Source organism: Pseudomonas violetae, from assembly GCF_023072615.1.
In the GTDB taxonomy this organism is placed as follows: Bacteria; Pseudomonadota; Gammaproteobacteria; order Pseudomonadales; family Pseudomonadaceae; genus Aquipseudomonas; species Aquipseudomonas violetae.
In genome coordinates this window covers 1-55,559 of record NZ_JAKNRW010000002.1, presented here as the reverse complement: position 1 = coordinate 55,559, position 55,559 = coordinate 1, and the positions used below count along the sequence as shown (strand labels likewise).

The 55,559-nt window shown below is 55.2% G+C and carries 56 protein-coding genes and 7 pseudogenes; 36 read left to right on the top strand and 27 right to left on the bottom strand.

Annotated elements, in window-relative coordinates; translation table 11 throughout:
• Nucleotides 1-61 precede the first annotated feature (61 nt).
• Nucleotides 62-223: a hypothetical protein gene (locus L9059_RS30815; RefSeq protein WP_428480243.1), complete on the top strand. Its 162-nt coding sequence runs from the start codon at nt 62-64 to the stop codon at nt 221-223.
• 48 nt (nt 224-271) lie between these two features.
• Here L9059_RS30815 and L9059_RS02560 read toward each other — a convergent pair whose 3' ends face one another.
• A complete protein-coding gene (locus tag L9059_RS02560) occupies nt 272-1,150 on the bottom strand; it encodes a LysR family transcriptional regulator (RefSeq protein ID WP_247287020.1) in 879 nt (292 codons plus the stop codon).
• Nucleotides 1,151-1,354: 204 nt separating this feature from the next.
• Between L9059_RS02560 and L9059_RS02555 the strand changes: the two genes are divergently transcribed.
• From L9059_RS02555 to L9059_RS02545, 3 genes and pseudogenes are all read left to right on the top strand, one after another.
• Entirely contained in the window at nt 1,355-1,780 is a 426-nt protein-coding gene (locus L9059_RS02555) for a VOC family protein (protein ID WP_205893639.1), read from the top strand.
• Between the two features lie 113 nt (nt 1,781-1,893).
• Nucleotides 1,894-3,153, top strand: coding sequence for a cation:dicarboxylate symporter family transporter (locus L9059_RS02550; RefSeq protein WP_247287018.1), 1,260 nt, complete (start codon nt 1,894-1,896; stop codon nt 3,151-3,153).
• A 17-nt stretch (nt 3,154-3,170) separates the two neighbouring features.
• Nucleotides 3,171-3,439, top strand: a pseudogene (locus tag L9059_RS02545) (nuclear transport factor 2 family protein); the annotation flags it as partial.
• A gap of 105 nt (nt 3,440-3,544) precedes the next feature.
• Here L9059_RS02545 and L9059_RS02540 read toward each other — a convergent pair.
• From L9059_RS02540 to L9059_RS02530, 3 genes are all read right to left on the bottom strand, one after another.
• Nucleotides 3,545-4,960: an amino acid permease gene (locus L9059_RS02540; protein ID WP_247287016.1), complete on the bottom strand. Its 1,416-nt coding sequence runs from the start codon at nt 4,958-4,960 to the stop codon at nt 3,545-3,547.
• Nucleotides 4,961-5,109: 149 nt separating this feature from the next.
• The gene (locus L9059_RS02535) at nt 5,110-6,162 is read right to left on the bottom strand and encodes an ornithine cyclodeaminase (protein ID WP_247287014.1); all 1,053 of its coding nucleotides are present in this window, start codon (nt 6,160-6,162) and stop codon (nt 5,110-5,112) included.
• Between the two features lie 50 nt (nt 6,163-6,212).
• Nucleotides 6,213-7,247: a histone deacetylase family protein gene (locus L9059_RS02530; RefSeq protein ID WP_247287004.1), complete on the bottom strand. Its 1,035-nt coding sequence runs from the start codon at nt 7,245-7,247 to the stop codon at nt 6,213-6,215.
• Between the two features lie 119 nt (nt 7,248-7,366).
• Here L9059_RS02530 and L9059_RS02525 point away from each other — a divergent pair, with 119 nt between their 5' ends.
• Nucleotides 7,367-7,867, top strand: a complete 501-nt coding sequence (locus L9059_RS02525; RefSeq protein WP_247287002.1) for an Lrp/AsnC family transcriptional regulator — start codon at nt 7,367-7,369, stop codon at nt 7,865-7,867.
• 63 nt (nt 7,868-7,930) lie between these two features.
• On the top strand, nt 7,931-8,335 hold the full coding sequence (locus tag L9059_RS02520; RefSeq protein WP_247286975.1) for an acyl-CoA thioesterase: 405 nt from the start codon (nt 7,931-7,933) through the stop codon (nt 8,333-8,335).
• Nucleotides 8,336-8,590: 255 nt separating this feature from the next.
• Here L9059_RS02520 and L9059_RS02515 read toward each other — a convergent pair whose 3' ends face one another.
• The 6 genes from L9059_RS02515 to L9059_RS02490 all read right to left on the bottom strand — a co-directional run bounded on the left by L9059_RS02515 (nt 8,591) and on the right by L9059_RS02490 (nt 15,428).
• On the bottom strand, nt 8,591-9,583 hold the full coding sequence (locus L9059_RS02515; RefSeq protein ID WP_247286964.1) for a LacI family DNA-binding transcriptional regulator: 993 nt from the start codon (nt 9,581-9,583) through the stop codon (nt 8,591-8,593).
• A gap of 75 nt (nt 9,584-9,658) precedes the next feature.
• Nucleotides 9,659-11,161 (bottom strand): glycoside hydrolase family 32 protein, encoded by a 1,503-nt coding sequence (locus L9059_RS02510; protein ID WP_247286954.1) that lies wholly within the window; start codon nt 11,159-11,161, stop codon nt 9,659-9,661.
• The gene (locus L9059_RS02505) at nt 11,158-12,303 is read right to left on the bottom strand and encodes an ABC transporter ATP-binding protein (RefSeq protein ID WP_247286952.1); all 1,146 of its coding nucleotides are present in this window, start codon (nt 12,301-12,303) and stop codon (nt 11,158-11,160) included. Before L9059_RS02505 ends, L9059_RS02510 begins: the two co-directional genes overlap by 4 nt.
• A gap of 27 nt (nt 12,304-12,330) precedes the next feature.
• Nucleotides 12,331-13,173 (bottom strand): carbohydrate ABC transporter permease, encoded by an 843-nt coding sequence (locus L9059_RS02500; RefSeq protein WP_247286950.1) that lies wholly within the window; start codon nt 13,171-13,173, stop codon nt 12,331-12,333.
• A complete protein-coding gene (locus L9059_RS02495; protein ID WP_247286948.1) occupies nt 13,170-14,132 on the bottom strand; it encodes a carbohydrate ABC transporter permease in 963 nt (320 codons plus the stop codon). Before L9059_RS02495 ends, L9059_RS02500 begins: the two co-directional genes overlap by 4 nt.
• A gap of 21 nt (nt 14,133-14,153) precedes the next feature.
• Nucleotides 14,154-15,428 (bottom strand): ABC transporter substrate-binding protein, encoded by a 1,275-nt coding sequence (locus tag L9059_RS02490; protein WP_247288256.1) that lies wholly within the window; start codon nt 15,426-15,428, stop codon nt 14,154-14,156.
• A gap of 168 nt (nt 15,429-15,596) precedes the next feature.
• Between L9059_RS02490 and L9059_RS02485 the strand changes: the two genes are divergently transcribed.
• From L9059_RS02485 to L9059_RS02480, 3 genes are all read left to right on the top strand, one after another.
• Nucleotides 15,597-17,162, top strand: coding sequence for a carbohydrate porin (locus L9059_RS02485; protein WP_247286946.1), 1,566 nt, complete (start codon nt 15,597-15,599; stop codon nt 17,160-17,162).
• A complete protein-coding gene (locus L9059_RS30810; protein WP_428480242.1) occupies nt 17,126-17,338 on the top strand; it encodes a helix-turn-helix domain-containing protein in 213 nt (70 codons plus the stop codon). The genes L9059_RS02485 and L9059_RS30810 overlap by 37 nt, the downstream gene beginning before the upstream one ends.
• Nucleotides 17,339-17,463: 125 nt before the next feature.
• Entirely contained in the window at nt 17,464-18,366 is a 903-nt protein-coding gene (locus tag L9059_RS02480) for a carbohydrate kinase family protein (RefSeq protein ID WP_247288254.1), read from the top strand.
• A gap of 200 nt (nt 18,367-18,566) precedes the next feature.
• On the opposite strand, the pseudogene L9059_RS02475 reads toward L9059_RS02480, so the two are convergent.
• Nucleotides 18,567-18,848, bottom strand: a pseudogene (locus L9059_RS02475) (transposase); the annotation flags it as partial.
• Nucleotides 18,849-18,966: 118 nt separating this feature from the next.
• On the opposite strand from L9059_RS02475, the gene L9059_RS02470 reads away from it, so the two are divergent.
• Nucleotides 18,967-19,221 carry an Lpp/OprI family alanine-zipper lipoprotein gene (locus L9059_RS02470; RefSeq protein ID WP_247286944.1) on the top strand — a complete coding sequence of 85 codons (255 nt, stop codon included), beginning with the start codon at nt 18,967-18,969 and terminating at the stop codon, nt 19,219-19,221.
• Entirely contained in the window at nt 19,211-19,654 is a 444-nt protein-coding gene (locus L9059_RS02465; RefSeq protein ID WP_247286942.1) for a hypothetical protein, read from the top strand. The genes L9059_RS02470 and L9059_RS02465 overlap by 11 nt, the downstream gene beginning before the upstream one ends.
• Before the next feature lie 189 nt (nt 19,655-19,843).
• On the opposite strand, the gene L9059_RS02460 is transcribed toward L9059_RS02465, so the two are convergent.
• A complete protein-coding gene (locus L9059_RS02460) occupies nt 19,844-20,227 on the bottom strand; it encodes a hypothetical protein (protein ID WP_247286940.1) in 384 nt (127 codons plus the stop codon).
• On the opposite strand from L9059_RS02460, the gene L9059_RS02455 reads away from it, so the two are divergent.
• Together L9059_RS02455 and L9059_RS02450 are read left to right on the top strand one after the other, a co-directional pair.
• The gene (locus tag L9059_RS02455; protein ID WP_247286931.1) at nt 20,226-20,807 is read left to right on the top strand and encodes a GNAT family N-acetyltransferase; all 582 of its coding nucleotides are present in this window, start codon (nt 20,226-20,228) and stop codon (nt 20,805-20,807) included. The genes L9059_RS02460 and L9059_RS02455 overlap by 2 nt on opposite strands.
• Nucleotides 20,808-20,864: 57 nt before the next feature.
• On the top strand, nt 20,865-21,620 hold the full coding sequence (locus L9059_RS02450; protein ID WP_247286929.1) for a helix-turn-helix domain-containing protein: 756 nt from the start codon (nt 20,865-20,867) through the stop codon (nt 21,618-21,620).
• Nucleotides 21,621-21,720: 100 nt separating this feature from the next.
• Here the strand turns inward: L9059_RS02450 and L9059_RS02445 are convergent.
• Together L9059_RS02445 and pdxR are read right to left on the bottom strand one after the other, a co-directional pair.
• Nucleotides 21,721-22,272, bottom strand: a pseudogene (locus L9059_RS02445) (hypothetical protein); the annotation flags it as partial.
• Between the two features lie 29 nt (nt 22,273-22,301).
• Entirely contained in the window at nt 22,302-23,798 is a 1,497-nt protein-coding gene (pdxR, locus tag L9059_RS02440; RefSeq protein WP_247286927.1) for a MocR-like pyridoxine biosynthesis transcription factor PdxR, read from the bottom strand.
• Nucleotides 23,799-23,933: 135 nt separating this feature from the next.
• Between pdxR and serC the strand changes: the two genes are divergently transcribed.
• The 6 genes and pseudogenes from serC to L9059_RS02410 all read left to right on the top strand — a co-directional run.
• The gene (serC, locus tag L9059_RS02435; protein WP_247286925.1) at nt 23,934-25,016 is read left to right on the top strand and encodes a 3-phosphoserine/phosphohydroxythreonine transaminase; all 1,083 of its coding nucleotides are present in this window, start codon (nt 23,934-23,936) and stop codon (nt 25,014-25,016) included.
• Between the two features lie 123 nt (nt 25,017-25,139).
• Nucleotides 25,140-26,393, top strand: coding sequence for a benzoate/H(+) symporter BenE family transporter (locus L9059_RS02430; RefSeq protein ID WP_247286922.1), 1,254 nt, complete (start codon nt 25,140-25,142; stop codon nt 26,391-26,393).
• Complete coding sequence (locus L9059_RS02425; protein WP_247286919.1) at nt 26,393-27,238, top strand: YggS family pyridoxal phosphate-dependent enzyme; 846 nt, start codon at nt 26,393-26,395, stop codon at nt 27,236-27,238. Before L9059_RS02430 ends, L9059_RS02425 begins: the two co-directional genes overlap by 1 nt.
• Before the next feature lie 24 nt (nt 27,239-27,262).
• Nucleotides 27,263-27,496, top strand: coding sequence for an aminotransferase class III-fold pyridoxal phosphate-dependent enzyme (locus tag L9059_RS02420; RefSeq protein WP_428480241.1), 234 nt, complete (start codon nt 27,263-27,265; stop codon nt 27,494-27,496).
• An 83-nt stretch (nt 27,497-27,579) separates the two neighbouring features.
• On the top strand, nt 27,580-28,845 hold the full coding sequence (gene glyA, locus L9059_RS02415; RefSeq protein WP_247286910.1) for a serine hydroxymethyltransferase: 1,266 nt from the start codon (nt 27,580-27,582) through the stop codon (nt 28,843-28,845).
• A gap of 392 nt (nt 28,846-29,237) precedes the next feature.
• Nucleotides 29,238-29,464, top strand: a pseudogene (locus L9059_RS02410) (transposase domain-containing protein); the annotation flags it as partial.
• On the opposite strand, the gene L9059_RS02405 reads toward L9059_RS02410, so the two are convergent.
• From L9059_RS02405 to L9059_RS02390, 4 genes are all read right to left on the bottom strand, one after another.
• On the bottom strand, nt 29,454-29,822 hold the full coding sequence (locus L9059_RS02405) for an isochorismatase family protein (RefSeq protein ID WP_345894256.1): 369 nt from the start codon (nt 29,820-29,822) through the stop codon (nt 29,454-29,456). The pseudogene L9059_RS02410 and the gene L9059_RS02405 sit on opposite strands and share 11 nt — an antisense overlap.
• 159 nt (nt 29,823-29,981) lie before the next feature.
• On the bottom strand, nt 29,982-30,815 hold the full coding sequence (locus L9059_RS02400; protein ID WP_247286905.1) for a BON domain-containing protein: 834 nt from the start codon (nt 30,813-30,815) through the stop codon (nt 29,982-29,984).
• 105 nt (nt 30,816-30,920) lie between these two features.
• On the bottom strand, nt 30,921-31,133 hold the full coding sequence (locus tag L9059_RS02395) for a CsbD family protein (RefSeq protein WP_247286897.1): 213 nt from the start codon (nt 31,131-31,133) through the stop codon (nt 30,921-30,923).
• Nucleotides 31,130-31,345, bottom strand: a complete 216-nt coding sequence (locus tag L9059_RS02390; protein ID WP_247286895.1) for a hypothetical protein — start codon at nt 31,343-31,345, stop codon at nt 31,130-31,132. Before L9059_RS02390 ends, L9059_RS02395 begins: the two co-directional genes overlap by 4 nt.
• Before the next feature lie 405 nt (nt 31,346-31,750).
• Here L9059_RS02390 and L9059_RS02385 point away from each other — a divergent pair.
• From L9059_RS02385 to tnpC, 6 genes and pseudogenes are all read left to right on the top strand, one after another.
• A pseudogene (locus L9059_RS02385) lies at nt 31,751-31,972 on the top strand (carbohydrate porin); the annotation flags it as partial.
• A gap of 334 nt (nt 31,973-32,306) precedes the next feature.
• Nucleotides 32,307-32,771, top strand: coding sequence for a DUF3429 domain-containing protein (locus L9059_RS02380; protein WP_247286893.1), 465 nt, complete (start codon nt 32,307-32,309; stop codon nt 32,769-32,771).
• Nucleotides 32,768-34,087 (top strand): ABC1 kinase family protein, encoded by a 1,320-nt coding sequence (locus L9059_RS02375; RefSeq protein WP_247286891.1) that lies wholly within the window; start codon nt 32,768-32,770, stop codon nt 34,085-34,087. The genes L9059_RS02380 and L9059_RS02375 overlap by 4 nt, the downstream gene beginning before the upstream one ends.
• Before the next feature lie 212 nt (nt 34,088-34,299).
• Complete coding sequence (gene tnpA / locus L9059_RS02370) at nt 34,300-34,620, top strand: IS66-like element accessory protein TnpA (protein ID WP_247286881.1); 321 nt, start codon at nt 34,300-34,302, stop codon at nt 34,618-34,620.
• The gene (gene tnpB, locus L9059_RS02365; protein ID WP_247286879.1) at nt 34,617-34,952 is read left to right on the top strand and encodes an IS66 family insertion sequence element accessory protein TnpB; all 336 of its coding nucleotides are present in this window, start codon (nt 34,617-34,619) and stop codon (nt 34,950-34,952) included. The genes tnpA and tnpB overlap by 4 nt, the downstream gene beginning before the upstream one ends.
• A 63-nt stretch (nt 34,953-35,015) precedes the next feature.
• A pseudogene (gene tnpC / locus L9059_RS02360) lies at nt 35,016-36,551 on the top strand (IS66 family transposase).
• Between the two features lie 54 nt (nt 36,552-36,605).
• Here the strand turns inward: tnpC and L9059_RS02355 are convergent.
• The 3 genes and pseudogenes from L9059_RS02355 to L9059_RS02345 all read right to left on the bottom strand — a co-directional run bounded on the left by L9059_RS02355 (nt 36,606) and on the right by L9059_RS02345 (nt 40,110).
• Nucleotides 36,606-37,043 carry an acetyltransferase gene (locus L9059_RS02355; RefSeq protein ID WP_014717580.1) on the bottom strand — a complete coding sequence of 146 codons (438 nt, stop codon included), beginning with the start codon at nt 37,041-37,043 and terminating at the stop codon, nt 36,606-36,608.
• Between the two features lie 560 nt (nt 37,044-37,603).
• Nucleotides 37,604-38,758, bottom strand: a complete 1,155-nt coding sequence (locus L9059_RS02350; RefSeq protein ID WP_247286877.1) for a lysozyme inhibitor LprI family protein — start codon at nt 38,756-38,758, stop codon at nt 37,604-37,606.
• A 1,031-nt stretch (nt 38,759-39,789) separates the two neighbouring features.
• A pseudogene (locus L9059_RS02345) lies at nt 39,790-40,110 on the bottom strand (hypothetical protein).
• A 237-nt stretch (nt 40,111-40,347) separates the two neighbouring features.
• Between L9059_RS02345 and L9059_RS02340 the strand changes: the two are divergent.
• The 8 genes from L9059_RS02340 (at nt 40,348) to L9059_RS02305 (ending at nt 49,074) form a co-directional block, all read left to right on the top strand.
• Complete coding sequence (locus L9059_RS02340; protein ID WP_247286875.1) at nt 40,348-41,616, top strand: cystathionine gamma-synthase family protein; 1,269 nt, start codon at nt 40,348-40,350, stop codon at nt 41,614-41,616.
• A 136-nt stretch (nt 41,617-41,752) separates the two neighbouring features.
• Nucleotides 41,753-43,189: an amino acid permease gene (locus L9059_RS02335; RefSeq protein ID WP_247286873.1), complete on the top strand. Its 1,437-nt coding sequence runs from the start codon at nt 41,753-41,755 to the stop codon at nt 43,187-43,189.
• A 51-nt stretch (nt 43,190-43,240) separates the two neighbouring features.
• Nucleotides 43,241-44,131: a LysR substrate-binding domain-containing protein gene (locus L9059_RS02330; RefSeq protein ID WP_064679922.1), complete on the top strand. Its 891-nt coding sequence runs from the start codon at nt 43,241-43,243 to the stop codon at nt 44,129-44,131.
• 19 nt (nt 44,132-44,150) lie between these two features.
• Nucleotides 44,151-45,539 (top strand): threonine synthase, encoded by a 1,389-nt coding sequence (gene thrC, locus L9059_RS02325; protein WP_247286871.1) that lies wholly within the window; start codon nt 44,151-44,153, stop codon nt 45,537-45,539.
• Complete coding sequence (locus L9059_RS02320) at nt 45,536-45,973, top strand: Lrp/AsnC family transcriptional regulator (protein WP_020797502.1); 438 nt, start codon at nt 45,536-45,538, stop codon at nt 45,971-45,973. The genes thrC and L9059_RS02320 overlap by 4 nt, the downstream gene beginning before the upstream one ends.
• Before the next feature lie 114 nt (nt 45,974-46,087).
• Complete coding sequence (locus L9059_RS02315) at nt 46,088-47,128, top strand: homoserine dehydrogenase (RefSeq protein WP_247286869.1); 1,041 nt, start codon at nt 46,088-46,090, stop codon at nt 47,126-47,128.
• A gap of 12 nt (nt 47,129-47,140) precedes the next feature.
• Complete coding sequence (locus L9059_RS02310; protein WP_247286867.1) at nt 47,141-48,559, top strand: aldehyde dehydrogenase family protein; 1,419 nt, start codon at nt 47,141-47,143, stop codon at nt 48,557-48,559.
• Nucleotides 48,560-48,708: 149 nt separating this feature from the next.
• Nucleotides 48,709-49,074, top strand: a complete 366-nt coding sequence (locus tag L9059_RS02305) for a histone-like nucleoid-structuring protein, MvaT/MvaU family (RefSeq protein ID WP_247286865.1) — start codon at nt 48,709-48,711, stop codon at nt 49,072-49,074.
• 162 nt (nt 49,075-49,236) lie between these two features.
• On the opposite strand, the gene L9059_RS02300 is transcribed toward L9059_RS02305, so the two are convergent.
• The 3 genes from L9059_RS02300 to L9059_RS02290 are packed head-to-tail and all read right to left on the bottom strand — an operon-like array spanning nt 49,237 to nt 50,788.
• Nucleotides 49,237-50,127 (bottom strand): DMT family transporter, encoded by an 891-nt coding sequence (locus L9059_RS02300; protein WP_247286863.1) that lies wholly within the window; start codon nt 50,125-50,127, stop codon nt 49,237-49,239.
• Between the two features lie 14 nt (nt 50,128-50,141).
• On the bottom strand, nt 50,142-50,543 hold the full coding sequence (locus L9059_RS02295) for a hypothetical protein (RefSeq protein WP_247286862.1): 402 nt from the start codon (nt 50,541-50,543) through the stop codon (nt 50,142-50,144).
• On the bottom strand, nt 50,540-50,788 hold the full coding sequence (locus L9059_RS02290; protein WP_247286859.1) for a hypothetical protein: 249 nt from the start codon (nt 50,786-50,788) through the stop codon (nt 50,540-50,542). Before L9059_RS02290 ends, L9059_RS02295 begins: the two co-directional genes overlap by 4 nt.
• A 121-nt stretch (nt 50,789-50,909) precedes the next feature.
• Here L9059_RS02290 and L9059_RS02285 point away from each other — a divergent pair, with 121 nt between their 5' ends.
• The 3 genes from L9059_RS02285 to L9059_RS02275 all read left to right on the top strand — a co-directional run bounded on the left by L9059_RS02285 (nt 50,910) and on the right by L9059_RS02275 (nt 52,397).
• Nucleotides 50,910-51,794: a LysR substrate-binding domain-containing protein gene (locus tag L9059_RS02285; protein WP_247286856.1), complete on the top strand. Its 885-nt coding sequence runs from the start codon at nt 50,910-50,912 to the stop codon at nt 51,792-51,794.
• Between the two features lie 152 nt (nt 51,795-51,946).
• Nucleotides 51,947-52,090, top strand: a complete 144-nt coding sequence (locus L9059_RS02280; RefSeq protein ID WP_247286854.1) for a hypothetical protein — start codon at nt 51,947-51,949, stop codon at nt 52,088-52,090.
• Between the two features lie 37 nt (nt 52,091-52,127).
• Nucleotides 52,128-52,397: a hypothetical protein gene (locus L9059_RS02275; RefSeq protein WP_247286853.1), complete on the top strand. Its 270-nt coding sequence runs from the start codon at nt 52,128-52,130 to the stop codon at nt 52,395-52,397.
• A 513-nt stretch (nt 52,398-52,910) separates the two neighbouring features.
• On the opposite strand, the gene L9059_RS02270 is transcribed toward L9059_RS02275, so the two are convergent.
• From L9059_RS02270 to L9059_RS02260, 3 genes are all read right to left on the bottom strand, one after another.
• Nucleotides 52,911-53,138 carry an AbrB/MazE/SpoVT family DNA-binding domain-containing protein gene (locus L9059_RS02270; RefSeq protein ID WP_247288252.1) on the bottom strand — a complete coding sequence of 76 codons (228 nt, stop codon included), beginning with the start codon at nt 53,136-53,138 and terminating at the stop codon, nt 52,911-52,913.
• 209 nt (nt 53,139-53,347) lie between these two features.
• A complete protein-coding gene (locus tag L9059_RS02265) occupies nt 53,348-54,580 on the bottom strand; it encodes a diaminopropionate ammonia-lyase (RefSeq protein ID WP_247286851.1) in 1,233 nt (410 codons plus the stop codon).
• Between the two features lie 549 nt (nt 54,581-55,129).
• Nucleotides 55,130-55,438, bottom strand: a complete 309-nt coding sequence (locus L9059_RS02260) for a M20/M25/M40 family metallo-hydrolase (protein ID WP_345894255.1) — start codon at nt 55,436-55,438, stop codon at nt 55,130-55,132.
• Nucleotides 55,439-55,559: the final 121 nt, after the last annotated feature.

Below are 55,559 nucleotides of genomic sequence, written 5' to 3'. Positions count from 1 at the left end.
GAAGCCAAATGCCATCATTCAATTTGATTCGACATGGTATCAATAGGCAGCACCAAAATGCGTGCTCTGTACAGCGTATCGGCCACACAGGAAAAACCTGAATAGCTTTGCATTTGAAACCACCTACCACTACATCGAAACTAGCGGTGGTAATCACACTAGGTTGAAGGAATGGAACGCAGAACACGGCTCCGCGACCGTTGAGTCCCGGCTGACCAAGTGATTTTGGTTTGAGTACAAACGGCACGAGAGGCCTTTTTTCTTTGTGGATTTATTCAGAGCCGGTCTTAACGTGCTCACTAATAAGTTGGGCCAGTATCCGCACCGGTTCGGTAAAGCTTTGTCGAGACCTGTGTACGAGCCCGATATCACGGTGGAAGGTGTGCTGCCCGAGATCGAGCGCTCGCACACCTACGGGCCATTGCTGATGGGTGGCTGTCTGCGGCACCAGCGCTACACCAACGCCATTCGCCACTAACTTGATGATCGCCTCCAGCTCATCCAGTTCGCAAACTTCACGCAAGGTGAAATGCATCTGGCGCAGGAAGCGATCTACCTGCCTTCCCCCGAAGGAGGATCGGTCATACCGAATAAACGGTTGGCTGGAAAGTAGTTCTGACCAATCTTTTCCTGGCAATTCACGCGGCACAATCAGACGGTAGGGCTCAAGTGCCAGCGTTGTCCAGCGCAGATCGCTCTGGAGCGAGAAGGGGGGGCGAATGATTGCGGCCATGTCGATCTCACCGGCATCCACGAGGTTCACCAACTCCATCGATAGCCCCGGGATTACGCGGGTTCGGCATTGCGGGCATTGTTGGTGGAACTTGGCTAGTGCATCCGGAAGATAGGAGCGCTGTACGGAAGCAATAGCACCGATGTTCACCAGCACGCTAGCAGGAAGTCCGACTGTGGTGGAGCCCAGATTGTCGTAAAGCCGAAGCAGCTCTTGCGCTTGCAGGAGTATTTGATGACCCATCCTGTTGAGGTGGGCTGAGCGTCCCTTCCTGTCGAATATCTCAAAGCCAAGCTCGGCCTCCAGGCGTTGAATCTGGGCGCTCACCGCTGCCTGGGTGAGGCCTATTTTGTTCCCCGCAGCGGCAAACGTACCTTCCCGTGCTACGGCGATGAGTGTCTTGAGTTCTTTGATCATTCACAAATATTAATTGTGTTTCTAAGAAAATTATATTGATTTTTTTGTTTTTGTGGGCGGACTACGATGAGCCTATTCCTCGGCAACTGCCTGAACCTATGAGCCGATGTCGCTGGGACGACGGAAAGTGAAGCGTCGCGAAAAACCAACGACCAGCGTTGATACGCTGCGTCCTTAACCAACAAAAACTGTATTGGAGTTCTGATGAGCCTCTCGCCTTTCCACCTCGCAATCCCCGTTTACGATCTCGCTGGCGCACGCACCTTTTACGGCGAAGTGTTCGGCCTGGAAGAAGGTCGCTCCAGCAACCAGTGGGTCGACTTCAACTTTTATGGTCATCAACTGGTTATCCACGAACACCCAAAAACCGCTTCCCAGGAAAGCGTCCATAGCAACCCGGTTGACGGCCACGACGTTCCTGTCCCGCACTTCGGCATCATCCTGGGCTGGGCAGAGTGGGAAGCGCTGGCCGAGCGCCTGAAGTCTTTTGGCACGGAGTTTGTGATCGAACCCTACATTCGTTTCAAAGGTCAGGTCGGCGAGCAAGCCACCATGTTTTTGTTTGACCCTTGCGGTAATGCATTGGAATTCAAGGCGTTCAAGGATATGAGCCAGCTCTTCGCAAAATAAGAAAGGTGTTGGCACAACAGCGTTGTGCCATTTGAACTCAAGTGAGCTGGAAGCTCATGAATCTAGCAACTGCTCTGTAACGCAGTCCTTTCATTCCAACAAGAAGACTAGACATGAAACGTATTCCCTTGGTGTGGCAAATCATTGCCGGGCTGTTGCTTGGCGTGCTCGTCGGTTGGTATTTCAATAGTCATCCGCAGTATCAATCGTGGGTTAGCGCGGAAATCCTGAAACCGCTTGGCGATATCTTCATCAAGATGATGAAGATGGTCGTTGTCCCCATCGTGTTTTGTTGCATGATTCTGGGCATTGCAGGCGGCGCAGATAACAAGTCCTTTGGCCGCATGGGCTTAAAATCCCTGGGGTATTTTTTTGCGATAACCGGCCTGGCCATCGTAATCGGGCTGTGTTTCGCGAACATCTTCGAGCCTGGTGCGGGCACTGATATTTCGGGCATTACGCATAGTACTGCGGCGATCACCATGGAGCCTGCCAAAGGAGCCCTCGTCATCGTGCAGAACATTGTCCCGGACAACGTCTTCGTTGCAATGTCGGAAGCGAAGCTGCTGTCGGTGTTGTTCTTCGCGGTGTTATTCGGCATGGCCTTGAACTCGCTACCCAGGGAGAAAAGCGCACCCGTGGTTGCGGTGGTGCAGGGCATTTCCGATGCGATGTTCAAAGTCGTCTCAATCGTCATGGCTTACGCACCAATAGGCGTGTTTGGCATGATCGGCGCTACCGTCGCGACCTTTGGTTTTGCCTCGCTATTGCCCTTGCTCAAGCTGATTGGCGTGGTTTACCTGGCGCTGATCATCTTTGCATTGGTGGTACTAGGCGGTATCTGCTATCTGATCGGCGAGAACATTTTCAAGCTAATCAAGTACTTTCGAAATGAGTTGATTCTTGCGTTTTCGAGTGCCGCATCGGCAGCGGTGATGCCGCAACTGATGAGCAAGCTGGAGAGCTACGGTGTCCCTCGTCGCATCGTCAGTTTTGTGGTGCCGGTGGGGTATGCGTTCAATCTGGATGGTGCGTCGATTTTCCTGGGAGTGGCGACGATTTTTGTCGCCCAACTCTATGGTATCGATCTGTCGCTTTCCCAGCAGATTCTGCTGGTGGTCACGATGGTGCTGACCTCCAAAGGTGCTGCAGGGGTCCCTGGATTTGCCATCATTATTCTGTCTGCGACATTGGCTTCTGCCGGTCTTCCCTTGGAAGGGGTGGCATTGATCGCGGGTATTTTCAGAATCATCGATAGCGGTACCACCACCTTGAATGTGTTGGGGAATGCCATCGCTCCCTTGGTCATTGCCAAGTGGGAGAGGGCGGCCCTTGAGCCTTCACGAGTCAAATCGTTAGCGCAAAAAACATAGTGATTCTCGAGTAGCCGTTGGACAGGAAACAAAACGCCTGCAGGCATAACCACTACAACGAAGGTGGTGCCAAGGCTGACAGCGCTTTGATGAAGCCGTGTTCAATGAGCAGCCCACCCTGTTGGGGGGCGACGGCGACAAGCTGGTGGGCGGCGCGATCCAGAACCTGTACGACGTCATCGACAACTCTTGCCGCCCGTCTCCCGAAGCCAAAGCCGCGATCGTCCGCATCGACACCGTGGGCACTGCGGCCAGTGCCCGGGTCTATACCGACAACGTTTCGGGATAGCGCTTCACCGACTTCTTCAACCTGCTGGAGGTAGAAGGGAAGTGGACGATCGTCTAACGATGGGTAGTCCTTGTTCGCTCGGTAGGTCGTCACCCAAGGACACTAGTTGCATTGACTCGCCGACGCAGTCGCAGACTTGGGTTTCCAGGAGCGGGTCAACTGGTAAGCAATGGCCAGCCATATGAACCATCCCGGCATGACCATCAAGGCAATACGGGTGTCAGGTCTCAATGCCAGCAGGCAAAGAACGAAGCCCAGAAACGCCAGGGAGAACCACGCCATTGGCACGCCGCCAGGCATTTTGTAGGCTGATTTCGCATGCAGTTCAGGTCGCTTTTTGCGATAGGCAATATACGACGCCAGGATGGTCGACCAAGTGAAAATCACCAGGATGGCCGATACGGTAGAAACGATGGTGAATGCTGTCATGACTTCTGGAACGATAAACAGCACCAGCACACCTACCAGCATTAACAGCGTGGTGAACGCCAGGCTGAGCAGGGGCACGCTGTTACCCGATAGCCGCCGAAAAATTCCCGGTGCGTTGTCTTGGTTGGCCAGTCCAAACAGCATGCGGCTGGATGAAAACACGCCACTGTTGGCCGAGGAAGCCGCAGACGTTAAAACCACGAAGTTGACAATGCCGGCTGCCGCGGGAAAACCTGCCACCAGGAAAAGTTCTACGAATGGGCTTTTGACGGGTGAAACCTGTTGCCAGGACGTCACCGCAATAATGCAGGTCAGTGCCAGTACGTAAAACAGGATGATTCGCACCGGGATGGAGTTGATAGCTTTAGGCAACGTCTTCTCCGGGGAGCGGGTTTCGGCGGCGGCGGTGCCGATCAGCTCGGTGCCGGCAAACGAGAAAATCGCCATCTGAAACCCGGCGAAAAAACCGAACAGACCGTTAGGAAAGGCAGCCTGTTTATCCACCAAGTGATTCAAGGATGCAGTGACGCCACTGGGGGAGACGAAGGAGCTGGCAATCATCACCATGCTGACCCCAATCAGGGTGACGACGGCAATGATCTTGATAATGGCGAACCAGAATTCCACTTCACCGAACAGCCTGACCGTCAGCACATTCAAGGCGAACAGTGTCCCTAGCATCCCTACAGCCGGTATCCAGGCGGGCACATCGGGAAACCAATACTGAAAAAATCCGCCGACCACGACTGCATCGCCTATCACCGCAACACTCCAGCTCAGCCAGTATGACCAGCCGAGAAAGAATGCCGCACGCGGCCCGAGATAGGCACCGGCAAAATCCGCGAAAGTTTTGAAATTCAAGTTGGAGAGCAGCATCTCGCCCATGGCTCGCATGACGAAAAAAACGAACAGGCCGATGATCATATAGATGAGGATGATCGACGTGCCGGAAAGGGCGATTATCTTCCCCGAGCCCATGAACAGACCGGTACCGATAGCCCCTCCCATGGCCATTAACTGGATGTGCCGATTGCTGAGCGTGCGCTGAAGCGCGGGCTGTTCAACCAGCCCCGATGGGTTTGATTTCATTTCAAAACCTCTTGATTTTATGTTTTTGAGTTTTGGCAGGAAGTTGGGGTCTAGATTCTTGTTAGAGATGAAACGGCTACTGACGGCGGAGTCAGGCGTTACTGGGTGGGGAATGCCCCTGGCTAGTTGGCCGGGGCGCTTCCTGGAGATCAGCTTGCTGTGCGCAGATGCGATGCTGGAGCCGCCGTCTGATCAAGCATTTGGTAAAGGTTTTTGATGTTTTGAGGTGTCGGCACGAGATGGATGTGCTTGCCGATTTGATGCTCTTGTGCCATGGCGTGCATGTAGCGCAGGGAAGAAAAATCTTCCAGGGCAAAGCCCACCGAATCGAACACCGTGACCTGTGCATCGTTCTCACGCCCCAGAACTTCGCCTAGCACAATCCGGAAAAATTCGATGACGGGAAAGTCGGCTTCCAACTGCTGAATATCGCCTTCAATTCGTGTTTGCGGCTCAAACTCCACAATGACCCGGGCGTTACGCAGGATGTCGGCGTGCAGTTCGGTTTTACCCGGGCAGTCACCACCGACGGCATTGATATGCATGCCGGGCTCGATCATTTCGGGCCTCAGAATCGTCGCGTAAGCCTTGTCTGCGGTGACCGTGGTGACAATGTGTGCACCCTTGACCGCTTCCTGTGCGGTGCTGGCCAGAATCACGTCGATATTCGGGAATTGCGCCAGGTTGTGCTTCAATTTCAGTGAAGCGTCGCGATCGATATCGAAAATGCGGATTTCGCTGATGCCCAGCATTTCATGGAACGCGAGAGCCTGAAACTCGCTCTGCGCACCATTGCCGATAAGCGCCATGATGCTTGCACCCGGCCGGGCCAGGGACTGCGCGACCAGGGCGGAGGTCGCCGCGGTGCGCACAGCAGTGGTCAGCGTCAGTTCACTGAGCAAGGTTGGATAGCCACTGTGGACATCCGCCAGGACACCGAAGGCCATGACCGTCAGCAAGTTGCTTTGACCATTGTCCGGGTGGCCATTCACGTATTTGAATGAGTACTGCTGGCCATCGTCCGTGGGCATCAACTCGATCACGCCGTTGGCCGAATGATTGGCTGTGCGAGGCGACTTATCAAACTGCGCCCAACGTGAATAGTCAGCTTCGATATAAGTCGCCATTTCGCGGATTACCCGTCGGATGCCCACCTTGGCGAACAGGCGTGCGGCCTCATCGACATCTATAAAAAGAGTCATGTTTTTATTCTCCGATTCAGTATTTAAAGCCCTGCGGTTCAGGGGATGACTCAGGCGCGTTTACTCTCGTAGCCATGCAGTACGTTCACCGCATTGATCCCTATTTCATCGACCATGTAGCCGCCTTCCATCACGAACAGAGCGGGGCAGCTAACGTCTGCGATCAGCTCGCCGATGCCGATGAAGTCTTCGCTTTCCAGCAGGAAGTGGCTGATTGGGTCGTCCTTGAACGTGTCGACGCCAAGTGAAACAACCAGAAGTTCAGGGGCAAACTGCTGGAGTTTCTTGCAGGCGTGGAGGAGGGCGTTGCGATAGCTTTCCCACGTAGTGTTCTTCAAAAGTGGGTAGTTGAAGTTGTAACCTTGGCCGAGGCCTGCGCCGACTTCGTGGCTGAAACCTGAGTAATACGGATAGGAGACCGCCGGTTCGCCGTGCAGCGAGACAAACATGACATCACTGCGGTCGTAGAAAATGTTCTGGGTGCCGTTGCCATGATGAAAGTCGACATCCAGTACGGCGACACGCCTGGCGCCCTGGGTAATGGCCTGCTGTGCTGCGATGGCGGCGTTGTTCAGATAGCAGTAGCCGCCCATGTATTCCCGCGCGGCGTGATGGCCGGGCGGGCGACACAGGGCAAAGGCACTGTCGTGGCCTTCGTCGATTAGCGCGAGGCCGGTGAGGGCAATATCTGCACTGGTTTTGACCGCTTGCCATGTGGTGGCGGTGATCGGGGAGCCGGCGTCCATGGCGTAGAAACCAAGCTTGCCGTCGATAAAGCTCGGCACTTGCCCATTGGACAGATCGCGCACTGGCCATACCAGCGGCAGGGCATCGTGGCTGCGTCCAGTTGCGCGCCACTCAGACCAGGCGTGCTCAAGGAAGGAGACGTAACGCTCGGTGTGCGCATTGACATAGCACGACCTGTCGAATGCTCGCGGTTCGATGACCTGGCCAAGCCCTACCTGTTTGACTCGATGATGAACAGTATCGGCCCGACTGGGCTGTTCGAAAGAGGGTTTGAGCACGCCGTCTTTCAATTCGGTGCCGTGGTGTAAACGGTGGGAATCACTGAAAACTGTAAACATTGTGCGCATCCGTTGATGTGAGCCAGTACAAATATTCTGTTCTGGTGCGCAGGGGATTTCTTTGCTTTGTTTTCGATATTTAGTACATATTGTGGGTGAATCTACTTAGGAATGGCGTAATGCAGAAAAAAACATCCAAGCGCATCAGCCTCGACGACACCGATCTGGCGATTCTCGCGTTGCTGCAGGAGGATGCGAGCATCTCCAACGCGGAACTCAGTGAGCGCCTGTCGTTAAGCCTGACGCCTTGCTGGCGGCGGCGTAAGAGAATGGAGGAGGCGGGGGTGATCAAGGGCTACCAGGCGAACCTCGATCGACGAATGCTGGGGTTGAATATCATGGCGTTCGTGCATATCCGTTTTTCCACCCACGCCGACCACGCTCCCGACGACTTCGAGGCAGTGATTGCGCAATTGCCCGAAGTGTTGTCCTGTCACAAGATCACTGGGGATGCCGATTACGTGCTACAGGTATTAGCAGAGGATCTTGATAGCTACAGCGACTTTATCGAGCAGGTGCTCAGGCGTCAGGTGGGTATTGCCTCCATCCAGTCCAGCCTGGCTCTGCGTGAGGTCAAGGCCAGTAGCCGGATTGCGATACCAAAATCGAATCAGGGCTGAACAGGCAGGAGCCGTAATGCTACGTTTGACTCGGGCATCTAATAACGACGGGGAGATAAATCAATGCCTAATGCGGTTTTTGTCAGCAGAACCATTTTGTTTGGAGACTGTGATCCTGCGGGAGTGGTTTACACTCCGCGATTTTCATATTTTGCAGTAGAAGCTATTTATGTAGCGCTTGATAAGTGGTTGGGAGTGCCCGGGCTTAGAACGTTGATGGGGTTTGATATATTGCCGCCCGTACGTGCCATGTCATTTGAGTTGCTGGCGCCTGTGACATGGGATGATGAACTGAATATTAAAGTCGGTGTGGCCAAGTTGGGTGTTCACTCTTTCTCCTTTTTGGTTGAGGGGTTTCTAGGTAATGGAACACTATCCTTCGTAGCGAATATCACGCATGTATGTGTCTCGCCAAAAACCAAAGAAGTTGTTGCCGTGCCAGTCCAGTTGAGGGCGCTTCTTTCATAAAAGCGTCGGGAGCAACTGACAGAAATGATCAGCGACCATCAAATAAAATCTCGTTGATGCCCTCTTATTGCCGTCGGTGGAAACCCAACTTAGCTCGAAATAGGACAGCAAATTGAGACGGTGGCTGATCACCAACGGAAAGTGCAATCTGCATTGTTGGCGCTGATTGAAAACTGCCCCAACAGGCGGAACACTTCTGGTGCGTGACAGGCTAATGGCACATCGAAAGCAAGCGGGTGTGCAATCACCTAATTCTTATAGTGATGCCCTGACCACCAATGGACAATCAACTGGCTGGGCTCCCGACTCCTCGAGGGCCTCGATCAGGTGCTGGGCAGCCTTGCGACCGATCTCGTAGTACGGCAGTTGCACTGTGGTCAGCGGCGGGATGAACAGCTCAGCAATACCGATCATGTTGTCGTAGCCGAGAACGGCGACATCATCGGGAATTTTCAGGCCACGGCCCAATAACAGCTGATAGGCACAAAAGGCAATGCGGTCGTTGCCACAGATCAGAATGTCGAATTGGGGACGACCATTAATGATGTGCCGGTCTAGGATGGCTGCGGTTTCACCATAGGCATCATGATCGGAAAGGTCGTATTGCAGGAGTGCGTCAGGCGCAAGGCCAAATGCCTGAAAGGCCTGCTGCAAGCCTTTTTGTCGCAGGTCCCAGGCCAGGCTCTGTTTTGGCAAATTGATACACAGAGGGCGCCGATAGCCTTGGCTCAATGCGTGATGTGCAGCTCGATACTGCCCCGTTTCGTCGTCGGGCACATAACTGACCAGCCGACTGTCATCCGCCAGGCAATTGGCGAGTACCAGAGGTTTGCTCTTCAAGCGCTCGGGAATGCACACCTGGCGAAATCCCATGGCGCTGAAGATCAGCCCGTCGGGACGGTGCGACAACATCAGGTCGATGTTTTGGTCGGTGGGTGGGTTGCTCAACAGGTTGAGGATGAACACATTCCAGCCTGCTTGCTGCGCGGTCTGTTCGATGGACAGCAGCAACTCGACCGCGAACGGTGTGGTCGCGGTGTCCAGCGCGAACACACCAATGGTTCGGCTCTGGAGGTTGTCGCCGCGCATCTTGCGCGCCGACAGGCTCGGTACGAATTGCAGTTCATCAATGGCGCGACGCACCCGCAGAAGGGTTTCTGGACTCAGTTTTTCCGGATTATTGAGCGCTCGAGAAACCGTCATCAGGGACACGCCGGCCAGCTGTGCAACGTCTTTCACTGAAGTCATGCGAGGCGAGGCCGGTCAGGTTGACGCTGAATCATGACACATGGCCTGCGCTTCTCGCGACTCGTATGACGCTGCTCATAGCCATCCCGAGGCGAGAGGCCATGCTCTGGGAATGGAGACACGCCCGCCATTCCCGCTCGCAATGAGCTTCACACCCAGACTGCCAGGCTGGGGGTAGAGGCGACTGCTGAGGCTGAATCGCCCGTTTTCGTCGAACACCTCGATGGACGACCGATCGAGGAACACCCGCAGTTCCAGTCGCTCTTGTGTCGGGTCTATCGACACGCTGCGTTGACCTGTGACTTGCGCACCCGAGCGGCTGCGGTCAAGCACCAGGCGCTGGAGTGACGCATCGTAGTAGAGCAGCGTTTCTTCCTGGCCATCGACGCTGCAGCGCAAGGCTATTCCCAAGTGGCCGTCGGTACAGCCAAGCACATCCAGATGCACATGGATTTCTAGCATATCGCCATACACTTGCGACTCCCACCGGGTTCCCGATTCATCCCACCAAGGCGTGCTCGGCAATGGCGCCATGCGCAGAGCCGTGAGCTCCCGTGCCGGATATACGCAAAGGCGATCGGCGTGCAGTTCAATCTCGCGCGGCAAACCGAGCATGCCGCACCAGTGATGGGCCTGGCTCGGCATCGGGCTTTCCCACATGTCGAGCCACGCCCACACAAGGCGCCGACCATCGGCGGCCAGGAGTGTTTGCGCGGCATAGAAATCGTGGCCGTTATCCAGCTCGATAAAAGGCCCGCCGGTGAAGTGCCACTTGCTGTCGAGTCGGCCCACTCGATAACCGGTCTGGTACTTGTTGAGCCGTTCGTAACGCTCGGGTTGCATGCCTTGGGGGGAGTAGAGCAGCACATCGCGTCCGTTCAGTCGAAAAAGATCCGGACACTCCCACATATAACCATCGCCCTCGCTGCCGCTGGACACATAGTCAAGGAACTCCCAAGCGTGCAGATCCGTGGAACGGTACAGCGGGAGCAGCGGCCTATCGCCCAGACGTGCTCCGGCAATCAGGTACCAATAGTCATCCTCCTTCCATACCTTGGGGTCACGAAAGTGCATGATCGTGTCTTGCGGAGCGGTCTCGATGACTGCGCCATGCTTGACGAACCGGATGCCGTCGATGCTGGTGGCCAGGCACTGGACTTGACGGATTAAGCGTTCGTCACCCACTTCCCCCAGCCAGGTGTGTCCGGTGTAGATCAGTGCCAGGGTATCTCCACACACCACAGCGCTACCGGAAAAGCATCCGTCACGGTCGAAGTCATCGCCGGGTGCCAGCGCTATGGGTAGGTGCTGCCAATGAACAAGATCGGCACTCTTGGCGTGCCCCCAATACATAGGGCCCCATTTCGCTTCGAAGGGGTAATGTTGATAGAAAACGTGATATTCGCCACGAAAGTACACGACCCCGTTAGGGTCGTTCATCCAGCCTGCCGGGGGGGCAATGTGATAACCGGGGCGATAATCCTGGATGACGCGAGACAGGCCGTCACTCAAAGCGCGCTGCGCAAGGTCAAGGGTGGAAGACATTGAATCGCTCATTTTATTCGAAGACAAGGTCATAGGGCCCGTGCTCGGACTGAGCGCAGAGAAACATCATGCGGCAGGTTTTCAATGGCTTGTGGGTGGCGCTCCAAGGCCGTGCCTTCGTCGTCGAACAGGTGCAGGTTGTCGATGTCCAACTGCAGTTCGACCCGATCGCCCACCTGCCATCCGGCGCTGACCTCACAACGACAGATCAGTGGCTCGTCCTGACCTGTTTCGAGGTGCACATACGTTTCGCTGCCCAGGTATTCGACCCCTGTCACGACGATGCCGACGGCTCCCTCAGCCACTTTGAGCGAAATGTGCTCCGGGCGAACCCCCAGGCTCAGCAGCGTGCCAGCTGCCAGGTTCGAGCTGTCGAAGGGCAGGGAGGTCATACCCAAAACGGGGGTGTCGACCAGGCTGGTTTCGCCCGGGGCATGCAGGCGCGCTGCAAGGAAGTTCATTTTGGGCGAACCGAGAAAACTGGCGACAAAGCGGCTCGCTGGGCGCTCATAGAGTTCGCGCGGTGAGCCGACCTGTTCTACGCGACCGCCATTGAGCACCACAATTTTGTCAGCCAGGGTCATCGCTTCCACTTGGTCGTGGGTGACGTAGATCATGGTCGAGCCCAATCGATCATGCAGCCGGGCGATTTCGTTGCGCATCTGCACCCGCAAGGATGCATCCAGATTCGAGAGCGGCTCATCGAACAACAAAATGTCCGGTTCACGCGCCATGGCTCTGCCCATTGCCACACGCTGGCGCTGCCCTCCAGACAGTTCTTTTGGCTTGCGTTGCAGCAGTTTGTCCAATTGCAGGATTTGGGCTGTTTTCAGCACGCGCTCGCGCAGGCTGCTCTTTTCAGTCTTGGCCAGTTTGAGACCAAAGCTGATGTTGTCGTAGACGCTCATGTGCGGGTACAGCGCATAAGACTGAAACACCATGCCGACGCCACGCTCGCGCGGTTCCAGGTCGTTGACCCGTCGGCCATCGATCAGCAGGTCGCCGCCGCAGATCGAATCCAGTCCGGCGATCAGTCGCAGCAGGGTCGACTTTCCGCAGCCCGAAGGGCCAACGAACACCACGAATTCACCCGCAGCGATCTCCAGGCTAACGTCGCGAAGAATCCGTACGCCGCCCAGTTGTTTGTTCACTTTGTCTAATTTCAATTTGATCACGATGCTGTTCCTTGTCTTTGTTGGGCATCAACCCTTTAACGCGCCGGTAGTGAGACCGGATACGATTCGGCGCTGGAAGATCAGCACCAGAATCACCAGTGGGACGGTGACCACCACCGAGGCGGCCATCAACAACCCCCAAGGCAACTCATGGGGGCTGCCGCCGGAAATCAAGGCGATGGCGACCGGAACGGTGCGTTGGGTGTCGGTGAGGGTGAAGGTCAGGGCAAACAGGAACTCGTTCCACGCGGCGATGAAGGCCAATAAGCCAGTGGTGACCAGTGCGGGCCATAGCAGCGGCAGTAGCACTCGGGTAAGCGTGACCCAAGGCGAAGCGCCATCCATGATTGCCGCTTCTTCCAGTTCGTGTGGCAGTTGGCCCATGAACGTGGTGAGCACCCAGACGGTGAAGGGGAGGGTGAAAATCGTGTAGCTTAGGATCAACGCCAAAGACGTGTTGTACAGACCCAGGGCGCGGATCACTTCGAACAGCCCCGACAGTACAGCGACTTGGGGAAACATCGACACGCCGAGAACCATCATCAAGACCGTGCCACGCCCACGGAACTTTACCCTTCCCAAGGCATAGGCGGCGGTTACACTGAGGAACAGCGCCAGCGTCACCACGCTCAGCGCAACCACCAGCGAGTTACCGATAGCCCGCAGGAAAGAGGCTTGGTGGAGTACCGTTGCGTAATTGGAGAAATCGGGGGTTTCGATCCAGTAACTCACTTCGAACAAGGCACTGGACGGCTTTAGCGAAGTCACGATGGCGTAGTAGAAAGGGAAGACCGCATACAGCAGCAAAACCCCGATCAGACACCAGAACCCGAGGCGCAACAGCGCTTTTTTCAGTACGCGCTGGCTCATGACCGAACCTCCAGTTGACGGCGTCCGAGGTAGAGATAAAGCATGGCGATTACCGCAACGACCAGAAACAGCAGAGTCGAGGCCGCGCTGCCATAGCCAACATCCTGGAACTCCACCAGGTGCTGGCGGGCATAGACCGACATACTCATGGTGCTCGATGAGTTCGAGGTCAGCACATAGATGACGTCGAAAACCCGCAGCGAGTCGAGGATGCGGAAGATCGCCGCCACCAGCAGTGCGGGCATCAACAGTGGCAGCGTGACACGCCAGAACACTTTCAGCGGATGAATGCCATCGACCCTGGCGGCTTCGTAGCAATCGCTCGGCAACATCTGCAAGGCCGCGAGCATCAGCAGCGTGACAAAAGGGACGGTCTTCCAGACGTCGACGATGATCACCGCCCACATTGACAGATCCGCATCTGCCGTCCAGGCCAGGGGAGCGTCAATCAGGCCGAGGCTCAGCATCATATGATTGATGATGCCGAACTGGTCGTTAAGCATCCATGACCAGATCTTCGCCGAGACAATGGTAGGAATCGCCCACGGAATCAGAATCAACGCACGTACCAAGGAACGGCCGGTGAACTTGATGTTCAACAGCAACGCCACCAGCAGCCCCAGTACCACTTCCAGCCCCACCGATACCACGGTGAAATGCAAGGTGTTGCGCACCGCGTTCCACCATTGCGGATCGACCAAAATGCCCGACCAGCTGGAACCGTTGTGAAACAGATAATTGCTCAAGCCAATGAAGGTTCCGCCACCCGTGTCCGCCAGGTTGGCGTCGGTCAGGCTGAACCAGAATGTGCGCAGTAGCGGCCAGGCAGCCACCAGGGCCAGACACAACAACATCGGCGTCAGAAACAGCCAGGCAGCGCGTACTCGGCGACGTTGCACGGGCGTTTCCCTGGTGACCAGCAGCTCGTCACAAGGGGCATGGGTAGTAGAGACAGACATGGTGATTTCCTTCCTTGTGGCTTACCAGTTCCGGCGTTTGATACGCGTGAGTTCGCTTTCCAGTTCTGCCAGCGCCTGATCGACAGGCAACTCGCCCGCCAGCACGCCATGCACTCGATCGAAGAACGCATTGGAGACCCGAGGATAGCGATCGGCAGTGATGGAGGCGGGGCGCATCACCCCATCGTTGAGAATGCTGTGCAACTGAGCGTAATAAGGCATTGCCGCGAGCAGTTCGGGATCTTGATAGAGCGACTCGATAACTGGGTTATAGGCGCCTATCAGGGCACGATGTTTTTGCTCTTGGGCACTGGTCAGATAGCTCACCAGCTCTGCGGCAAGTTTTGGATGGGCGCTGTAACGCGATACCGCCAAACCCCAGCCACCGAGGGTGGATGCATGGCTGCCGGTCTTGCCGCCACGGGGCAGGGGAGCAACCCCAACCTTGTCTTTTACGGCACTGTCCTGGCTTTGCACCAAGGCCCAGACGTAAGGCCAGTTACGCATAAACAGCGCATTTCCCGATTGGAATACCCCACGTCCTTCTTCCTCGGTGTAATTGAGTACGCCAGGCGGGGAGATGTCTCCTACCCAGCTTTTCGCCAGGGTCAAAGCCGTAATTGAGGCCTGACTGTTGACCACGATGTCGCCTCGTGGATTGACAAGCCCGCCTTCCGGTTGGCTGCTGATCCACTCCAGCGCATTACACGTCAGGCCCTCGTAGGCGCGCCCCTGAAAGATGTAACCCCACGCATTGGGGTTCCCGGCAGTGCGCTCGGCCTGTTGAATATTCCTGGCGGTAACGGTCATTTCCTCCCACGTTTGGGGAACCTGCTGGTTGTACTTCTCGAGCAAGTCCTTGCGGTAATACAGCAGGCCCGAGTCAGTGAACCACGGCATCGTCACCAGCCGTCCGTTCACCGTGGCGTTATCCACCTGTGCCTGGAAATAACCTTGGGTCGCGTTGGCGGGAAGCACCTCGCGTAGATCCATCAGATGTTTGGCCAGCATTCCCGGCCACACCATATCGATTTGAATGATGTCGATGTCGGCGGACTGCGCACTGAGGATCTGCTGGTAGAACGACAACCGCTCGGTCGCCGAGTTAGGTGTGGAAACCACCTCGACGTTATTGCCGGTCTGTTTGGACCACGCCTCGGTAGCCTCCTTGCAGAGTTGTAACTCCGCACCTACCGCACCGCACGATATCGTCAAATTGGCTGCGCTCGAGAGGGATGGAAGCCCTGCACAGAGGGTAAGCAGTGCTGCAGGAAGGAGAGATTTCAACTGTTTCATAAAGCCCTCTTTATTTTTGTTTTTAGAAAAGTTAACGTTAACATCGCTGAATGTAGCAGCGTATTTGCGATTAGGCATCCTTTTTTTCGTCGATTGCGACAATTTACAACTCACGAAAAATGGCCGCTCGCAGGAACAAAACAATAAAAACAAAACAGGGAAATCCACATGCAGAAAGCACCAGGCTGGCTACTCTTAGGCGTGCTCGGCACATCGGCGGCAACCTCTCAGGCCGCGACTCTGGAGGAGCGCATGGCCGCGTTTGAAGCCCGTACCAGCGCAGCGGAAAAGCGTGCAGTCGCAGCCGAACAGCAAACCCAGGCGCTTGCCAGGGAGTTACAGCAAATCAAACTCGCAGCTCCCGCCTTGCAGCCCGTTACGTCTGCGGCCACAGTCATTTCGGGGCCTGCTTTGGACACCCGATTGGCAAAACTCGAAGCCCGTCAGCAAAGCATGGAAAAGCAGGGCAGCAGCGGCCACCTCACGGACGGCTTCAGCTTCAAGGGTTATGCCCGTTCCGGATTGCTGATCAACGATGGGCTGGGTGGTGGTCGTGGCGGCCCTTATGCAACCCCTGCCGGTTCAGTCGGTGGTGCAGTCGGGCGACTCGGCAACGAAGATGACACCTACATGCGCATAGACTTGTCGAAAGAAACCTATGCGCAGAACGGCACCCGCTCCAAATTCACGGTGTCCATCGCCGATGGTGTTGAAAGCACAAATGACTGGACGGCCGACGAGAGCAACCTGAACGTGCGTCAGGTCTTTACCGAACTCGATCATCTCGCCGCCTTCAAGGGCAACTCAGTGTTCGAGAACTCCACTTTGTGGGCAGGCAAACGATTCGACAGAGATAACTTCGATATCCATTGGCTGGACTCCGACGTGGTCTATCTGGCTGGCACCGGAGGTGGTATCTACGATGTGCAGATGAACAAGAACTGGCGCTCGAATTACTCTTTGATCGGGCGTAACTACGGTGACTTCAGTGAGGGCGGTATCAACGCCGATGTGGAAAGCTACATCCTGACCTCAAACCAGTTCTTCGACAGTGGTCAGTGGCAGTGGATGTTCAACGCCATTGGCTCAAAGAAAAACGACATTGGCACTCGCAGCAATGAAGCAGGGCTGACGCCTGCGGATTCCGGCTTGCACAGCATGTTGGCCAATCACCAGAAAAACTTCTTCGGCCGGGAAGGCTTCTTCAAAACAGCACTGCTCTATGGGCAAGGTCTGGGGGCAGAGGTCAAGAACGTCGGCTCGGATGGTGAGCTGATTGACGATGCCCGCGCTCTGCGTCTGGCACTTTACGGCGAGACTCCCATTGCGCCTGGTTGGCGCATCGGTCCCAGCTTGTTGGCCGAACAAAGCAAGGATAGATACGTCAAGGGTGATAATTACCGCTGGATGACCCTGAACATGCGTTTGGCCAATGCAATCAACAGCAATTTCGAGATGGCCTACGAAATGAGCTGGCAAACCATGAACCTCGACCCGAAGGGCTATCTACAGCGTAATGCGGTCGACGGTAACTTTTGGAAATTCACTGTCGCCCCAACATTCAAGCCTGACGTTGGAGACCTTCTCACACGTCCCGAATTGCGAGTGTTCGCAAGCTTCATGAATTGGTCTTCGGATCTGGATAGATACAGCACCTCAGACTCCTTCGGCAAGACGGATTTCAACGCCGGCGGTGTGTGGCAATACGGGATACAAATGGAAACCTGGTTTTAATACTTGAACGCGTCCGGCCGGCCCGCCTTCAGCGCGCCTGCCGGCGGTTGTTGCAAACAGAGATATCGGTTGGAGAGATCAGCTTCGAGATTGGCTATGAAAACCTCTCTAGCTTCAACAATCACTTTCGCATCGGAATGGAAGAGATAGCTAATGTCGTCGCGGAACAGCGATGACGATTATTCAATCGAAGCGGTGCTCATCAATCCCTGCCTTCATCAAAGCTAATTGAGTAAGTGATTACCGGTCGAAGCTGATCAGGCGGCAGTTATCCCGACGACAAAAAATTGAGGAAATGATGATGGTATTACCCCGCGCAGTAGTATTTGGCGAAGCCCTGACTGACCTTGTCCAGAGTGTCCCTGGACAGTGGAAAGGCTATCCAGGCGGCGCGCCCTGGAACGTGGCACGAGCGCTAAGTCGCTTGGGCGTCAGCAGCGCCTTTGCGGGTTCTATCAGTACCGACTCTTTGGGTGACGAGATAGCCTGGCAATCAGAGGCGGCAGGCCTGGATATGCGATTTATCCAACGGGTAGACCGAGATCCTTTGGTCGCCATTGTTCCATCGAGCCATCCGCCAAGATACTTTTTTGCTGGAGAGGCCGATCTGTTTTTTGATCCAGATCTGATGCCCGAAGGATGGAGCAACCACGCAGAGCTGTGTCATTTCAGCTGCATCAGTTTGGCTCGACAGCCACTCGCAGGCAGGCTGGTTAAAATTGCTCAGCAGGCCAAAGAAGTCGGTAAACGGATTAGCTATGATCCGAACTGGCGCAATTTAATGGATAGCCATTATCGGGAGCAGACCTTCCCTACGATGGCAACTCTTGCCGATATGATTAAGCTTTCCGACGAAGATCTTCGGAAAATTTATCCAGGTCTGACCGAGCACCAGGCAATGGATGAACTTCGCGCACTTAATCCTCAGGCACAGATCCTTTTTACCCGAGGGGAACACGGGATGGTTCTCCATACTCCGGACAGCCAACTCGAGCAGCCAGCTATTGCCGTGAAAGTGGAAGACACGGTTGGAGCAGGAGACGCTTGTATGGCGGGTTGGTTGGCTGCAGAGTTGCTGGGTATCGCAGACTTGAGAGCACGCCTACGATTTTCAGCGGCTTGCGCATCCATATCTTGCCGCCATGCCGGAGCCCATGCTCCAGCGCTCGCTGATGTGGAAGTGTTGTCGCTGATTGAAAACTGACTCAACAGCCTCTACTGGGTCAGCTTTCGGTCAGCGGCAACACTCTAAGCCTTAGGGAAGGTCTGAAGTACCCACTGATTTTTGAGGCCCTCGTTGCTTGAGGTTCAAAAAATTCGAAGTCCGCCGAAAAACAGACCCTTCCTGTCGTTAATGCACGGCTCTTGCCTCTGATCGTGCTGTTTCAAGGCGATCAGCCCGCATCACAGACGCACCTCTCCCGCATTCAACAACCGTTTTCGCACCTTCCACAGGTTCGACAATGCGAACAAGATTGTCTGTTGAGCGATGTTTTTCGACAAGCCACGAAAGCGTACTTTCTTGTAGCCAAACTGGCGCTTGATCACGCGAAAGGGATGTTCAACCTTGGCCCGCACCTGCGCTTTGGCGTATTCGATCTTGCGTCGCATACGCCCGACCAAACTCTTTTTTCCGTGCTTTCTATAGCTGCTGGGACGCGCGGCAATCGACCAAATTGTCGTGCGGTTCTGATTCCTGGCCTAAGTAGTTTCCGAGCCTTCTTTCAACGCCAACAACCGAATAGGGTGATAGCTCTGCAACGGCGAGCTAACGAGGCCTAATGAGGCAACTAGGAGTGGCACCATGAGAAAACTCCCCCTGACCTTGTCATTGATCGTGGTTCTGGCTATGACTGCCGGCTGCAGTCATCGGCGACAGGAGGTTGATGCACGGATAAGCGACGCGGAGGATATGGCGACAGCAGCCAGAGTGCATGCGGATGAGTCGGTGGCCAAAGCAGATCAGGCACTGCGGGCGGCACTGGATGCAAAGAAAGCGGCGGACGACGCCAATGCACGAGCGCAACTTATGCTCAAAAAGGCCGAACGTGCCAACTAACGAGCAGCGAATCTCAATTAACTGGAATGGCTCAACCATAAGAAAAATCATGGTGCTCGGGCTGATGTCTGCGTGCCTTGTGGGCTGTGGAAATGCGCCGACTGAAAAAACAGTGTCCACGCCGGACTCGATCGAAAATCATAATCACCCCCGCATCAAGGTGCCAGTTACAGCCGATGACGAGAACGTTGCCAAGACCAAGGCACGGTCCGGGCTGGAGGGGGACGGATGGGTGTTCGACCCGCTCTACGCGACCGCCGTGAATACCGACCGCCGTGACCTTGCCGTGTGTGGCTTTGCGCGCCAGCGAGGAACGACGAACTCTGTTTACTTTGCCTATTACAGCGGCGAGCTGATCCTTTCTGATGATAAAGCGCCCTCTGGCGTCAGCGTCGAAAATGAATTCCTGACAATGATTTGCTCCCAATCCTGAACCGTGGCACTCCCGGCTCCAGCGCTAGACAATCGCCTCGAATATTGGCCAGTCATGGCGGCAATGGTTTCAGCCGTGAGCGTAGGTAGTTTCCGAGGCTACTCATGAGCACATCAGGCGCCTAACTTGATTGACTCTGCCACTGCGTAGCTGCAACGACTGCTTTAACGGCGTAGCCACGAGGTCTGATCAAACGGCCTTGTCGCCAGCGCCGCGGCGGCAAACACATAACTGGGGGTTGAATTGATTAAAATCGATATGAAACTCAAAGACGACATTGTGCGGGCCAGGTAACAACGGTGGTGATGGTTTCGTCACGATGTATCGGTCTTCACCGGAGGGATTGACAAAAACGATGCCGAGGTAAGCACCCGGATTTGTGAGGGACTTACTTGGACCGGTTTGTCCGTGGTTAGCGCGCAAAACCAGTCGGGTAGTGGCGTGATAAGTACTCCTGAATCCACCTGCGAGGTGCGCGTTTTTGCTTCTCAGGAAGATGAAGAAATTGCCCGCTATACCTGGCAACTCAGTCACCGAAGCCATTTTCCATTCCTTGATTAAGGCGCTCATCATGTTGACTAACCATGCGGTAGAGAAAATTCTTGCGGAGCTGGGTGAAGCGTCACCTGATGAACACTGGATCGAAGCCTTGAACAACGGCACCCACGTACTCATCCGTCCGCTGCATCAGCAAGATCGCCAGCTAGAGTTCGAGTTCATTAACCGGATGTCTGCCGAGTCGTTTCGAACCCGATTTTTCGGGGCGATGGGGCACGAGAATGTGTCGCTCCTGGATCAGATGATGGACGTGGATTATCGCAATCGAATGGCTTACATCGCGAGGGTTCATGACAATGGGCATCTTACTGAGGTCGGGATCAGCCGTTATGGCGACTCCGCCGATGTCCAGCAATGTGAGTGCGCAGTAGTTGTCGCGGATCGCTGGCAACGTCAAGGCATCGGGACGCTATTGATGAAACACTTAATCGTTGCGGCGCAACGCAATGGCTTCAAAAAGATGATGTCGATTCATGAGACTAACAACTTCGCAATGCATCGCCTCGCGCGCAGCCTTGGGTTTCATAGCCGATACCCGGCGACTGGCGATAACGAAATCATTCACGAACTCGACTTGACGCCAACCTTTGGGTAACGCCGCTTCTGTTGGGGCTACTGAAATTGTCTCGCGATAAAAGCTGGAGTGTGAACGATGCTGATCAATTCCGAACAAACGAGGCCGTTGACGCCATTTTTTGCGCGTCCTTACCCTTCGATAAAAGCCCTTGAACAATCCGCAATTCATGACCTTTTTTTGTCGTCAAAATGCTCCGATGAAGACCGCGAGCGTTTTGACGAATTAGTCATTCACAAAGTGCGTATCGGCAAGGGGACTGACCTTTATCACGCAGGAGGCTCTTCGCAATATTTGTATTTTGTCCGGGTCGGAAGTTTTAAAACCATTCTTGTCAGCGAGCAAGGGCATAGCCTGGTTACGGGTTTCGCAATGTCTGGCGAACCGATAGGGTTAGAAGCAATCACTGGAGAGCGTCATGTATGCACGGCGTCGGCGCTGGAAGACAGTGAGGTCAATCTGATTTCCTATCATCGGTTGGAACGACTCGCTCGGGATGTACCCCTGTTGCAGTTGAGCTTGAACAAAATGCTCAGCCGGGAAATTAGCCGCAGCCAGAACATGCTGATCACTCTGGGGCATCGCAATGCGGAAGAACGCTTGGCGATCTTCGTACTCGGTCTCTCCAGGCGATTTGCACTGAGGGGGTACTCCGCGCACTGCTTCCACCTGTGTATGTCACGCGAGGATATTGCATCCTCCATTGGCGTCAGATCCGAAACGATATGCCGAGCCATTGCGCGGCTGCGCGATCTACGGCTTATGACTTTCGAAGGCCGTAGCGTCGAAATCATGGATTTACCGCTGCTTGAAGCGTTTTGTCAGAGCGGCTGACACCAGCAGGTTGCAACGATGGAATAGAGACTTTAAAGGCAGGAGTCAGCAGATTTGATCTCGACTTCTTTTACTCCGCCAGTTATTCCGGTGAAACCACTCAGACGCTGCACGGCATTCTGTACCGCAGATGTTCCACCGTACCACCTACCAAGCGGCCCAGGCCCCGATTGCCAACTCGGCCCGTGACAATCACCTCGACATCGATCACATCGAACTCGGTATTACAGGTGCTCGCCAGTATTGAGGCCTCGCGCAGAATCCTGTCGTTGAAGCCTTCATATTGACCATCGCTATGGAACGGGTCGACTGCAGCGACAATTTTACGCGGCCACGTGTGCTGCACATGGCTGACGAAATGCAGGAGGACCTGGCACTTGCGCAGCAGATGGATATCGAGGGGTGTGAACCATCAGGCGCGATAGCAGCGTTGGATGCTCCAGTGCTTTGATCAGTACCGCCATTGGCTGTTCTTTGAGGTGAATGAGGATTTCTCGCAAGGGGTTTTCCACCCAGCCCACTCCAGTGGTGACATGCAACCCGATTTTTCGCAAAGGACGGGCCTGTTCTTCAAGCCATGGTGATGGCGCTCGACATAGCCGAGACGCATGTGCTCCAGGGCTTGTCCGTTAACCATGCCGGCAAGGCCCAGCAGCCGCCGATGAACTATGCGCTGGGCCATTAGATTTTCAGGGCGTTGGCCAGGCGCAACATGGCGGCTTCGATTTCATACGCGGTCAGGGAGGAGTAGCCCAGCAGCCAGCCCTGTTGCTTCGGGTCGCCCGCGTACAAGCCGCTGAGCCCGGACAGTTGCACGCCGGCAGTGGCGGCCTGGCGGATGGTTTTTTCCTCGGACCAGCCGGCTTTCAGCAAGCAGGGGATTTGCAATCCGCCCGGTGGTAGTTCGGCGGTGACCACCGTGCTCAAGTACTTGCCGATGGCATCGTGCATGATCGACCGGCGTCCGGCATACAGCTTGCGCATGGCTCGGACATGCGCGTTGTAATGGCCGTCTTCCATAAAGCGCGCCAGCGTTAGTTGCAGCGTTTGCGGAGTGTGGCCGTCCATCATGCTGCGCGCATAGGCAAAGGGCTTGACCAGCTCGGAGGGCATCACCATATATCCCATGCGCAGGCCGGGGTAGAGGGTCTTGCTGAACGTGCCGATGTAGAGCGTGCGCTGATACTTGTCCAGGCCCTGCACGCACGCCGTGGGTTGCCCGTCGTAATGGAACTCGCTGTCGTAGTCATCCTCGATGATCCACTTGCGTTTTTGCGCCGCCCAATTGATCAACTCAAGACGCCGCTCCAGCGGCAACGTCGCGCCGGTGGGGTATTGGTGCGAGGGCGTGACATACACGCAATTGGCGCCGCTGCGGTCGGCGTATAGCAGGTCGGTGCGGATGCCCCGTTCATCGACATCAATGGGCAGCACCTTGGTTTCGGCGATTTCGAAGGCCTTGCGGGCGCCGTAATAGCCGGGGTTTTCCAGCAGAATGGGCTTGCCGGCGTCCACCAGCAACTGCGCGCACAGATACAACGCCTGACGCGTACTGCTCAATACCAGCACCTGGTCGGGGGAGCATTTGGCGCCGCGTTCGAGGTTCAGGTAGGTGGCAATCGCTTTGCGCAGGGGCTCGGCCCCTTGTGGATCGCCATGCAGCAGCACGTTCGCGCGATAGTCTTTCATGACCTGGCGCTGCAAACGCTCCCAGACATCCGTCGGGAAGCTGCGGGTTTCCGGCAGGCCGGTGGCGAATGCCTTGATGACTTGCTGATCGCGCACACCGCCGGTGTCGAAGATCATCCGCCCGCGTTGGCTGAGTTCGGCGCCGGGTGCGGCGACGCTGCTCCTGACTTCCTGAGCCCTGAGGCGTCGGCGGCCGGCACCGCGCAATTCGACGCCCACCGTGTCGCAGACGTAACTGCCGGCGCCTTCGCGGCGCACGATAAACCCGTCCCGATGCAACTGCACATAGGCGTTCTCAACGGTGTCGCGGGCGCAGCCCAGTGACTTGGACAGCACCCGCGTGGCGGGCAGTTTCAAGCCGGGGCTGAGGGCGCCGTCGAGTATCAGCGCACGCAATGCACGCTGGATCCGCTGGTGCAAATCCAGCAGCTGAAACTCAGCGTCGTTGAGGCGCATCTTCAGGGTTTCCAGCTCGAAGGTCTTTGCCATGTGGTCTGCTCTCTCTCCATGAACTGGCAGGTAAGGGCAGGCCAGTTTATCCGTAGACTCTGGCCCTAGCCACCCCAGGCTTTACCTCGGTGATTACGCACAGGGCAAGCGTTCTTGAACAGGAGTTACTCAACCATGGCTCGGTCACACAACTTCAGCGCAGGCCCGACCGCCGTGCCGTTGGACGTCCTCACTCAGGCGCACGAGGAGTTTTTCGATTTTGCCGGCACCGGCATGTCCGTGATGGAAATCAGCCATCGTTCGCAGGTGTTCATGGCGGTGGCCCGCGAGGCCGAACGGGACCTGCGCGATATCCTCGGGGTGCCGCCCGCCTACAAAGTGTTGTTCCTGCAAGGGGGCGCCTCGTTGCAGTTTGCTCAAGTGCCGATGAACCTGATAGGCGATAAAGGCACGGCGGATTACCTGCACACCGGCCTATGGTCGGGCAAGGCGATCGAGGCTGCCCGGCGCTACTGCGATGTGCGCGTGGTTGCCAGTGCCCACGCGTCCGGTTTCGACCGTATCCCCCACGCCTCGGACTGGCGCCTTAACGCCGACGCCGCCTACTTGCACTACACCGAGAATGAGACGGTGCACGGCGTGCAGTTCATCGACACGCCCGCGAGCGACGCGCCGCTGGTGTGCGATGCCTGTTCAAGCCTGCTGTCCAAACCGATCGACATCGCCAGGCATGGATTGGTGTATGCCGCCGCGCAGAAAAACATGGGCGTGGCCGGGTTGACGGTGTTCATCGTGGACCCGGCGCTGCTTGAGCGATGCCATGCATTTACCCCGGACATTCTCAACTACGCGTGCATCAGCGATGCGCAGTCGATGCTCAATACCCCGGCGACCTTCCCCTGGTACGTCACCGGCCTGACGCTCAAGTGGATCAAGCACAGCGGCGGTCTGCAGGCCCTGCATCAGCGTAATCAGGCCAAGGCGCGAATGCTTTACCGCGCCATCGATGGAAGTGACGGGTTTTATCGCAACCCGGTGCAGGGACCGTATCGCTCCATCAACAACGTGCCCTTCCGGCTGGCCGAGGTGGCGCTGGAGAAGAGCTTTTTGCGGCGCGCGGAGCAGGCCGGCCTCAATGGCCTCAAAGGCCACGCCAGCGTCGGCGGCCTGCGCGCCAGCCTCTACAACGCCGTTTCAGTGCCGGCGGTCGAGGCGCTGTGCGATTTCATGAACGCGTTTGCGCACGAGCATGGCTGAGCCGACCACGCAAAGTGGTCTGGTCTGCTGCGTTAAAGCGTAGGGGTAGAACCTGCCAATCAACCGTTATAAATAACCGCTTACCAGCGGCCGGCTACATCGTCCAGCAAGGAGCCAAGACCTATGTCATCTACTCAATCCCTCTCGTCCCTGCGTCTGCGGGACCTGCTGCACCCGGCGGTTGCCGGATTGATTTCGGTGATCGTCAACTACGGCGGCACCTTCATCCTGGTGTTTCAGGCCGCCAAGGTCGCAGGGCTCAGCCCTGAGTTGACGGCGTCGTGGGTGTGGTCTGTGTCGATCGGGGTAGGGGTGACCGGGCTGTTCCTTAGTTGGGTGAGCCGCGAGCCGATCATCACCGCCTGGTCGACCCCAGCGGCGGCGTTTTTGATCGTCGCCTTGGCGACCACACCCTACGCCGAGGCCATTGGGGCGTACATGATTTCGGCTGCAGCGTTCGTGCTGCTGGGCGTGTCCGGTTACTTTGAAAAAGCCGTTCGCCTGATCCCACCGGGTGTGGCCGCGGGCTTGTTGGGCGGCATCCTGCTGCAGTTCGGCATCGGTGCGTTCGCCAGCATGAGCGTCGATCCGTTATTGGCCGGGGTGTTGATCGGCGCCTACCTCCTGTTCAAGCGCCTGAGTGCGCGCTACGCGGTGGTCGGCATTCTGGTGCTTGGGCTTGGCTTTCTGCTGATGCAGGGGCGCTTGGATTTCACGGGGCTGGCGCTGGAGTTTGCGACACCGGTGTTCACACGTCCTGAGTTCTCGGTCAATGCGTTGTTGAGCGTGGCGTTGCCGCTGTTTCTGATCACCCTCACGGGGCAGTACATGCCGGGCATGCTGGTGCTGCGCAGTGACGGCTTCAGCACCAGCGCCAACCCGATCCTCAGCGTGACCGGGCTGGGTTCTTTGCTGATGGCGCCGTTCGGCTCCCATGCCTTCAACATTGCGGCCATCACGGCCGCCATCTGCACGGGCAAGGAAGCGTCTGAAGACCCGTCCAAGCGCTGGATCGCAGGCGTGGCCGCGGGCATCTTCTACATCCTGGTGGGGATCTTCGGCGTGACCCTGGCGGCGGTGTTCATGGCCTTCCCGGCGACCTTCATCACCACCCTGGCCGGGCTGGCCCTGTTGGGCACACTCGGCGCGAGCCTGGCCAATGCCATGGCGGACGTGAAATCGCGGGAAGCGTCGCTGATCACTTTCCTGGCCTGCGCGGCCAATATCACCCTGCTGGGCATTGGCGGCGCGTTCTGGGGCCTGGTCATCGGCCTGGCCGCCTACGCCGTGCTCAATGGGCAGTTGCCGCATCGTGAAAAGACTGCAGTCCCACAGGCCGGGCCGGTTGCAGTGCCCACCAAAGGAGCGGCCAACTGATGCCTGATCAAACTGAAGACCTCAACACCCTGCATGCGCGCCATGGTCGTTACCCTCAGGCCGGCAGTGTCGAAGACTTTCGCCGCAACCTTGCCGCCGTGCAGCAACGCATTGTCGAGGCGTGCCGTCGGGTAGGGCGCGCCCCGGCGGGTGTGCGCTTGCTGCCGGTCAGCAAAACCTTTGATGAAGCTCATCTGCGTCTGGCTTATGCCGCCGGTTGCCGCCTGCTGGGCGAGAACAAGGTGCAGGAAGCACAGCGCAAGTGGGAAGCCATGACCGACCTGCAAGACCTGCAATGGTCGGTGATCGGCCACTTGCAGACCAACAAGGCTAAGCAGGTTGCACGCTTCGCCAGCGAGTTCCAGGCCCTGGACAACCTGCGGGTGGCCGAGGCGCTGGACCGTCGCCTGCGCATTGAAGGTCGGCAGATGGACGTGTTCGTCCAGGTCAATACCTCCGGCGAAGCCAGCAAGTACGGGCTGGCGCCCGATGACGTGGCAGCTTTCCTGGAGACAATGCCAGCGTTCCCGACGCTGCGGGTTCGCGGGTTGATGACGCTGGCGCTGTTCTCGGCCGACGCGGTGCGGGTGCGTCCGTGCTTCGTCCGGCTGCGTGAATTGCGCGACCGCTTGCGTCATTGCGCCCCTGATGGGGTGTCGCTGCAAGAGTTGTCGATGGGTATGTCGGGTGACTTTGAAATCGCCATTGAAGAGGGCGCGACCGTGGTGCGCGTCGGACAGGCGATCTTCGGGGCCCGAGCCATGCCGGATGCGTACTACTGGCCGACCGCCGATGCCCGCCCCCTCAGTGAAGACACGTTGTTGTCGATCACGCCCACCCGTTGATCCCCCTCTACAGGAAGGCCCGCAATGTCCGCTGCACCCGCTTACCTCATGCGCACCTCAGCCCGACAACCGGTTTCGTTCAGCCGAGGCCAGGGCGCCTCGTTGTGGGACACCGAGGGCGTTGAATACCTGGATGCCATCGCCGGTGTGGCGGTGACGAGCCTGGGGCATGCCAACCCCGAAATTGCCGCGGCCATCGCCGAACAGACCACGGTGTTACTGCACACGACCAACCTGTTCGCCGCTGATCTGCAGTGACGCACAGATCGACGACATCGCCGCGCGCTTCACGCGCCTGCTGTCACCCGCCGCTTGAATTCTTGGCCAAGGACACTTTGCACATGTACGACTCGACACTGACCCTCAACGCTTTCGACCCTGAGCTGTATGAATCGATTCACAACGAAGAGCATCGCCAGGAAGACCATATCGAGCTGATCGCCTCGGAGAACTATGCCAGCCCGCTGGTGATGAAAACCCAGAGCACGGTGCTCACCAACAAGTACGCCGAAGGCTACCCCGGCAAGCGCTATTACAGCGGCTGCGAATACGTCGATGTGGCCGAGCGGCTGGCCATCAAGCGGGTCAAGGCCCTGTTCGACTGCGACTACGCCAACGTGCAACCCCATGCGGGCGCCCAGGCCAACGCGGCGGTCTTCCTGGCACTGATCAACCCCGGTGATACGGTGATGGGCATGAACCTGGCCCAGGGCGGTCACCTGACCCACGGCAATCCGGCCAACTTTTCGGGGCGTCACTACACCATCGTGCCTTACGGGCTGGACCCGAAAACCGGCTTTCTTGACTATGACGAGATGGAGCGAATCGCACTGCAGACACGCCCCAAAATGTTGATCGGTGGTTTTTCCGCGTATTCGCGGTACAAGGACTGGGCGCGCATGCGCAGCATTGCCGACAAGGTCGGAGCTATCTTCTGGGTCGATATGGCCCACGTCGCCGGGCTGGTCGCCGCGGGCGAATACCCGGACCCGCTTCCCCATGCGCATGTGGTCACCAGCACCACGCACAAAACCCTGCGCGGGCCACGTGGCGGTTTGATTTTGTCCAAGGGACAGGATGAAGCCTTCTACAAAAAGCTCGATTCCGCTGTGTTTCCCGGCGTGCAGGGCGGGCCGCTGATGCACCAGATCGCGGCCAAGGCCGTGGCGTTCAAGGAAGCGCTTGCGCCGGAGTTCAGCCTCTACCAGACCCAAGTGGTCATCAACGCCCGGGCCATGGCCGGGGTGTTGCAAAAGCGCGGGTACAAGATCGTCTCGGGCGGCACCGACAACCACATGATGCTGATCGACCTGTCCGACAAGCCCTACACCGGCAAGGAGGCCGACGCGGCCCTGAGCAGTGCCTATATTACCGCCAACAAAAACTCGGTGCCGAATGACCCGCGCTCACCGTTTGTGACATCCGGCCTTCGTATCGGTACCCCGGCGGTGACCACCCGCGGGTTTGGTGTGGAGACCTGCGAGCAAGTGGCCGGCTGGTTGTGCGACGTACTGGACGCCCTGGAAAACGGAGACAGCGACAAGGTCGGCCACCACGTGCGCGAACAGGTTGTCGCGCTGTGCCGTCGTTTTCCGGTCTATCGCTGAGTCTGGCCCGGCCATTACCTGATCGGGTGGTGGCCGGGTGTTCAACTGTTTTATCCGGCGATCCCCTTGGCGACACCCACGCGCCATTGACCAGGTAATTGCCCACAATCTGCGACTTGTACACTCGCGGATTGGGGTTCGCCAACGTGCGCGCATTTCGCCACAACCGATCCGGCTGGATCGAGCCGGTGGGTGTTCTCAACCGTTGAAAAATACGCAGACGGTAAGGCGAGGGACTACACCTTACTGAAGGAGTCGGATAAGCCGATTGTTCGGCACATCAAGATCAAGGTCGCTGCCAACCCGCATGACCCCAGTTGGGATGAGTTGCTGGGAAACTCGCATGCACGGTTCTTAGGAGGTTGGACGAGGGTAACCGCGTCTGACTACCCGACAACCGTATACGGCCGTGGGCTCTTGGACGCAAGAACTGGCTCTTTGCAGGGTCGCTGCGCAGCGGAAAACGGGCTGCGGCAATCATGAGTTTGATCCAGTCTGCACGCATGAATGGGCATGATCCCTATGCGTATCTCAAAGACGTACTGATGCGGCTGCCAACACAGCGGGCTAGTGAAATTGGCTACCGCATCTTTGGGTACCACATAACTTCATAGGGTGAGCTGTGCGACCACTTCATCCGATGACATGACATCGGCATACTCATCACCCAGTATAGGCAAGGTCAATTCATGAACGGTTGTGGCGTCCCATGACTGTCCATGCGGCGCGATGACGGGCACGGCTGTCGTGGCGTCTGATGGAAGGACGATGCTGTATCCGAGTGCTTTTCCCGCACGGACTGTGGCATCTATGCTGTTGTGAATGACAACAACCGTCAGCACCAACCGCTTTACCTGCATCCGTTTAAGAACGGTGTCTAATTCAGTGCCAATGAACGCGCAGTTTTCCTGTTGGGTGATGACGATTTCGCCCTTCATCGGGGCAACGTTCTTCTTAATGTCATTCCAGCAGGTAATTGGCGAACTTCAGCCTTTACTCTCGGCTATTAAACGTTGCAACTGAGCATCGGCATCAACACGCGAGAACGCGGAACCAGCCTGAAGCAACCCTGCCAATCAAACGGTTTATCTGTAGTCAGCGCACACAGAACGACTTTTTCTAGTCACCCACGCAGCTTAGAAAATCAGCTCTTTGGACTGCACGCTTTTGACCCCGCGCACGTTCTGCGCAAGTTCGATGGCCAGGGCCTGTTCAGTACCATTATTGACTTTACCACTGAGACTGACGACGCCCTTATTGGTGGTCACGTCGATGAATGATCCGGCCACGTTGCTGGTGTACAGCAGGGTTGACTTGACCTTGGTCGTGATCCAACTGTCGCTAATGTCGCTACCTGCCTCGTCGACCACCTGCTTGCTACTCTCGACCACGCTGGGTTTCATCGCATTGACTTTGATCTGGTTATCGACCGCGATCACTCCATGGGTATTGCGCGCCAGACGACCGGCCAATTCACGCTCAGCCGCGCTTTGTGCAGTACCACTCAAGATCACCCGAGCAAACTTGGTGTCGACGTTTGTGCTCAACCCGGCGGCGCTCTTACTCCACAGCAGCTTCGATTTGACCGCTGTGGTGATGCTGGCGTCCTCAATCACATCACTGAAACCGCGCTCAGTGCCGGGCTTTGGCGCAAGGTAGTTGGCGTCTACGATGATCTGGTTATCCACCGCTGTAATGCCTTTAACGCCCAGGGCAATTTCCTTGGCCAGATCCTTGTTGACCTCTTCCGTGACATCGCCTTGCAGCGTGGCCTTGCCGTTCTCCACCGTGACATCAATTTTATTGCTGCGCAGATAAGGGCTTAACGCGAAGGTGGTCCAGATCTGAGTTTCCTGACGGGCATTGGTGACCGCTTGCGAATCGCCAGCGGCGTAAGCACTGACACTGGCGCAGGCGATTGAAAGTGCGAGGAATGTGCTGAGAAATAAGCTATGGGGCTGATTGTTCATGATGGTTCTCAATATCAAGAAAGACCTGATGGATCGAGATGCCGTCAAATAACGACCCTCGATACCCAGCGCTGCCTCTGGCTAAAGCAAGCAATGGGGCCAGACTCAGCGTTTAGAGGGATGGATAAAATCGTTGACCTGCTTCTCTGCTTCTTCACGCGCGATGTCGTAGTGATCTTGCAGCAAGCCCGCCAGTTTTTGCTGATGGTCTTCGGACTGCAGCAACTCATCCTCGGTCAATGTTCCCCAAGCGACCTTGGCGGCGCCGACCTGCTGTTTCCATTTGCCTTTGAATACATCGCGGCTGGTCATGCTCATGATTTTTTGGGTTCCTGCTGCGACTTTTCTTCATCGTTGCTGGCACTGGGCTGTTGCTCTTGACGAGCCGTCTTTCTCAGTTCCTGGGTGTCGCCCTGCGGGAAAATCGTTATGGCTTTGTAATACGGCTGAGTCGTGCTCATGCCGCCAGGCTCTTGTGCGCGGCTTTTGCTGGACGCACTGAGGTGGCGCTGCTCGCTGGGTTTGTTCATGTAAACCTCTGGCAAATACCTAGAACGCTGCGAAGTTGCGGCTCTCGGGATTAGGACAATGACAGGGGTATGCATGCGCGTCGGTGCGCTAGCGCTCTTAAAAATAGCCCACGGTCGCGATTTAAAAGAGTCTCAAAACCTGAGCTGGCGGCATCAGCGCATTGAAGCGAAGCCCGAAGTACCGTGCACGTGCGCAGGGCATAATAAGGCTATGTGCGCTAACAGGCAGACCCACCGCGCTGTCTGGCCAGGCTGGTGCTCCGTAGAATCCGAGCCGCACGCCTGCCAATTCTAATTTTGTAAGGTTGAGGCATTACGTAGACTTGTCTTCCTGATTGGACTTGACCTGTTTTGCAAGGAATAGGCAATTGGAACCGCTCTGCGGACCGGGGGCGTCAATACTGAAGCCTCAAGGCCAGCTACCTTCGGTTGGGGGATAAACAGGTTCGGTTTCAGCATGATCAGCGGCTGATTGCCACAGGAGTTGACCAGGGAATGTCGAAAGGAGAGTCGCGAGTAGAGCTCAATATGGTGTGGCAGGTGACACCTTATCTAGCGCTCCAGCCAAGCGTGCAGTACGTGTTCAACCCCAGCAACTTCTACAATCCCCAGGCCGAGGTTAGTGGCAAATGCTCGAAGGCAATTGTCAGATTACGCAACGCCGTTTCTCGATCCGGCTTGGGCGTGTGTGCCACGTAGTCACGCTTGATTGTCTTCACGAAGCTCTCGGCCACAGTTTGCGATGAGCAGCCATCTTGAAATGCAGGCACTGAGCATGATCTCAAGGATGCGAAGCTCCTCATATGCAGTCGCCTGCTTGCCCCAAAAGGAATGGGGCAATGACCTAATCCTACGAAGCGACTCACTACGCTGATCCCAGCTTCGGATCGCCATCAATATCTCGCCCAAGCGGGGCTTTTGGGCCTACAGTCTTGAGTGTCGCTCACTGCAAGGAATACAAATGAACGTGTTGCCTTCAAGCTCTCTGCCAAGGCTCGTCAGCCTGCTGGGATATGGCGGTTTGTTGCCGTTTATTGGTCTGGCACTGCTGATCCCGTTCTCTTTCGACTATCGGCCGTTGTTTGCGATGGCGCTTGTTAACTATGGCGCAGTCATCCTGAGCTTCGTCGGCGCCTTACACTGGGGCTTCGCCATGACCGTGCAAGACATGAGCGCCGAGCAGGGCCGCAACCGGTTCATCTGGAGTGTCATTCCGGCGCTTATTGCTTGGATTGCCACGTTACTGCCAATGCCATTGGGTTGCTTACTGCTGGTCATCGGCTTTGTTGTCCACTACCGGCAGGACAGGCAGCTGTTACGGGTTATGAGCTTGCCCGCCTGGTACCTGCCGATGCGATTACGGCTTACCCTCGTGGCGAGCGGCTGCTTGCTGCTTGCCGCGATCGTTGAGGCGCTTCATTCATGAAGCCTCGTGTGCCCGGCTCGTTGCCCGTGCCTGGCAGCCGCTTATCGCGGTTGATGCGTTTTGGCAGTTTGGCCTCGGGCGTCGCGGGCGGCATGCTAGCCGAAGGCGCTCGGCAGTGGGTTCAGGGCAAACGTCCAGCGCTCAGCGAACTGCTGTTGACGTCGGGCAATGTGCATCGGGTGGTCGAGCAACTGTCGCAACTGCGTGGCGCCGCCATGAAGGTTGGGCAGTTGTTATCGATGGATGCAGGTGATTTGTTGCCGCGCGAGTTCAGCGAAATCCTTTCTCGTCTGCGTTGTGACGCTCATCCTATGCCCATGAGCCAGTTGGTGGCAGTCCTCAACGAAAGCTGGGGCAAGGGCTGGGAAGGGCGCTTCGAACGGTTTTCCTTCACGCCATTGGCGGCAGCGTCCATCGGCCAAGTTCATGTTGCGAAGGGAAAGGACGGCCAACGCTTGGCGATCAAGGTGCAATACCCTGGCGTGCGCGAGAGTATTTCGAGCGATGTGGATAACGTTGCGACCTTGTTGCGCATGTCCGGGATGCTGCCTAAGGGCATGGACGTCGCCCCATTACTCCAAGAGGCCAAGCGTCAGCTACAGGATGAAGCGGACTACATGAAAGAAACCGAGCACTTACGGCGCTTTGATCAACTGTTGGCCGACAGTCCTGAATTTCTGGTTCCTCGTGCGTATGCTCAGCTCAGCACGCCGAATATTTTGGTGATGTCCTTCGTTGACGGAGTAGCGCTGGAGTCACTAGAGCACGCGCCCCAGGCAGAGCGCGACCGGATCATCATGTTGCTATTCGGCCTGTTTCTGCGCGAGGTGTTCGAGTTCCAGTGCGTGCAGACCGACCCTAACTTTGCCAATTACCGTTATCAGCCAGGCACCGGCCGGGTGGTGTTGTTGGACTTCGGCGCCACGCGACTTTATGACCGCAACACTACCGAGGCTTATCGCCGCTTGCTAATTGCAGGCCTGCATGAAGACCGTACCGCCATCACCAATGCCGCGATGGAAGTCGGCTACTTTCAGCCTGAGACGCTGCCCAAACACCGAGCTCTGCTCACTGATCTCATTACACAGGCCTGCGAGCCACTGAGGCATCAAGGGGCCTATGACTTTGCTACGTCTCACCTGGCCACACGCCTGCGTGATACCGGTTGGGAACTAGGTGCCGACCGCGACTTCTGGCACACGCCACCTGTGGATGTACTGTTTCTGCATCGCAAGGTGGGAGGTTTGTACCTGTTGGCCGCGAAACTGAAGGCGCGGGTGAATTTCCGGAGGCTGTTCGAGCCTTACGTGATTTGATCGCTTTATGGACGATAGATGCTTGCCTTGAGTACCGCTACCGCTTAACCAGGCCTTTACATAATTCTCGGCCCGCAAGTATCTGATCTCTGATTCAATTGGCGATTTGCTGGTAAGCGTCCGGCGAACTCACCTTCCGAACTCCAGCATTAAGGGCGATGGTGTCCGCGTATTTTTAAGCGGACGCGATCACCCTTATCGCCAGGATTCCCATGCGCCAACGAAGCTCTTATCCAAAACTGTTCAAGGCCCAGGTCGTTCAGGAGTGCCTGCAACCTGGAGCAACTGTTTCCAGTGTCGCCATCAGCCACGGCATCAACGCCAATGTCATCCGCAAATGGATGCCGCTCTATCGAGACCAACTCGCCCCAACCTCGTTGCCAGCATTTGTCCCACTGAAGGCTGTACCTAAACGGCCAGCCGAAGCCTCAGTGATCATTGAGTTGCCCATGGCCGGGCAAGTGATCACGGTGAAATGGCCAACCTCAGATCCTGAGGGCTGCGCGCAGTTTATTCGGGCTGTCGCTCAATGATCCGCATTGATGCGATCTGGCTGGCCACGGAACCGATGGACATGCGCGCCGGCACCGAGACGGCATTAGCCCGAGTGATCGCGGTGTTCGGTGCGGCGAAGCCGCACTGCGCTTATCTGTTCGCCAATCGCCGGGCTAACCGGATGAAAGTTCTGGTGCACGACGGCGTGGGAGTCTGGCTTGCAGCGCGGCGACTGAATCAAGGCAAATTTCACTGGCCCGGCATTCGCCATGGCTGCGAGGTCGAGCTCGACAGCGAGCAACTCCAGGCGTTGGTACTGGGCCTGCAGTGGCAGCGAGTCGGCGCAGGCGGTGTGATTAGCATGCTGTAAACGCCGGCCATTTGGCCGGTCTACTTGTCGTCGCCCCGTGCCTGCTCTGTCACAATCGGCAGCATGACTTTCTCGCCCAACCTCGACCAGATGACCCCGGAACAGCTTCGTGCCTTGGCGGCACAGGCGTTGCAGTTGCAGTCCCAGGTCGAGGCGATGAGCAGGAAAATCCACAACGATGAAACCATCATCGAATAGCTCACTTACGAAATCGCCCTTCTCAAACGCCACAAGTTTGCCAAGCGCAGCGAGCAAATCAGCCCAGCGCAAGGCAGCTTGCTGGATGACCTGCTCGACACAGACCTTGAAGCTATCGAGGCCGAGCTAAAACAGCTCCTCCCAGCTTCGCCACAGGCCGAGCCACGGCAATCCCCCAAACGTGCGCCATTGCCGCCGCAGTTTCCGCGCACCGTGATTCGTCACGAACCAGAAAATACTCAGTGCGCCTGTGGCTGCCAACTTCAACGCATCGGCGAAGACGTCAGCGAGAAGTTGGATTACACGCCGGGCGTGTTTACCGTCGAGCAACATGTGCGTGGCAAATGGGCGTGCCGCCAGTGCGAAACCCTTATCCAGGCGCCGGTGCCGGCCCAGGTTATCGATAAAGGTATCCCGACCGCAGGCTTGCTGGCCCACGTGATGGTGGCCAAGTTTGCCGATCACTTGCCGCTATACCGGCAGGAGAAAATCTTTGGCCGCGCCGGGCTGGCAATCGCTCGCTCGACCTTGGCCCAGTGGGTCGGGCAAACCGGCGTGCGACTCCAGCCGCTGGTCGATGCACTGCGTGAAGCCGTGCTGAACCAGGGCGTGATTCACGCCGATGAAACACCGGTGCAAATGCTTGCGCCAGGCGAGAAGAAAACCCACCGGGCCTACGTCTGGGCCTACAGCACTACGCCGTTTTCGGCGCTCAAAGCGGTGGTTTACGACTTCAGCCCAAGCCGTGCTGGCGAACATGCACGCAACTTCCTGGGCGACTGGAACGGCAAGCTGGTCTGCGATGACTTCGCTGGCTACAAGGCCGGATTTGAGAAAGGCATCACTGAAATCGGCTGTATGGCTCACGCCCGTCGCAAGTTTTTCGATCTGCACGTGGCGAACAAAAGTCAGTTGGCTGAACAGGCCTTGCACTCGATCAGCGGCTTGTACGAGGTCGAACGCCAAGCGCGGGATATGAGCGATGAAGAGCGTTGGCGAATACGTCAGGAACTAGCGGTACCGATCATCAAAAGACTGCATGACTGGATGTTGACCCAGCGCGACCTGGTGCCCAACGGATCAGCCACGGCGAAAGCCCTCGATTACAGCCTGAAACGCTGGGTAGCGCTTACGCGCTACCTGGACGATGGGGCTGTGCCCATCGACAACAACCAGGTCGAGAACCAGATACGGCCATGGGCGCTCGGACGCTCGAACTGGTTGTTTGCCGGGTCGCTACGTAGCGGTAAGCGGGCGGCGGCGATCATGAGCCTGATCCAGTCGGCGCGTATGAATGGGCATGATCCGTATGCCTATCTCAAAGATGTGCTGACACGGCTGCCGACACAGCGAGCCAGTGAGATCGGGCAATTGCTACCGAATCAATGGATGTCGGCCTGATGGATAATGAATCGCCCCGAAGCAAAAGCTTAGGAGCGATTCACGATTACAGCCCTAGCCGGGCAGGCTCAGGTGCAGCAAGGGGAAGGGGCGGCCCTCGCCATCCAGCGGAGAACGACCTGTTTGAACAAACCCGTAATGTAAATAGAACCCTACCGCTTCGGGGTTCTGTTCATTCACATCAACACTCATCTGACTGCGCGAACTGCGGGCATGATCCAGCAGCGCACGTCCAATCCCTTTCCCTCGCAGATCTGGTTCGATGAAGAGCATCTCTACGTGGTTTTCATTGAGCCCGATGAACCCTAGCGGGCAGTCCTCGGCATCTACCGCAACCCATAATTCAACAGCGGGTAGGTAAATATCGCGGAGCTGAGGAAGCAATGCCTCAATATCGGATTCTTGCAGGAAGTGATGCGTGGCGCGAACGGAGCGCAGCCAAATGTTGAGCAGTTGCGGATGGTCTGCGTTAGTAGCCTGACGAATGATCATAGAATCATCCTTAACACTTGATATCGGAAATGAGGCGCGCTAGTAGATAGCGACCGTATAAGTGTCGGCAACTTGTATGACCGCTTCGCGAGTTAACGCCTGGGCGGTTCACGGCAGAGGTAGCCGGAAATGAGGGAGGACGGACGATACTGAGAGGCTTTTGAGGTGTCAATAAAAAATTACGGATGGGAATGGTGGAAGCATACCTGACAGATGGTTTCCGGGCCGATAGGGATCTGCTGCGGAACGCTAGAAACGGGTGATGTAGTCGTCAGGAGCTTACGGTGACTTACCCGGACGCTTACATTTGCTGGGCTGCGTAGCTATAGCTACATCGGCTATCGCTCCTTCGGGCTTAAGCCCGGGTCGACCCCAAGTCTTCATATGCCCTGAGCGAGTCACTCCGCAGTTGGGCTGCCATGATTGATTCGAGAAGCGCATTGCAGCTGTCTCATTTCTCCTAGGCCTGACCTATGATCCGCATTTCAGGTTGTTGCTATGAAGATTAGGCGCCCGCGATGGGCACCCAATTTTTAAAAGTACAAACCTGATTCCCAGGCTTATGCCATGGCGGGATTCCGCTCAAATTCCAGACAGTCACCGATCGAGGTGAACTCTGGACTGCGGCACAACCACACGGTCAGTGTCGTATAGGCGACGGACAGAGCTGCGATTAATGCCATGTTTTGCTTGGCCTCACGTCGATGGCGTGCAGCTGTGCGTGCTTGCGATTCCCCTTTGCGCCGACCACTATTTGAAAACAGGGAGCCAACCAGCATGGCGATAATCGCGAAGAACACCGTTATGATGGTGAGCTTGGTAATTATGACCAGCGCGATATTGAGCGCGCCTTGGTTGGTTCTGAGGGTCGCGTAGACAGCGTAGCTAATACCCAGCAGAACCCCAGTGGTGAAGGCAATCACCTGGATAAGGCCTGGCAGTTCCAGCCAGCGCATGACGAGGGCGGCTATCACTCCGGCGGCCGGTAGCAGATTAGTGATGGCTGCATCTGTGTAGTCGTTATAGATTGTGGCGGTCTCTTTATGGTGAAGCCAGACGGTCCAGCAAGAAATCAGGAACCCGATCAGCAGGGCGTATTTCCAGGCAGGGCCAGACCAGAACGTCTGCCACATCCTTTGGAAGAGTGGCTTCTCAGCTAGTGGTTGAGCTGCAGTACTCCTTTGCGGCGCCGTTGCCAGATTAGCTGGAGCTGGATGAACTGGGGCTGCTGACGCGACCGCAGTCTTTGATTGCTTCAAGTACTCCTGTTCCCGTTGCAGGCGAGATTGTTCCTTCGCGAGGTTGTAATCCGCAGTTCGCTTAGCTGATGCGATTTCTTCCGCGTGGCGTTCCGCGTTTCGTTGATCTTGTCGGGTTTGTTCCTCAGCCTTATCGGCCGCGTGTCTCTCAGCGTTGACGTAATTTTCAAGGAAGGTGACCCGCGAGCCCAGCGTCTTATCGAGACACTTCTGCGAGGTGCATTGGTCACGCTCAGTGATCCATTCACGCTGTAGCTGGCGGAGGCGGGCAGGATCGCCGGTGTTGGCCAGCGCTTTTTGGTATTCCCGGCCCAGGCTACTGTCTACGGAGCTTAAGTAGCCGTCCTGGCATATGGACGTTTCTGCGAAGCTTGCAGCTTTTTTACAATCAAAACTTGCTGCCATAGCGCTGCCGGCCGCAAATACAAGCACTAGCGCCGCCGCGCTGCTCATCATCCTTTGCATATCCCTAATCCCATTAATAGCGCCCATAGACGGACGTAGCGTTTATCGGCGGGCATTCCTTAAACCTTAGGTCAGGTACCCAATAGGGCAGGACCATCGCCACAGCCACAGCCACAGCCACAGCCACAGCCACAGCCGCAGCCCTGTACCGCCAACCATATGGGGAGGGGGAATTGCATAACCACGTCAGGTGCTTGATATAGCAGAGAGGAACAACATAACGGCGCCGGACCAGGAGAACAGGCCAGGGGGGCTTGCCGCTTTGCGTGAAACCCTGAGGTGAGTATCGTAAGGTCCTATCAAGGAAGCGGGGGCTCAGGCAGCGGCTAAACAGAGCGCTGCAGGAGAGGGCGGCTAAAGCTCAACGGTCAGATCCAGACATGTCACCGCCCGCGTAAGTGGTCGCAGTCCGACGTTCTCCAACGAGCATTCGATTCCTGATGACAATGAGCTCTATCAGGCAGACCGTTTACTCGATTTCCTCAAAGCACGCGATGGGCTATTGAGAAAACGCTATGCGGATATCCTAGGTTTTTCCAATTATTCGGCTGCCAGTGAGGTCTCTAGCGAGACCTTGAAATTGTCAGAATCGCTTGAGGCAGAAATTTCGGAAAAGTGATTTGCTCGTCTTTTAAGGTTCCACAGGCAAAAGATGGATCGGTGTTCTCTCCTGCGCTCGGGGGCAGCGGAGGATTCACCGTCGGAGCCAAGGGAGACGAGCGGAAAATCGCTGATTTCGATGAGGCTTTGGCTTTTCTAAAAACACAGCCGACGGCGCGCTGGCGCCGGCCCAATGACCAAGGTAATTGGGGAATCGTTACCGGAATTCGCTGGGTTGATCTCACTGAGTTTTAAGATGCCCGAGTCAGATTTCGAAAAAAAACTGACCCGGCATTCAGTCTGGCGGCGATTACTCTTCAAATCATTATCGAGCAGGTTCGCTTTAATAAGATCGCTTAAAAAGTTTGTCTCACCTCTCGATGATGGGAGCGGCTCAAATGCACGGGGAAGCATGCCACCGCTCAGCCATTGACCTCTAACGACCGGTACCACTCAGCATAGGGAGTGTTGGCAACTTTTTGCCTGTTGAAGTCTGGACTGCCATCGTTCCAACAAACCGGCCCTCGCTCCCCGAGCGCCACCTTCGCCGTTTGGACGCGCGCCCTGGCCAGCTTCAGCTGCCCAGTATCGGCAGAAGCTTTGGCTGCCTTTACCTCACGACGCGCTGCCATGAGTTCGTCTACGAGGTGCTGCCGTGCATCCGCAGTCATTGAAGGGTTGGTGCAACGCTACAGCTGCCCTTTGACTGCAAAGTATCGACCGTCAGGAGTCATTGGGTTCATCTCTGCAAATCCATGGTGCTTTAGAGCTGCATACCCAGCTCGTGATGTCTCGCAGCTGAATGTTGGTGAGGTGCTCTCAGCTAGTAACGGTTTAACAGTCTGTAACTCGCATCCAGCCATTAAAAAAAGCACCCCTTACTCCCAGATATCATGATTTTTCACAAGCATGAGCCTTCCTTATAGTCCTCCCAAGCCCACATGGAACACGGTTGTGTTTCCCTTGATGCGAGACATTTTATGGAAAATAAGAAACGCGCCGTCCAAGCTTCAGAGGTTGGTATGGGGACTCGAGTCGTATGGGGAGGTGAGCAAGTTCAGCATCCCTATAATGCGACCCAGACACCCATCGTGGTCAGTGCCGCCTATGGCTATGACGATATCGATAAGTGGTATGACGTGGCATTGGGAAAGGAGCCCGGCTTCATTTACAGCCGGATGAGCAACCCCACTGTCTCTGTCTTAGAAGATAAACTCTGTGAGCTCGAAAACGCAGAGTCGGCTGTAGCTTTCAGCACCGGAATGGCCGCAATCAGCGGTGTGCTACACACCTTCCTATCCTATGGGCAGCGTGTGATATCTACACGTGACAGCTACGGTGGTACGAACAAAATTTTTGAAGAGTTTCTTCCACGCATGGGTGTGGAGGTAACCCTTTGCGATACGCTCGACACTGTGGCACTTGAGCAGGAGATCGCTAAAGGCTGCAGCGTCCTGTACCTGGAAACACCCACGAACCCAACGCTGAAAATCGTTGATATTCGTCGCCTTGCGGCAGCGGCGAAGCGAGTGGGTGCTTTGATTGTCGCGGACAATACATTCGCGACGCCTCTGAATCAGAATCCGCTCGCTTTAGGCGTTGATGTGGTTGTGCACAGCGCGACTAAATTCCTGTCCGGTCATGGTGATGTACTCGGTGGTGTGGTTTGCGGCGCCGAGCATTTGATGTCTCAAGTTCGCCATTACCGTGAAATCAATGGTGCCTCGCTGGATCCTTTTTCGGCGTATCTAATCATCCGAGGCATCAAGACTCTGGCTCTGCGTCTTCGCCAGCAACAGGCGAGCGCGCAACTTTTGGCCGAGTACCTCTGTACCGAACCGCTGGTCGAGTCTGTGAACTATCCGGGGTTGCCTCAACATCCAGGTCATGACATCGCTCGTTCGCAAATGAACGGATTCGGAGCCATCGTGAGCTTCGTGCTGAAAGGAGGCATGGACACAGTTACTCGTTTGCTACCGCTGCTCAGATATGCGCATCGGGCGGGTAATTTGGGCGCTGTCGAGACCATCTATGGGCCGGCTCGGACGACCAGTCACGTGGAAAATACCTTGGAAGAACGTCAGGCACTTGGAATTTCCGAAGGTTTGGTTCGAGTGTCCGTAGGTATTGAAGATTCAGCCGATTTATTGGCTGATCTAAAACAAGCCTTCGCTTTAGTGCGAAGTAAGCAAGGTGATGCAAGCCCTCAAACTGACAGTGCTCAACGTTTCATTGAGGTAGGAGACTGAATACGGGCAGAACTTTCGATATTCATCTTAAGTCCTTCATGAAGAATGAAAATAATAAAATCCAGTGACAACAAAATTGTACTGCCCAAAAGCCAGTTACAAGGCGCTTGTCCGAACATTTCATGAGAATACAACTATGACCACACAGATAGAAGATAATCAGCCCGATCCAAGTTCGCATTTCAAAAAGGAAATGCAAACCCGCCACATCGTTATGTTGGCGTTGGGCGGTGTGATCGGTACGGGGTTATTCCTTACTTCCGGTTACACGGTTAATCAGGCAGGGCCACTCGGTGCAGTGATCGCTTACATGATCGGTGCAGTGATGGTGTATTTAGTCATGGTCTGTCTCGGTGAGTTGGCTGTTCAGATGCCAGAAACCGGTTCGTTCAGTAGCTACGCCACGCGATACCTGGGCCCAGGCACAGGCTATACAGTGGCCTGGCTTTACTGGCTCACTTGGGCAGTAGCTATCGGTTCAGAATTTACAGCTGCGGGCATACTGATGGTTCGGTGGTTTCCTGACACACCGGTCTGGATTTGGAGTGCGCTGTTTGCCATTGCAGTCTTCTTAAGCAATGTTGTCTCTGTTCGTTTGTTTGCGGAAACTGAATTTTGGCTTTCGCTGATTAAGGTTCTGACCGTTATCACGTTCATTGTGATCGGCGGAGCGGCAATTTTCGGTCTTTTTCAAGTACAGAATTTGCAGGGTGCGGGACTTTCCAACTTCACACGTGAGGGGCTTTTCCCCACCGGGTTCTTACCCATTGCAATGACCCTCCTAGCTGTTTCCTTCGCATTTTCCGGAACTGAGCTGATCGGAATTGCGGCAGGTGAAGCGCAAGATCCACAAACTAGCGTGCCCAAGGCAATCCGCACGACAGTGGTACGTTTGGCTCTGTTCTTCGTGGGGACAATTTTCGTCCTTGCGACGTTACTGCCACGAGAACAAGCGGGGCTCGTAGAAAGTCCGTTCGTCATGGTGTTTGAGTTGATTGGCATCCCATACTCTGCCGACATTATGAATTTCGTCATTCTCACGGCACTGATTTCCGCCGCTAACTCGGGACTGTATGCAGCATCGCGCATGCTGTGGACATTGAGCGATCAAGGACATATGCCTAAGCGCTACGCCAGGCTCTCCAGTCGGGGCACACCGGTGAACGCCATCGTTCTTAGTATGGCGGGTGCAGTGGCTTCTCTGCTCAGCAGTGTGTTTGCCCCTGATACGGTTTACTTGGCCTTGGTGTCCATTTCCGGTCTGGCGGTCGTAGTCGTGTGGATGAGCATTGCTGCAAGCCAGATCGCGTTCCGTCGTCAATACGTCGCTAATGGCGGACGAGTTGAAGACCTACATTTCCGTGTACGTGGCTATCCATGGGTGCCTATCGGTGCAATGTTGTGTTGTCTGCTGGCCTGTGTGGGTATCGCTTTTGATCCTGAGCAGAGAGTGGCGCTTTACTTCGGCCTTCCCTTTATCGCGTGGTGTTATTTCGTTTACTGGATCACTCGCAACAAGAGGGCAGAGCGGTTGGCTTTAGCCGCCGCTGTTCATTCCTCTGGCACCGCGTGAAGTTATCAGGCAATGATTGAGCAAAGATAAAGCCCTGATGAGGTTGCGCCGATGAGTCAAAAATCACTACCACCCTTGAATTGGTTGAGGGCATTCGAAGTATCGGCGCGTTATTTGAACTTTACCCACGCGGCAGAAGAACTCCATTTGACTCAAGGGGCTGTGAGTCAGCAGATCCGTCAGTTGGAAAGTCACCTCGGGGTGGCGCTGTTCAAGCGCTTGCCTCGAGGGCTTGGCTTGACCGAGGAAGGACAGTCGTACCTGCCTGTCGTACAAGACGCGATCAGTCGCCTTGCAGTCGGCACAAACGAGATTTTCGGCCAGCACAATCGAAGACATTTGAAGGTGCGTGGCAGCCTTTCCTTTCTTCACTACTGGTTGGCCCCACGGCTCGCGGATTTTTGTCGAGAGTATCCGCAGATCGATATTCGATATATCAGCAATATCTGGGTGAAAGAACCGGATGGCGAGGACGACTTGGAGATTCGCTGGGGATGCGGTGAGTGGTCGGGCTTGCACGCTCAGCGATTGACCTGGGACATCCTTCAGCCTGTTTGCTCCCCGACGCTCATGGCCAACTCACCCATACATGAGCCTCGCGACTTGATGAACCATTCCCTGCTTCACGTGTTGGGTTACGAAGAAGGTTGGGGTTACTGGTTGAAGCGAGTAGGAGCAGACGACGTCGACTATTCCCGTGGCCTTCAGTTTGACACGCTGATCTCCACGATCCGCATGGCCGAATTGGGGCAGGGCGTTGCGCTGGCACGCTCTTCCGTGGTCGAGGATTTGCTTAACAGTGGGCAATTGGTTGCGCCATTCAGTCACCGAATTGAGGCTAGCGAATCTTTTTATCTGGTACACGAACAGGCCGAAGCGCTATCGCCAGATGCCGCAAATTTTTCTACCTGGCTGGTGGCTCAAGCCCATCGCCTTCTGTAATACCGATTGGGGAGTGGTCATGGATTATGTAAGCACACGTGGCGGTAACATGCGGGCGGATTTTCGCAGTGTGGTTCTGTCGGGGCTCGCCGAAAATGGAGGCCTGTATGTCCCGACCAGTTTGCCAGTATTCACTGAGAAACAAATTACCAGCTGGTCATGGCTGCCGTTTGATGAGTTGGTATGGCGGATAATCTCGCCCTTTGTTGGCTCGTCAATGGACGAAAGCATCCTGCGTGGCTTGCTCAGTGACAGCTATCAACAATTCAAGCACCGCGCTATTACACCGCTTGAGCAGATCGGGCATAACGAGTGGATACTCCAGCTGTTTCATGGCCCGACCCGTTCTTCCAAAGATTTCGCCGCGCAATTGCAGGCGCGCCTGGTCGAGCATTTTCTGGGGGAGGTTGGTAAAGAAGCGTTGGTGGTCGGTGCAACTAATGGTGATACCGGACTCGCTGCGCTTGAAGCCTTTGCTAACTGCCCGGCCGCCCGCATGGCGATACTTTATCCGCGCGACGGGCTTGCGCCTGAGCAACTCAGTGCCTTGCAGGCAGCCGACCCGCAGCGGGTTCAGCTGTTTGCGGTTGACGGAAATTTCGATGATTGTCAGACACTGGTCTCCCGACTCTTGCGTGAGTGGCCGTTGGACGGAGTGATGCCAGTCTGTTTCAACTCGACCAATTGGATCGGCGTCCTTGCCCAGATTGTTTTTTACTTCCACGCGGCCTTGCAACTGGGCGGTGGCTCGCGTCCCGTTGGCTTCAGTGTTCCAGCTGCCAGCTCGGCCGAGATCTACGCAGGCTATATTGCGCAGAAAATGGGATTACCCATCAATCAGGTGATCATTTCCACCAACAGCAATGATGCCCTGCACCAGTTTTTTCATTGCAATCGCTACTCCACCCGGGTGACCGATCGAACAGTGTCGCCGGGGATGGACTTCTCGTTGTATTCCAACCTGGAGCGGTTTATTTGGGAGATTTACGAGCACGATGGCTGCTCAACAAAAGCGCTGATGGAGCATTTTGAAAGTTGCGGAGAAATGAGCATCGGCAATCAGCAATGGCTGCGTGCCCGAGTACTCTTCGATTCCTATGCGGTAGACGAATCCCAGGTGCGCGATGAGGTGGTCGAACTATTCCGAGAGACAGGCTCGGCCATCGATCCTCACACCGCTGTCGGAGTACTGGCCGGCCGGCTTCATCGACGCAGTCTGGGGGCGCCAATGGTCACCTTCGGGCAAATTGCGCCGGCCAAGTCGGCGGCGCTGTTGGCAGAGCTGGGCGTGTGGCAAGCAAACGTTCCGAGCACTGTCGAGGTGCGCGCGCAACCACCTTACCTGGCCAAGGACGATCTGGAGGGGCTGTGCAAGTCTCTTCGTGTGGCGGAGCAGAGGCTTTCATGAAGCGCATTCTGGATCCGCTGGACGAGCGCATACTGGCCGAACTTACCGCTAATGCGCGAATAGCCCATATCGAACTGGGTGCCAAGATCAACTTGTCGCGCAATGCTGTGCGCCAGCGCATCGAGCGTCTTGAGCGCGACGGTGCGATCCAGGGCTATACGGTACTTCTCGGTGAGTCCCGGCGGCCTACGTCGCTTATCAGCGCGGTGATCTTCGTCTACCGCTACGACCGCATGCGTGGCGAAGAAGTACTGGCTGCGCTGCGCTCCATTCCCGAAGTCGTGCAATGTGAAGTACTCAGTGGTGAGTTCGATTTAATGCTGCGCGTGAATGCCGCCACACCTGAACGTGTCCATCTCGTGTGGAAGGAAATCGCGGCCATGTCAGGGGTGGAAAACACCGTGACATCGTTCGTCCTTTCTGCGGTGTTTTAAAAGATCGTGCTTGGGCAAAACGCCCAACTAATACAGCAAACTGCCATATTCAACTGCCAAAGCCCGGCTCTTAGGATGTTCCTATCGAACAACATCAATAAAGGAACAGCTTTTATGACTGAGTACAAAATTGCCTTGGTAGGGTTTGGTGGCGTAAATCGTGGCTTCGCCCAATTGGTCGCCGATCGTAATGCCGAGTGGAAAGAGTCCCTGGGCTTCACGGTCAAAATTGTCGGTGTCACCGATCTGTTCCTCGGCTCGATCGTTGCCAAAGACGGTCTGGATGCAAAGCAGTTGGTCGCACTGCCCGTTGAGAAAGGCGCATTCGCTAAGTTGCCCGGTGGCAATGCTGAGGCCTTCAACGAAACCGTGATCAAGCATTCCGGTGCAGACATCATCGCGGAGGCCACTTTCACCAATCCGGTGGATGGCGAGCCCGCTACTACCTTTTGCCGTTGGGCATTGGAAAGTGGCATTCATGTAGTGACCACCAATAAGGGGCCTATTGCGCTGCACGGTGCCGAGCTCAAGGCGTTGGCCCGTCGCAACCAGGTGGCTTTCGAATACGAGGGAGCGGTGATGAGTGGCACCCCGGTGATTCGTCTGGCCAGGCAGGCCTTGGCGGGTGCCAACGTACAAGGCTTCGAAGGCATCCTGAACGGTACTTCCAATTACGTGCTCACCCAAATGAAAGACGGCCTGACGTTCAACGATGCCGTCGCACAAGCGCAACAGCTCGGCTACGCCGAGGCAGATCCAACCGCCGATGTGGAAGGGTTTGACGTACGCCTCAAGGTAGTCATCCTGGCCAACGAACTGCTCAATGCACGATTGAATGTCAGCGATGTGATGTGTTCGGGTATCAGCAATATCAGCGCGCAAGATATTGCCCAGGCCAGTGCCAACGGCGCGAGCTGGAAACTGATCGGCTCAGCCGATCGTGAGGCAGATGGCTCGGTTCGAGCGAGTGTCGAGGCGCGTCTGCTGCCGAACTCGCATCCTCTGGCAGGTATCGTAGGCGCCACGAACGCAGTGTCATTCAATACCGAACTGTTGGGCGCTGTCACGGTGTCCGGGCCTGGGGCAGGGCGTATCGAGACGGCCTTCGCATTGCTGTCGGACATCGTCGCCATCCACACCGCCCACGGCAAATAACAGGAGCTAGTCATGAGCGTATCCAGCAGCGCCAGTATCCAGCTTGTTGAAGCCAAACAGATTGATGTGTTCAGTCCATTCGATGGTCACTTGGTAGGGAGCGTTCCTTGCCTCGATGCTGCCGCAGTTCCTGGCTTGCTGGAGCGTGCGCGAATCGGCGTGCGCGAGAGTGCGGCAATGCCTCGTCACCTGCGTGCGCGCATTCTTGAGGACACCGCCCGGTGTGTGGAGCTTGAGTCTGATGCATTTGCCAAACTGATTGTTGCAGAGGCGGGGAAAACGCTGCGACAAGCAGAGAAGGAAGTGAAGCGTTGCGTGAACACGTTGAAACTATCGGCGGAGGAGGCGCGTCGTAACGCCGGGGAAGTGATTCCATTTGGGGCTTACGAAGGATCGGAATCGCGTCAAGGCTGGTTCACGCGCGAACCGTTGGGGCTTATCGTCGCGATCACTCCCTACAACGATCCGCTGAATTTGGTCGCCCATAAACTCGGCCCGGCAATCGCCGGTGGCAATGCCGTGATTCTGAAACCCTCGGAACTCGCGCCGTTGTCTGCTCTCAAGCTCGTTGAATGCCTGGTGAAAGCGGGTCTTCCACCCTCTGTGATTACCCCGGCTACAGGTGGTGTCGACTTGGGTAAAGCGTTGGTGGAGGTTCGCGAAGTTCGGATGATTTCCTTTACGGGTGGTTTTGCCACGGGTGAGGCCATTGCTCGTAGTGCTGGGTTGAAGAAGCTAGCAATGGATCTGGGAGGAAATGCCCCGGTTCTTGTGCTTGAAGATTGTGATATCGAACCGACCGTGGAGTCCTGTGTGTCGGGTGCCTTCTGGGCGGCAGGGCAGAATTGCATCGGCACGCAACGCATCCTTATACATAGCTCAATTTATGAGGATTTCCGTGAGCGTTTTGTCAGTCAAACGCGCGCATTGGTGGTGGGCGATCCTGACGAGCGAGCAACGGATGTAGGCCCGATGATTACGGAACAATCGGCCCGTCGTACCGAACAATTGGTAAATGAAGCACTGGCCGAAGGTGCCGTCCTTCTATGTGGGCACCATCGCCAAGTGGGAAGCTATGCGCCGACCGTGCTTGAGCGTGTGAGGCATAGCAGTACGATTTGGCAGCAGGAAGTCTTCGCTCCGGTGGTTATTCTGGAGCCTTTTGACCATCTGGATGACGCTGTTGCTCTGGCCAACGCAACGGAGTACAGCTTGCATGCTGGTCTTTTCACACGTGATATTTCCAAGGCTTTGAAACTAGCGCGTCAAATCGAAGCGGGTGGTGTGATGATCAATGATTCTTCCGATTATCGTTTCGATGCCATGCCTTTCGGTGGTTTTAAGTACGGAAGTCTTGGGCGCGAAGGTGTTCGGTTTGCGTATGAGGATATGACGCAGCCCAAAGTGGTCTGTATCAGCGACGTGGGTTAAGCCTACGAAGTAATTGTCGTCGACGTACATCGGGTGGACGCTTTCTCCCAACGCCCGATGTCCTCGTTGATAAAAATAGTAGCGGGTCGCGCGAACTTACACTGAGGTGCACGTCCGATGCTTTTAAGCAATCGTTTACGAGGTTAACCATGTCCAAGCTCGCAGAGTTTCGTCAGCTCGAAAAACACCTAGCAGAGCAGCTCCAGGCGCTCGAAACCCTCAAAGGTGACGCTGGCCTCAAGGAAGAAATTGAATTCGAAACGAAGCTGCGCGCTCTACTTGCCAAGTATGGCTACAGCTTGAGAGACATCGTCAACCTACTTGATCCCAAGTCTGGTCGTCGTGCCCCCGCTGCTGAGTCGCAGAGCAGCACCCGCAAGCCTCGCCAGGTGAAGGTCTACAAAAATCCTGAGTCCGGCGAAGTCGTAGAAACCAAAGGCGGCAGCCACCGAACGCTGAAGGAATGGAAAGCGAAATACGGCTCCGACACCGTAGAGTCTTGGCTGGCCAAGTGATTTTGGTTTGAGTACAAAAGGGCCTTTTGGGCCCTTTTTTTGGAGATCATTGAGAGTCGATCTTTTGAGTTCTCCGGCAAAACGAAGGGCGGGCCGAGATGAATAAAGGAGAGGTCGCCCGCATCAAGCTGTTTTTCGCATCAGTTGTACTATGTGGTTGCTCTAAGCCTTAGATGTGAGAACGACCGGGGTAAGCTGGACTTTTCCGAAGCCTTTTACTGCTACGATCACTAATAAAGCTCCCATGATAGTAATCCAAGTGACTTTATTTCCGAATGTGAGGTAGTCCAAAAGTATTGTGATTACTGGAACCATGTAGAAAAGTACGCCGACCTTGCTTGCTGAGTTTTTCGCTAACATACGGAATAAAAGTAATACGGCCAATGTTGATACTGCAATCGTCATCCATGTGGCTGAAACTATAAATGTAGGAGTTAAGTTAAGTTTTATCTCGGTGAAAGGGAGTAGTAATAGAAAAATGCAAGATGCGGTCAGAGCTTGGTAGAAAGCTGCGATAACAGGATCGATTACGGACTTCTTCTGCATAACTGAACCGGCGCTTATAGCTATGACAGATATCAGGCCGAAGAACAGTCCAAGCATGGTTACGGCACCAAGGTCGCGCGCCCCAAAAATAGCGATTGTCAAACCTGTCAATCCAAGAAGTAAATAAAAATATCCTATTTTGCCAATTTTTTCATTCGCGAATATCGGGGTTAAAATTGGTTGAAGGCCTAAAATTATTGCAAGAACCCCTGGAGTTAATTTGTAGTTGAGGGCTAAAAAGTAAGCCGTCTGATAGCCTACTTGCAACAAGACACCAATCAGTATTGCTTGTAGCAGCAAGCGTTTTGGCAGTAGCAATGTCTCTTTTAATCCGCGCTCGCCTGCAATTAAGGCGCATACGATAAGCAGCGCCAAACTAGCACCTACGGAGCGTATAGTGAGGAATACGGAAACAGACGCATCCTCAAGCCCTAGCTTGACGAATATGGCTCCGCTACTCCACATTAAGAGAAATAGTAATGGTGAATATTTTTCTAAAGTGTTCATAGCGAAGCTCCAGATTACACGTTCCAGTCGTTTGTTGTGTAGCGCTCACCCATGTCTCTTTTCTCAATAAGATATCGACGCAAAGATTTAGCCTTTTTAATGATTTCGCCATTGTTTGCCTGCTCTGCGGCACTAATTATCCAGTCGTAGCAAGATGATACTGGCAAATCATAAATGAAATGATATTTGGAAAGAGCGAATATTATATCTTTGAAAGTAAAGCGATTGATAATTTTTGAGGTCGCGGCGATTACCTCTTTTTTATTGATGTCTGAGAAGGGTTCGCGTTTTATATGGAAGGAGTTGCGATAGGGGTCAAGCGAGGAAGGGGCAACAAAAATATCGGTATATTCAAACTCGCCCTCATGCATGAAGTCCAAGCAGAGAAACATACGGCTTTTCAGTCCGAAATTCACAGCTGCACCAGATTTTGGATGCCCGGACAAAGTTTCGCATGTTCAGTAGGAAAGCATTTATCGGTATTCCTGTATTGAGTGTCCGATGCGTCGCCGCTTGCGTTATAAACAGAAAGATTTTTCCAATACCCTTGGCCAAACTCATCATATTCTTCAGGCTGCTTAGTGACCGAGTTAAGATATTTAACGTCAGTTTCTAAGTCGTAAGCGCTGATGTTGATTTTTCCGATAATCTTCGACGCCATCATTTGACTCCCTGTTAATTTAGGCTGCAATAGTAAGTCATAGATTGACTATCTACGCGTTAATAATTATGATGCGCCCTATCTCGGGATGTGATGATGGACTATCAAAATGAATTTGGACATGAATCAGCTACGTGCATTTGTCACCGTTGCCGAGCTTAAAAGTTTTTCCAAGGCATCCCAGAAGTTATGCCGCGTCCAATCTGCTATCAGTCAGCAGATACAAAAACTTGAAGGCCATCTAGGTTCAGATCTTTTTGTTAGAGGTAAGCGAATGCTGGAGCTGACTGCTCATGGCGATAGCATGCTTGCTTATGCAATAAAAATTTTGGAAGTTAATGATCAAGCAGTAGCAAAATTAACTGATAAATCTTACAAGGGTGTAGTTAGAGTTGGGACGTCTGATACTTACGCATCTAACTACTTCTCGGAAATTATAAAGTGTTGTGCAGACCGCTTTCCTGATATTGAAATCGAGGTGCATTGCGGATACAGCAGTCAAATTTGGCAGAGCTATGAAGCTGGCGAGCTTGATGTTGTGCTGACGCAGGGATGCCCGTCGAGCGTGCCGTCGGAACTCCTTCACTCAGAACCCCTGAAATGGGTTTGCACTTACGAGAGCAAAATTGTTGAAAAAAATCCTGTCCCTCTAGCGCTTTTTACTAAGGGCTGCGGAGATAGAGACTTAATATTAAACGCTTTAAATCGAGTCAAAAAGGCGTACCGGATAAGTTATCATAGTACAAGCCATGCGGGGATTCTCGCGGCCTTGTCGTCTGGCTGTTATGTATCTGCTGTGTTGTTGAGCACTGTTCATGACGAGCTTCGTGTGTTGGGAGAGTCTGAAGGCTTTCCACTAATAGGTAATTTAGATATTTCGCTTGCCTATCATGATAAATCGAAAGGCTCACTCTCAAGTTTATTTGCGGATATATCGAGGAGCTATTTTCAATCACTGAGTGTGGGCCATGTTATCTGTTCAACCAAGCGTGCGTGCGCGACTTGATGTAAAAAAAATTCGCCGCTTTTTGGATTTACCTGTGAGCGGAGCAATAATTCAGCTGTCCGCCTTCGTGCTTGGGGAAGGCAAAGCGAACGGACTCCATATTTAGGTATAGGGTGTACTGTGAGGCTAGCTCGGAAAGCGAGCAGAAGCAGTTGAACACCTGGGTCAGTTTTCAGTCGGCAGAACAGCCTTTACTGGGTCAGTTTTCGGTCAGCGGCAACAGCTTGATGCCAAAAAGAGGCGAAGAGTTGATTCTGGCAAGCGATGAGCAGACATTTTTTTGCGATTTACTCTGATACGCTGCTGAAACACTCGTTTACAGGAGTTGTTCGCATGATTGGCAAGTTAATTTCGACGGGTTTCAGTTTGGCCACCTTGCCCGCCCGCCTGACTTTTCGCAGCGTCCGCGCCTTGGCCATGACGCCTGCCGAAGCCAGCCGCCTACTGGCGGACATGCGTCAGGCATCGGATCAGGCGGTGCAGGAACTCCAGGGGCTGTTGGCCAACGTCGATGCGGACATGACCCACAAAACGGCGCACCTCAGTGCTGCCGACAAGCGCCTGGCAGCCGAACTGGCCCTGCACGCCGCGAACAACACCTGAACATGGCCGCGATCAACATTCTGCGGGCCGTCTGGCTGACGCTTCACTCGACGCCGAACTTGCCGCCAAGCGAGCTTGATAAGCGTCTTGAACAGACACGTAACGACTAACAGATCGTCCGGCGGATCGGTCGATCCGAGCGAGAAATGGGAGCTCAGCATCCTTGAATCGGCGCTTCATGTGCAGGTGGGGTTTATGGAGCGCTTAAGATGATGCGCTCTATCTAGCCAAGCGCAGCGGGCGCAACCGAGTGAACTGAAACTGGCGTTCGGGCTCTAGCTGCAATCACATAACCCCACAGGATATGGCGATTCGATTCGCGTTCATTCCGCATGGCAGCCATAGCTAAGCTGTGGTGTGAAGTGACGTCAATGTAGAGGTCGCTCCTTCGGGCTTAAGCCCGGCTCGATCTCGCGCCTTCAGGTGATGTGTCCAGGTATGCGTTTTCGACTTGGCGGAGGACTCTGAAGTTCAGCCTGATGTACTGGTTCAGCGAAGCATATTATGGTTTCCTCATTTGTCTTCGAGGCTGCCGCGCTGTTCGCTATTCCAGGCTTCAGTGAGCTCGCCTATTCGATCCGCGATCTGAGGCTTTTTTGATAAGACAAGGCATCGCGTGTTGCCGACAAATTCCTCTATCAAATACAGCGAGTCGCCAACATCAAGCTCCAGCTCCTGCAACGCCTCATCGGGAATTCGAATTGCACCGTCACCATCCCATTCTTCTATCAAGATTCTCATAGGTGGCTTTTTTTCACGTGTGGTCTCCATTGCTATGAGCCGGCAAGCCGTTCCCGCCTGTAGATTCTCAGTGGCACGTGTTTAGATCCGGATAATCATCAAGCTTAAGGCTAGTAGCACCTCCGTCCTCCGGCTCGCGCTTATAGTCGAATCCGTAGAATTGAGATAGGCCCCTCACCATTCGAGAAGTCACGTATTCCGTTAGAGGATCAGGCAACGTCGCGCGAGTGCCAGGCTTTTTGGCGGTGCAGTACAACTTCTGCTGTCTCTCCAACGAGCTCGGCGTATACCGACGGAGCTGTAGCGCCCTCGGTGCTGATAAGCAGAATGCGAGAATTGGCATCGATGCTTACGTCGGCTGCAAGGATTGGGGATTTGAGGATTTGGATGAGGCCCGCAAGGCCGGCAACAGCGGATTCGCCGGCTACCAGTGGGATGTCCTGGTTCTTGCCTGACGCGAGAATGCGCATTGCGTCGACAGCCGCGCCGTCTTCAATAGTCATGAAGTGATCAACGCTTTCCTTCAGAAACTTCCAAGCCAAAGGCGAGGTTTCGCCACAGGCAAGACCGGCCATGACCGAGTCCACAGAACCCTCCGACTTTGCGGCATCGCCGCTGAGAGCGCTCTGGTACAAACAGTCAGCCTGTTGAGGTTCAACCATGATGAAGGCTGGACGTTGGGCGCCGTAAACCTCCCAGAAGTAGCTTGCGATACCTGCTGCAAGACCACCTACGCCGCCCTGAAGGAAAACATGCGTGAAGGCTGATTCGTTAGGGCCTGCCTGAGGCGTTTGCTCAACGATTTCTGCTGCAATGGTGCCGTACCCTTGCATTACGTCACGGGGGATTTCTTCATAGCCCTCGTAGGAAGTGTCCGAAACTACAGTCCACTCGTTCTCAACCGCGATAGAGGCCGCTTTCTCAACCGATTCATCGTAGTTGCCCGCAATACGCACGATCTCGGCACCATAAGCAGCAATCGCCTCTTCACGCTCAATGCTCACATTGGCGTGAAGAACGATAACGCAACGACAGCCGATGCTTTTGGCAGCAGCAGCCAGGCCCCGTCCATGGTTACCATCCGTCGCGCTAATCACCGTGAAATCCGCGAGCGCTTGTCTGTATTCGCCAGACAACAGGCTATTAGCTTCAAAGCGTTGCTCTGGGAACACACGCAGGATCAAGCGTACCAGTGCGATTGGCGCACCCAGTGCCTTAAAGCTGCCAAGTTCGGAGCGAGCTGATTCGTCTTTTACCCAAAGCTCACCCACCCCTAGGGCGGTGGCCAACGCCGGCAATTTTACCAAGGGGGTGGCGCCCGGGTTTATTCCGTCCCACTGAGAAAGCCAACTGCGACTTTCGGCTGCTTTCTCGATGCTCAGGATCTGTTGAAGCACGTTCGGATAGGCTTTGTGAGTTGCGTTTTCGTTAGCGATAAGCATTGATTGCTCCAAATTTTTGGCAAAAGGGTACCTCTGCTCCTATAGGCAGAACAGTGGCGCTGGAGGATTACTGGAAGATCAGTTCCACGGGCTGCATTAGTCCGAAAATTCTGGGATAGAGGTTCGTAAAGTCACCACTTAATTGCATTTTTAAGTTCTCAAAGCATTTCAAGGTGAGGCATTGCCTTGCCTCCTATCCCGCAAGACACAGTCTCATTCCATCTAGCTGGTGAAATGATATCTCGCGGGTTTCTCATTTCTATTTTGTAATTGGTTGTGAAAACGCAACTTTGTTCTTGAATCATCAGGTTTTAATCAATTCTGTTCAGTTCATTGTCGCTGCAGGTGGCGCGGGAGACTGATGAAATAAGGCACGCGGCGGTCTTTCACTTTTCTTCACTCGATCCCTAACCTTTTTCTAGCAGCGAAAGAGGTTAGGAAAGTGCGCGGAACATGGCAGGGGTTGTGTGGGGTTCAGAAATGCTGCTCTGAACCCCTGCTTTTTTCATCGTCGCGGGGGAGGTAGCACGCGGGCTTCTTACTCAATGCTTAGCGCGCAAGACCGGTGCGTACCACTTCGGCGAAATAACGTGCACCGGTAGTCAGTACATCATCGTTGAAATCGTACTTCGAGTTATGAAGAGGGATTCCGCCTGTCGCGTTGGATTCACCGTTGCCGATGAATACGAAATTGCCTGGCACGACTCGCAGAAAGGCACCAAAGTCTTCCGAGATCATCATCGGATGTACTTCAGCATTCACCTTGTCAGCACCCACAATTTTTGTCGCGGCTTCAACTGCAATCGGCGTGCACTGTTCCCAGTTCACGGTTGGCGCAAATTCGTGCGTGTAGGTAATCCCCCCTGAAAAAAATACTCACCAGAAGTAGAATTTTCTCCTAATCGGATCAAGGAAATTTTGCGTGAAGAGATCACGTTTTTCAGACAGCCAAATCATGGCCATTCTCAAGCAAGCCGAG

Coding starts and splice junctions, on each gene's coding strand:
- L9059_RS02460 (WP_247286940.1), bottom strand. CDS start 20,227: ATGATGAGCGCCTTAATCAAGGAATGGAAAATGGCTTCGGTGACTGAG.
- L9059_RS02330 (WP_064679922.1), top strand. CDS start 43,241: ATGAGTCAAAAATCACTACCACCCTTGAATTGGTTGAGGGCATTCGAA.
- L9059_RS02390 (WP_247286895.1), bottom strand. CDS start 31,345: ATGAACAAACCCAGCGAGCAGCGCCACCTCAGTGCGTCCAGCAAAAGC.
- L9059_RS02455 (WP_247286931.1), top strand. CDS start 20,226: ATGTTGACTAACCATGCGGTAGAGAAAATTCTTGCGGAGCTGGGTGAA.
- L9059_RS02270 (WP_247288252.1), bottom strand. CDS start 53,138: ATGAGAATCTTGATAGAAGAATGGGATGGTGACGGTGCAATTCGAATT.
- L9059_RS02425 (WP_247286919.1), top strand. CDS start 26,393: ATGCCTGATCAAACTGAAGACCTCAACACCCTGCATGCGCGCCATGGT.
- L9059_RS02510 (WP_247286954.1), bottom strand. CDS start 11,161: ATGACCTTGTCTTCGAATAAAATGAGCGATTCAATGTCTTCCACCCTT.
- L9059_RS02450 (WP_247286929.1), top strand. CDS start 20,865: ATGCTGATCAATTCCGAACAAACGAGGCCGTTGACGCCATTTTTTGCG.
- L9059_RS02265 (WP_247286851.1), bottom strand. CDS start 54,580: ATGCTTATCGCTAACGAAAACGCAACTCACAAAGCCTATCCGAACGTG.
- L9059_RS02540 (WP_247287016.1), bottom strand. CDS start 4,960: ATGAAATCAAACCCATCGGGGCTGGTTGAACAGCCCGCGCTTCAGCGC.
- L9059_RS02320 (WP_020797502.1), top strand. CDS start 45,536: ATGAAGCGCATTCTGGATCCGCTGGACGAGCGCATACTGGCCGAACTT.
- glyA (WP_247286910.1), top strand. CDS start 27,580: ATGTACGACTCGACACTGACCCTCAACGCTTTCGACCCTGAGCTGTAT.
- tnpB (WP_247286879.1), top strand. CDS start 34,617: ATGATCCGCATTGATGCGATCTGGCTGGCCACGGAACCGATGGACATG.
- L9059_RS02485 (WP_247286946.1), top strand. CDS start 15,597: ATGCAGAAAGCACCAGGCTGGCTACTCTTAGGCGTGCTCGGCACATCG.
- L9059_RS02380 (WP_247286893.1), top strand. CDS start 32,307: ATGAACGTGTTGCCTTCAAGCTCTCTGCCAAGGCTCGTCAGCCTGCTG.
- L9059_RS02535 (WP_247287014.1), bottom strand. CDS start 6,162: ATGACTCTTTTTATAGATGTCGATGAGGCCGCACGCCTGTTCGCCAAG.
- L9059_RS02555 (WP_205893639.1), top strand. CDS start 1,355: ATGAGCCTCTCGCCTTTCCACCTCGCAATCCCCGTTTACGATCTCGCT.
- tnpA (WP_247286881.1), top strand. CDS start 34,300: ATGCGCCAACGAAGCTCTTATCCAAAACTGTTCAAGGCCCAGGTCGTT.
- L9059_RS02430 (WP_247286922.1), top strand. CDS start 25,140: ATGTCATCTACTCAATCCCTCTCGTCCCTGCGTCTGCGGGACCTGCTG.
- serC (WP_247286925.1), top strand. CDS start 23,934: ATGGCTCGGTCACACAACTTCAGCGCAGGCCCGACCGCCGTGCCGTTG.
- L9059_RS02305 (WP_247286865.1), top strand. CDS start 48,709: ATGTCCAAGCTCGCAGAGTTTCGTCAGCTCGAAAAACACCTAGCAGAG.
- L9059_RS02310 (WP_247286867.1), top strand. CDS start 47,141: ATGAGCGTATCCAGCAGCGCCAGTATCCAGCTTGTTGAAGCCAAACAG.
- L9059_RS02315 (WP_247286869.1), top strand. CDS start 46,088: ATGACTGAGTACAAAATTGCCTTGGTAGGGTTTGGTGGCGTAAATCGT.
- L9059_RS02290 (WP_247286859.1), bottom strand. CDS start 50,788: ATGGCGTCGAAGATTATCGGAAAAATCAACATCAGCGCTTACGACTTA.
- L9059_RS02490 (WP_247288256.1), bottom strand. CDS start 15,428: ATGAAACAGTTGAAATCTCTCCTTCCTGCAGCACTGCTTACCCTCTGT.
- L9059_RS02500 (WP_247286950.1), bottom strand. CDS start 13,173: ATGAGCCAGCGCGTACTGAAAAAAGCGCTGTTGCGCCTCGGGTTCTGG.
- L9059_RS02300 (WP_247286863.1), bottom strand. CDS start 50,127: ATGAACACTTTAGAAAAATATTCACCATTACTATTTCTCTTAATGTGG.
- L9059_RS02480 (WP_247288254.1), top strand. CDS start 17,464: ATGGTATTACCCCGCGCAGTAGTATTTGGCGAAGCCCTGACTGACCTT.
- L9059_RS02285 (WP_247286856.1), top strand. CDS start 50,910: ATGAATCAGCTACGTGCATTTGTCACCGTTGCCGAGCTTAAAAGTTTT.
- L9059_RS02275 (WP_247286853.1), top strand. CDS start 52,128: ATGATTGGCAAGTTAATTTCGACGGGTTTCAGTTTGGCCACCTTGCCC.
- L9059_RS02400 (WP_247286905.1), bottom strand. CDS start 30,815: ATGAACAATCAGCCCCATAGCTTATTTCTCAGCACATTCCTCGCACTT.
- L9059_RS02470 (WP_247286944.1), top strand. CDS start 18,967: ATGAGAAAACTCCCCCTGACCTTGTCATTGATCGTGGTTCTGGCTATG.
- thrC (WP_247286871.1), top strand. CDS start 44,151: ATGGATTATGTAAGCACACGTGGCGGTAACATGCGGGCGGATTTTCGC.
- L9059_RS02375 (WP_247286891.1), top strand. CDS start 32,768: ATGAAGCCTCGTGTGCCCGGCTCGTTGCCCGTGCCTGGCAGCCGCTTA.
- L9059_RS02395 (WP_247286897.1), bottom strand. CDS start 31,133: ATGAGCATGACCAGCCGCGATGTATTCAAAGGCAAATGGAAACAGCAG.
- L9059_RS02350 (WP_247286877.1), bottom strand. CDS start 38,758: ATGATGAGCAGCGCGGCGGCGCTAGTGCTTGTATTTGCGGCCGGCAGC.
- L9059_RS02520 (WP_247286975.1), top strand. CDS start 7,931: ATGCCTAATGCGGTTTTTGTCAGCAGAACCATTTTGTTTGGAGACTGT.
- pdxR (WP_247286927.1), bottom strand. CDS start 23,798: ATGGCAAAGACCTTCGAGCTGGAAACCCTGAAGATGCGCCTCAACGAC.
- L9059_RS02355 (WP_014717580.1), bottom strand. CDS start 37,043: ATGATCATTCGTCAGGCTACTAACGCAGACCATCCGCAACTGCTCAAC.
- L9059_RS02420 (WP_428480241.1), top strand. CDS start 27,263: ATGTCCGCTGCACCCGCTTACCTCATGCGCACCTCAGCCCGACAACCG.
- L9059_RS02495 (WP_247286948.1), bottom strand. CDS start 14,132: ATGTCTGTCTCTACTACCCATGCCCCTTGTGACGAGCTGCTGGTCACC.
- L9059_RS02560 (WP_247287020.1), bottom strand. CDS start 1,150: ATGATCAAAGAACTCAAGACACTCATCGCCGTAGCACGGGAAGGTACG.
- L9059_RS02515 (WP_247286964.1), bottom strand. CDS start 9,583: ATGACTTCAGTGAAAGACGTTGCACAGCTGGCCGGCGTGTCCCTGATG.
- L9059_RS02530 (WP_247287004.1), bottom strand. CDS start 7,247: ATGTTTACAGTTTTCAGTGATTCCCACCGTTTACACCACGGCACCGAA.
- L9059_RS02525 (WP_247287002.1), top strand. CDS start 7,367: ATGCAGAAAAAAACATCCAAGCGCATCAGCCTCGACGACACCGATCTG.
- L9059_RS02550 (WP_247287018.1), top strand. CDS start 1,894: ATGAAACGTATTCCCTTGGTGTGGCAAATCATTGCCGGGCTGTTGCTT.
- L9059_RS02340 (WP_247286875.1), top strand. CDS start 40,348: ATGGAAAATAAGAAACGCGCCGTCCAAGCTTCAGAGGTTGGTATGGGG.
- L9059_RS02335 (WP_247286873.1), top strand. CDS start 41,753: ATGACCACACAGATAGAAGATAATCAGCCCGATCCAAGTTCGCATTTC.